Here is a 57,671-nt window from a genome sequence, read left to right as displayed (position 1 = left end):
CTAACAAGGCTGACAGCGGAGGAAGCCGCACTCTATGAAGCGCTTGGCAACGACACCTACGGATCCGCCGTCCGCCTCGAGCAGGAGCTGATCCGCTGGGACTGGGCCCTCAAACAACTCGGAGGATGAGCTCGTCGAACCCCCAGCCGGCCGCCTTCAGCAGACTTAACCGACCGGTTGGCTCCCGTCATACCCCAGCGCACGGCTGGCTTCCAGGCCTGCACGGGCCACCACCGGCCCTAGCCGTTCCACGTCGGCAGGCCCGATCCGCTGGGTCGGGAATCCCAGACCCATGGCACAGGCGAGCCGGCCGGCGTGGTCGAATACGGGTGCGCTGATTGAACCCACATCTTCATGCCGTTCCCCGAAAGCCGCATAGAACCCCTGTTCCTTGGCCACCTCCGCTTGCTCCCGGAGCATCTCGACGGATGCCGGGGTGTCGGGGGTGAAGCGGTCAAGGCCGTGGTCCTCCAGGGCGCCCCATGCCTCCGGATCAAAGGCCAGGAAAATCTTGCCCGGCGCCCCGGCGTGTAGCGGCATAACCATGCCCACCAGGAAGGGCCGCATCACCACGTGACGTGTCTCGGCCACGGCGACGATGGTCCGGAACGCCCCGTCCCGGACGTACAAGCATGCCGTTTCGCCGGTCTCATCGCGCAACTGCTGCAAAACCGGCTTCACGAGCCTGACCACGTCCAGCCCGAACGTCCCGGGGGTAGCCCATCGGACCAGCCCGATGCCGATCCTGTACCGGTCCCCGTCGCGGTCCAGGAAGCCCTCCCGCAGCATGTTCTGCACCAGCCGCTGGCACGTGCTGGACGGCAGGCCGGTCTTCCGGATGATCTGCTGCAGTGTCGGCTCCGGAGCCTCGACCGAGAAACAATCCAGGATCTCCGCCACCTTGTGTAGGACCAGCAGGGGTGGGCCCCCGGCTCCCGATTCCGTTGCCACCGTTGACGTCCCTTCACTTCACTGATTGACCTCGAGCAGCCTTCAGCTTAGTCAGCTGGAAGCTGGCCACGGGATCGTGACCTATTTGACATTCTATTCGCGAGACCCACATCATGGAAACCTAACCCACCAAGTGGGTTTCACTCGACCAGGCCCCAGCACAAAGACGTGGAGAAATCATGAGCACACCCCAAAGCACCTGCGAAACCGCGCCGGAACCCAAGCGCCCCGGCTCCTCCAGGGTGGGACTGATCGTTCCCAGCTCCAACACCACTATGGAGACGGAATTGCCGGAGCTGTTCCGCCGGCAGGCCCAGGCAACCGGCCACAACTACACCTTCCACTCCGCCCGCGCCGGCATGAAGAAAGTCACTCGGGAAGAGTTGCTGGCTATGGTGGGCAAGGCAGCCGACTGCGCCGAGGCTGTTTCCGACGCCGATGTGGACGTCATTGCCTACGCCTGCCTGGTCGCCGTGATGGCCCAGGGTCCCGGAGCCCACGAGGGCTCGGAGGAAGTAATCGCGGACGCCGCCGCCGGAAACGGGCACCCTGCCCCGGTGACCAGCAGCGCCGGTGCCCTAGTCCGCACGCTGCAGGAAATCGGCGCGCTTAAGGTGGCCATGATCACCCCCTACATGAAGCCGCTCACCAAGATGGTGGTGGACTACATCGAGGGCTCCGGCATCACCGTACTGGACGCCATCAGCCTCGAGGTGGCGGACAACCTCGAGGTCGGCTGCCTTGATCCGCAGAACCTGCCCGCGCTTGCCCGCAGCCTGCAGCGCGAAGGCGCGGACGCCGTCGTGCTTTCCGCCTGCGTCCAGATGCCGTCGCTGGCTGCGGTCCAGGCGGTGGAGGACGAGCTCGGCCTGCCGGTCATCACGGCGGCCACGGCCACCACCTACGAGATCCTCAAGGCGCTCGGTCACCAGCCCGCCATCACCGGAGCGGGCAGCCTGCTGTCTGGCGCCGGCGTCCTCACCTCCGCGAACTCCTAGGCGGCTGGCACCATGTCCCTATCACTCATCGCATTCCTGGTCCTGGTAGCCGCCTTCGCGATCGGATCCTTCACCAAGATCAACGCCGGCCTGCTGGCCACGGTCGCGGCGTTCGGCGTCGGAACCCTCCTGGCAGGCATGTCCATCAAGGACGTCATCGGCCAGTTCCCCGCCGGGCTGTTCTTCATCCTGGTGGGCGCCACACTGCTCTTCGCCATTGTGCGGATCAACGGGACCATCGACCTGCTGGCCTACTGGGCTGAACGGCTCGCCGGCGACCGGAAGATCCTGGTCCCCATCCTGATGTTCCTGCTGACGGCCGCCTTGGCTTCGGCCGGCGCGTTCACCCCCGCCGCTATCGCCATCGTGGCGCCGGTGGGCCTGGCGCTGGGCATGCGGTTCGGCATCAGCACCCTGGCGATGGGCCTGGTCATCGTCCAGGGCGCCAACGCCGGTGCCTTCTCTCCGGTCAACCCCTTCGGCGTGCTGGCCAATAAGATGCTGGACGGCGCCGGGGCCGCGGACGGTTCCTTCAAGCTTTACGCCTACTGCTTCGTCTTCAATGCCATCCTGGCCGCGATCGCCTACGTCCTGGTCCAGGCCGTCATGAAACGCCGCACGGCTCTGGCGGCAGGTCACCAGGCCGGTGTGGCCGGGGATGCAAAGCACGACGGCGGCGCTGCTGCTCCCGCTGGAAGCAGCGCGTCAGGTCCGTCCGGGTCCGGAACGGCTGTGCTCACCGCCCCGGCGCCCACTTCTGTGGCTGCCGTAAGCACCACCAGGACTGGCCCCGAGAAAGTAGCCGCAACGCCGATGCGGATCCTCACTTTGGTGGGCATCGCCTCCCTTCTGGTTCTCACCACGGTTCTGGGCCTGGACGTCGGAGTCGCTTCGCTGATCATTGCCACAGTGCTGATCGTCCTGGACTCGGGCGTGCAGAAGCCGGCAGTGGAAAGCATGCCGTGGTCTGCGATCATTCTGGTGACCGGCATCGTCACCTACGTAGGCATGCTGGAAAAGATGGGCGCGCTGAAGGATCTTCAGGAAGGTATCACCGGCCTGGGCAACAGTTCGCTTGCCGCCCTGGTCACCAGCTATGTGGTGGCCATAGTCTCGGCCTTCGCCTCAACCACCGGCACCCTCGGCGTCATCAGCCCGGTGGTCGCACCCATCGCTATGGATCCGCTGCTCACCCCCATCGGGGTAGTGACGGCCATCGCCATCAGCTCCTCGGTAGTTGACGTGAGCCCGATGTCCACCAGCGGCGCCCTGCTGATGGCGAGCGCGCAGCCCAAGGACGAGCGGATGTTCTTCCGGGCGCTCCTGCTCTGGGCCATCGCGATGATCGGCCTGGTGCCGCTCGTCGTGTGGTTCGTGTTCGTCCAGTTGGGCCTCGGCTGAGCACCGTACATCGAAGGAAAAGGGGTGTCCTGCGTGGCAGGGCATCCCTTTCCCTTCTTAACGCGGCCTGGCTTCAGCGGCGTCCGGCCTTCGGGCGGAAAGGCCCCGGCCAGTCCTTGAGCCGGATCCGTTTGAGGTCCTGGATGGTGCCCAGCGTGCCCCACTCGTCCAGGCCCAGCCGGGTCAGCGGCTCGAGCAGGTCAATCCGAGGGTGGCTGCCGTCCAAAACCGCGTCGCTCACGGCAGCGTGCGTCACTTCGCCGAAGACCAGGATTGAGTCTCCCATCGGCAGGACCGAGTGCAGGCGGCATTCGAGCACCGCCAGCGATTCTTTTACCCGCGGCGCACCCACGGTGAGGCTTGGCTCCCGCGTGAGGCCAGCGGCGTCAAACTCACTGACTTCGGGCGGAAAATTGGTGCCGGTGGCGTTGACCTCCTCCAGCAGCGCGGCCGGGGCGAGGTTCACCACGAATTCTCTGGACTCGGTGATGTTGCGTAGCGAATCCTTTTCCCCCACCGAGGTGAACTGCACGATGGGCGGATTCGTGGACGCCACAGTGAAGAACGAGTGCGGGGCCAGGTTGTCAACGCCCTCCGCCGAGACACTCGATACCCAGGCGATGGGCCGGGGTACCACCACCGCAGTCAGCAGCCGGTAAAAATCACGGGCGGACGTCACCTTGGGATCGAAATCAGTGCGCATGGTGCCAGACTATCGGGCAGGGAACATGGGAAGGAAACAGGATATGACGATCCAGCCATACCGGTCACCGTCAACCGGGTGCGGGATCCGCGCCGTCCTCTTCGACACCTTCGGCACGGTGGTGGACTGGCGTACCGGCGTCGCCCGGCAGGCGGCCGCCTTCGCCGCGACACGTGGGCAGCACCTCGACGCCGAGGCGTTCGCCGATGACTGGCGCGCCCTCTACCAGCCGGCAATGGAGGCCATCCGCTCCGGCTCCCGCGAATTCGCCACCCTGGACACACTCCACCGCGAAAACCTGGACCAGGTGCTCCGCCATCACGGCTTCGATCCGGACCGGCTGGACGCAAGAACCCTGGAAGAGTTGAACACATCCTGGCACCGTCTGCCCCCATGGCCGGACAGCTTGGAAGGTCTGTCCGCGATCCGCCGTAGCTACATTGTGGGTCCCCTCTCCAACGGCAACACCTCGCTGTTACTGGACATGGCCAGAAACGCCGGCCTTCCGTGGGACGTGATCATCGGCTCGGACATGACGCGCACGTACAAGCCGCTGCCCAAGGCCTATCTTCGGACTGCGGAGTTCCTGGACCTCAAGCCCGGTGCTGTGATGCTCGTGGCCGCCCACAACAACGACCTGCACGCTGCCCGGGACGCGGGATTGGCGACGGCGTTCATCGCCCGCCCCACCGAATACGGCCCGGGCCAGGTCGCGGACCTGACGCCGGAGAGCGATTGGGACCTCTCGGCATCGAGCATCACCGAACTTGCCGGCGGGCTCGGAGCGGCAGAGGCGGGATGCGCGCCCTCTCGCCGGACGTCGCACCATAATGCTAACGCCCACGGCAAGGCGGCAAATGCCATCGTGAATCACGGGCTTCCGACGTCGTTGTACCCGGCCGCAGCGTCGGGGAACGCAGCGGCTCCCACGAATGGTCAGCCGTCCGGATCGGCAGGACCCTCATCAGCCGGAACATAGTCACCGTGGTGGTGGACGAACTTCCACTCGACAAGATCGAGCCCCGCAGGGCACCACGTCCGGTTCTCCACGGCATTGGCAGGGCCCAGATTCAGTCGCCGTCGTAACGGGCAAGTGCTTCCCTGTAGACGGCGGCGGTTTCTTTGTCGCCCCTCGCGGTGTACTTGGCGATGATGTTCGCCAGGTCGCGTTTGATGACCCAATGCGCGTCATACGGTTCACGGGAACGGGGAACGTAGTCGTTCATGATTTCCCACTGCCTTGCGCCTCTTCACGCTCCAGCAGATAAAGCAGAAATGCCGCCTGATTGTCGATTTCCCTCTGTTTGCGCGGGGAAATCCAGTCCAGCAATTCTTGATCGTCAGCCATGATGTCCACTCCTTCCGGCTATGAATTGATGGTGACCCCGTTCGGGCAAGATCGGCGAAAGTTTCACGAAAGATAGGCGAAGGTCTTGCCTGCGGCAGCTTTGGCACGGCCGAACACGACATCGAACGTGCGCTTTTCCCACTGGACGCGTCACTACATAGATCAGCTGACCTTGTCCAACAAACGCGTCACACCCCGCGGTACGCTGGACTTCCCCGACCAAACGCAAGCGAGGCATAACGTGCACGAGGACGCCGCCAGGTTCCTGTCCCAGCCGGTGCAGGCCCAGCCCGGCTCACCGCTCCGGGTTGCCGTCTACTCCCGGATCGCCGAGGCCATCCGCAACAACCTGCTGACGCCCGGCTCGATGCTCCCCACCGAGACGGAGCTCGGCACGGACATGAAGGTCAGCCGCACCGTGGTCCGCGAGGCGCTGATGCTGCTCGAGGAGGACGGCCTCATCCGGGCCCGCCGCGGCGTCGGCCGGTTCGTCTCCGACACCCTCCCCCGCATCGGGATCGAACGGATCCGGCCCTTCGAGGAAGTTCTCGGCGGCCCCGGCCAGCACATCGAGATCAAACACGTCCAGCGGGAGCGGCAGCCTGCCTCCGAGTTCGTCGCCCCCGGCGTCGGCATCGAACCAGGCGCCGACTGCTGGCTCTGGGAATCGGTCCTGATCCGCGACGGCGAGGCCATCGCCCACCTGCAGGAGAACATCTCCGCCGGGCCGGTCAGCTTCGGAAGCGGTTCCGCTGCCCTCTCGCCGTTGGAGCTCGACGACGACGGCGGGACCACGCTGCTCGCGGCGCTCTACAAACGCGGTGGCCGGGTAGTGGGACCCGGTGAATGCCAGATCGGCCTCAGCCAGGTAGGGCCCAGCCGGGCCAAGCTCCTGGACCTGCGGGCATCGGATCCGGTCCTCGTGCTGACGCAGTACGTCAGGCACGCGAACCGGCCCTTCTACCTGGCCAAATGCCTCATTCCTGACCGCGCCGGGCACCTGTCGGTGATGCAGTCCCTTCAGTCCTGAGCCCGGCTCGGTCCGATTGAGCTTAGGCCGCCCTGGTCCGCTTGACACACAGGGGGCCCCGGCCGTTCATACGGCCGCGGCTAAGGGCAGTTACCACCGACCGCCCTGCAAGCGTTCACGCGGCCATTGGCCCAGTAGGTGCCTGTACCGAAAATCGGGTCAGCGGTTGATTCGACTTTTTCGCGGACTAATGCGTTTGCGGTCCCGGCAGGTGAGCTCCAGACAAGCGCGGCAACGGCGGCGACAATTGGTGAGGCCATTGAGGTACCGCTGGCAATGTCATAACCCATGGACCGGCCGTTCTGCGTACCCAGGACGAAGGGGTGGATCGGGAAGGTCGAGTAGACATTGACACCCGGCGCCGCGATATCCACCCACTTACCGTAGGTTGAGAAGGATGCTTTGTCGTCCTTGTTGTCGGTTGCAGCCACGGCAATAACGTTGGGATACGCACCCGGGTAGATCTTGGCCTGGGTACCGGCGTTGCCGGCCGCAGCAACTATCACTACGCCCTTATTCCAGGCGTTATTCACGGCAGTTTCGAGCGTGCGCGAAGAGACGCGCTGTCCGAGACTCATGTTGATCACCTTGGCCCCGTTTACAACCGCCCAGTCGATGCCCTTAGCAATGGCTGAGCTGGAGCCAGACCCGCTGTCGTTAAGCACTTTGGCATCCAGGATGGTGCAGTCCGGGCACACACCGGCGACACCGGTGGAGTTGTGGGCGGCGGCAACGATGCCGGCAACGTGGGTGCCGTGGCCGTATTTGTCGTAGTCCTCAGGATTGATAATTTTCGTATCGCTGAAGTTGGTCCGTGCGACGACCTTCTGCGAGATGTCTTCGTGGTCCATTGCGACACCTGAATCGACGATGGCAACCTTGATGCCGCTGCCGGTCGCGAACGTCCACGCTTCGACGGCGTCCACATCGGCGTCCACATCACCCGTGGCTATGGTTTGCGTGTTGGCGGTGTTAGTGAATGACTGGCCAACGTTCTGCAGGGCGTACTGGCGGCCGAAATACTGGTCAGCTGTATCGGCAGTAACCAGCTCGTCCGGCTCGGCGTACTCGACTGCCGGGTTCCGGCTTAAGGCTTCGATGAGTTTAAGTTCCTTACCGGCCGGTACCTTGATGAGTTGAGCGCCGGTACTGCCGATACCGGGGCCTTCCTTGAGGCCGTGCTGGCGCAGTACGCCGGCTGCCGCACTCTTGTCGCGGAATTTGATCATGATTTGTTCCGCGATGTGTGACGACTGGGTCGCCTCGCCGCCCGTGGTCACTGCGTTGCTTGGGGCTGCCAACGTGATTGCGCCGCAGCCTATGACTACCGCCGCGAAACTAGCTATAACGATTCTTTTCATGGGGAGTATCTTGCTTCAATCTGCACCGGCTAGATAGTGTCTGCCGCCGCATGACGAAGCGGTCCGGCGACTGGAGCGCCAAACGACAGCAGCGTGTCCACCGGGGCGTACATTGCGGAGCATATCGCCGGGCGGTGAGGTCTGCACTGTCAGATTTGCCTCGAATGCGTTCCCTGAACCAGTCAGGGAGCGAGCAGTCCGTCAGCGACGATCGCAAGCATCGATGCCACTGATTCGGCGGGAAGCTCGCTGTTGTCTGCCACTGCAGCCATCCCGCCAACAAGCCGACTGATTTGCATTGCCTCGACGCCGGGGCGCAGGGCCGAGTCCAACCCGTCAATTAAGCGCTGATTCGCATTGACGTAAGTAGTGCATTTTGCTGCGAATGGAGACCCGGGATCGCCCAGCGCAGCAGTGATCCGCGCGGCTGCACCCTTGTGTTCTGTCAGCATCGCCGCATAGTCGGTCAGCCAGGTCAACAGCTGCTCCCGCGCGGGGGCGTCGAGCGAAAGCGCGCTGTCGACTGCCGCGTTGACCTTCTCCGCCCAGGCCTCAAGGACAGCGTCGTACAGGGACTCTTTGGTCGGGAAGTGCCGGTACAGCGTGCCGGGGCCCACCTCGGCCCCCTTGGCGACCTCGTCCATCGAAACCGCGTCGAAGCCTTTGGCGCGGAACAGCGCACGTGCAACCTCCACGATCCGATCGCGGTTGCGTTGGGCGTCAGCGCGCACAGAAACACCTTTCAAAACATTGTTGCCAAACGGAGAGTGTCTCCGTATAGTTCTAACCGGAGCATCTCTCCTCTTAGTGTACGTCAGCCCATCGGCTAGAACAGGACACCACCCCATGACATCCACAATCGCCACACGGGCGCCCGCCGGGATCGCGCCATCTGGCCGCCGCGCCGGCAGCATTGGCCTCTGGCTGGTCATGCTTGCCCAACTCATGCTTGTCTTGGATGCGACGGTCGTGAACGTCGCACTCCCCCACATCGCCACCGACCTCGATTTCACCCGCGCCCAGCTGAGCTGGGTCCTGAACGGCTACGCCGTCGCCTTCGGCGGCCTCCTGCTGCTCGGCGGACGGATCGGAGACGTCTTCGGCCGTCGCCGCACCTTCCTGGTGGGCGTCGCAGTCTTCACGGTCTTCTCGCTGCTCGGCGGCCTGGCCACCTCACCTCTACTCCTCGTCATCGCACGCGCCCTCCAGGGCCTCGGTGCCGCGTTCGCCGCCCCGAGCGTGCTCGCGCTCATCACCACGAGCGCGCGGGACGACGGCGCGCGGAACCGGGCGCTTGCGTTGTTCTCCGCTGTCGCCTCGATGGGCGGCGCGCTCGGGCTCATTCTTGGCGGCCTGCTCACCGACATGGCCAACTGGCGGTGGACCCTCTTCATCAACGTGCCGATCGGCGTCGTCGTCCTCCTTGCCGTGCCGCGCCTCGTCGCCGAAACTCCCCGGAGACCCGGGCGCTTCGACGTGCTCGGAGCGGTGACCGCAACGGGCGGCGCCGTCGCCATCGTGTGGGCCCTCATCCAAGCGGGCGACGACGGCTGGTCCAGTCCCCGCACGATCGGGGGGCTGGTGGTCGGCGCAGCGCTGATCACCGTGCTCGCCTTCACCGAGCGGAGGGTGGCCCACCCCCTGCTCCGCCCGCAGCTGCTCCGCAGCCCGAGCCGGGTAGCGGCGCTAGCGGCAATGGCGGCCACCTATGGCGGGATGCTGGCGATGTTTTTCCTCATGGTCCAGTACCTCGAAAACGATCTGCACCTCACGCCACTGCTGACGGGGCTGGCGTTCCTGCCGATGCCCCTGAGCATCTTCGCGATGTCGCGGATCGTCCCGCGACTGGTCGAGCGCTTCGGGGCCGTCCGCCTCGTCATCCTCGGCGCCGCCCTTCGCGTGGTCGCCTTCCTGCCGCTCACGCAACTGAGTCCGGACACCCCCTTCGTGATCGTCATGGCTGCCCTGCTCTTGACGGGAATCTCAGCCGGCATGACGTTCATGCCGCTCACGACGCTCGCGCTTCGCAACGTCGAACCCGAACACGCAGGGTCCGCCTCTGGGCTTTTCCAGACAATGCAGCAACTTGGCGGCGCCGTTGGACTGGCCATCGTGGCCTCGACCTACGCGGCCTTCGCTGTCCCCGGCGACTTCCTGACCGGCGGACGGGCCGGGTTCTGGTCGGCGACCATCCTGTCCGCCCTCGCGCTGGCAGCCGTCGTCGGGTTGGTCATCAGACCTCGGAAGATGGCATGAGGGCACCCGTTCGCTGGAGGCCTTAAGTCCGAAGTCATCGCCGCCCGCCTGCCCCATGGCTGACTAATCGGCTATCGGACGGCCGCCGAGCTAGCTTCGATTTCGACTAATTGCACCCGCCTATGATGCTGCCGCCGCGGAGGTAGAGCTTGTCCAAACCCCCGTGGTTGAGCCCGTGAAAGCCCCACCAGTGGAGCGGTAGATCTGTCTCATGGGATGGGCGTCGGCAACGAAGAGGCTAACGATTGATGGGGGCTACCACGATGGTGGTCTGACACGCATCTACTGGAGCCGGCAGGCGCTGAGGTTTGCTTACATCGCAACGGCTGCGTGGCTGTTGGCCTCCGCCATCCTGGTGTTCAGGCCGAAGGCCGACGTATCTGCTGGCCAGGGCGCCTCGAGCACGGCGACCATTTCTATCCATGGTCCAAAGGCGGGTCCGCCAGCCTGCAGAACTTTGTCGCCGCCTGGGCCAGGTGTAACCGCGCGAAAAAGCGCCAGGATTTCCTCCCCGGCCGGCCGGAAAGACCGGAACAACGACGGCGGGACTACATTGGGTTTGACGGCGCTGCTAGCGTCGGCGAACGGCAGCCCCTCCAACGCCGATGACAAGCGCCACTCGTGCAGAAAAAGCACTTCGAGGCGGTCCTCCTGGCAAGGCATTCCGGTAGGCGGCCGCGGTCTCTTGTGTGTAGCAGTCACCGACCCTGCAAAGTATCCCAGCTGTCAAGGACCGCATATCGCGTGGTCCAGATTTTCGGTCGAGGTATCGCTGTTCGGTGATGCTGCCGGTGAGCCCGGCTGCCAAGCGCTAGGCGTCCTGGGCTGCTGGAGCGTTACCGGTCAGTTCGAGGAGGTGGGCGTGGACGCGGTGGTTGCGTTGGTGATCATTCCTCTCGAGTAGTGGTGCGAGGGCGGCGATCCCGGCAGTCGGCCCGTGTGCCATACCTACATGAAGGTCAGCCGCACCGTGGTCCGCGAGGCGCTCATGCTGCTCGAGGAGGACGGCCTCATCCGGGCCCGCCGCGGCGTCGGCCGGTTCGTCGCCGACCCCCTCCCCCGCGGGCCACCGAGGACTTCCTCGAAGGGCCGGATCCGCTCGATCCCAATGCGGGACACCTCTCGGTAATGCAGTCACTCCATTCCTAGGGCGACTGGGTCCGCCTGAGCTTAGGCGGCCCTCCCCGCATAACCAAACATGCGTAGATCCGGCCACGTATGTGTCGGAAGGCTCCAAGATTCACCACAACCTGCAAACCCAATCTGGCTTACGGAGGGTTCCACTTCCTTAGAACGGGATACCCGAAGCGTTGTCCGTCGGAGCACCAACCCGTTCATTACGAGTGATGCCATGCCAGGCAAGGATTGGCACCTGAGACCATGCGCTTGGACACAAAGCGCTGTGAGAACAAGGCCAATTACCGCTGCCATTCACAGACATTTTTTGGAGGCTAGCCGCGGACGGGTCAGAAACGACCGATATCTTGAGTCCCGCTCGTTAAGCGCCGCGATGGCGGTGGCGTTTCTGGTCTGGACAATGTCCAGGACGGGCATGGACGGCGCCTTGTTATGGCCGCGGCTCGGCTTGTTTTAGCACCAGCGCGTAGATCAAGTTCGCGTAGGTCTCCTCGATGGCTCCGCGGCTACTTTGGATGACGGAAGCGGACGGCCGTTTTTGAAGTCCGCGGACCAGATTGTCATACATGGACTCCAACAGGTTCGAACCGCTGACTTGTTCCACGATCGCATTGATCTGTCCGTGCCAGGGAACATTCTCCTCAGTGCACGGTCAGCGAACCGCTCGATAGAACGCTCTTTCGTGTCCATCGAGGAACTGCGGCTTGATGACGTCCCGTCCTGCAGCCAGGGGCGCACCGCCGCGCCCGCCGCGGAGGCGCCCCTGGCACGGATGCTCCCGGACACCGGCCGGAGACGCCGAAGAAGGCGGACCCAAGGATACCGAAATGGCGAATATGACGGCGAGTATACTTGCCGGGTTCCGAAATCGGGCGCGGGCCGCGTACAGGGCGACTAGCACGCCGAAGGGGACATACCTGAAGCCATTTCGTAGCGAAGGTCATCGAGGTAGAAACCGCCCCACGCGAAGACGAACACAACGAGGGCGAGATGTATCCCTCTTAGGGAGAGAGAAGCTCCCCGGCGGCCGACGGCTTAGAGACAGCTGAGCTGCGCCGGCCACGCACTACCGGACGCATCACCACTTGCGGCTATGAAGAAATTCTCGAATAAAATGGGCTGGAACTTGATCTTCCGGGCCAAACACTTGCCAAGCCAACGGTGCGATGGCCGCACCAAGCGAGACTATTCCTTTCAGGAAGGGTATCAACCGCCGTCGCCAGAAAGGGCTGGGATCGGCAGCCGTTACATCTTTGAACTCATGCAATGTCCATTTCCGCAGGACTGTTTCATAAGCAGCTATCTGCAGGATTGCTATGGCTTGAATTCGCCCCATCCAGCCTCTCTCCCAAAGCAACTCTTCCGCTTTGGCAACATAAGCCGCCACTTTTCTTCGCGCTGCACGCTCGTTCCCACGGCTAATCGGCGAACCAAGAGAAGGCCGTCCACGCCGCCACGTCACGTCCAAGATATGCGCCGCCCGGCCAATCTTCTTGGTGATCTGCCTCCTAGACGTTTCCTCCTCGCTGTTTTGCGGATTTTGAAACACTCCTGCTCGATTTTCCTGCAGCTGCTTCAATGCAGCTTGAAGTTGGGTTACAGCGTAAGCAAAGGGTGCAAATGACCTGAATATCAAATTCACGAAGTATCGCAATAGCGCCCATATGCAAGCATCGACGGCTCCACCAACCAGTGCCACTACTACGACAAACCCCAAATTCTGCAGCAAGTTTCCTGAACTCATGAATCGGTCAATAGCAATAACGATCATTGCAAAAAGCAACAAGACCCAAAGGAGACCGGCAACCAGCCAAAGCGGCCCGCATAGGATGTAGCGGTAAAAAAATTCTGTTTGCTCTGCCGCCTTTAGACCGGATTGGATCTGAGTCGCGTAAAGTTCGGGTTCCCCCCATTCGCCCGCGAGTCTGCGGAGCCGCTCCTCAGTGGTTTCTTGTGCCCCGTTGGTCGACACATCCGTCAATTTCGCGCGACGATCCCGCTCTTCCCGAACCCAAATTCGTAAGTGGTGTTTACTGATTCCATGTTGCTTACAAACGGCAACTTGAGTCATGCCACCATCGAGCACTGCCGAGACAGCTTTTCGTCGCAGATCCTCGTCCACTGGCATCACAGCACCCCTGACTCCTAGTGCCCCCGGTAGAACCACTATGCACCTAGGGCGATTGCTGCGACTACCCGGCCCGTAGGACGAGAAAGGAATTTCACACCGCGGCCTGTGATGGTGGCATGTTCGGACCCGCGTCAACGATTGTTTGACCACCGCGCGGCAAGCTTCCCATTTCTGGCCCTGGTGTGAATCGCAGCGAATGGGGTGGCCTTTCCCCAGCGCTATTTCGTTACCCGGGGGCCGCTTGCGCAAATTGGAGTTCGCGGTAGATTGACGGATAGCGTCAAGGGGAGGACCTTTGAACTATCGCTGGCGCCGGACAAGACGGTGGTTGCCACTCATGACGGGTCTAGCGGGGGAACTGGACATCATCGTAGGCGAACCGTCGATCTAGATCCTAGGCGGCCACGCCTCCGGCAACTGTGAGAGGCGCTTCGAATGAACATGCAAGGCACGGCAATACCTGGATTCCAGGACGCACGACGCATCGGCTACTCCGGTGAGGTGTCCGAGCGATCAAAGGGTTTCGGCGGCGATGAAATCGAATTCCCGAAATCCTATCAGCCCAGGGGACTTGCGCTGAGGTCGCTGACTGTCACTGGCAATTGGGACGGACTATGGGGCTGGCTAAAGGGCCGAGAACAGATTTACTTCATTACGGTGGCAGTCGACCTTAGCGGGACTCCCCCGACGGTCATGCCACCGAAGGAACTCCAGAAAAACCTCATTCACGAGGTGCATCCGGGCGAAACCATATCCTTCACGCTGGGCGAGGGTGCTCCGATCTTCTTTCCGAGGACAGTTGTCGGTGGTTTGGCTGTCTTCATCTTGATTGCAGAGTCCGACGGTGACCTCAGGCATGTCGGTGAGACCATGAAGAAGGTACATGACGACCTAACAAAGAACGAGGGTTCGGTCATGGATAAGTTGCTGAAGCTGATCAGGAACCCCGCAAAGACGCTGGCCGATGAGGTACTCATTGCAGCCAGCGCAGCGATGGCTCCTATTGCTACGGTGCTTTCCGAGACTAGCGATGAGAACGTCGGCGTCGTTCAAGGGCTCTTCAAGGCGAACTCTGATTGGTCTGACCAGCTCGAGCAGACTTGGAGCGGCGGCAGTGTGGTGCTGGCCGAGTTAACTTGAGATCGTCGAAGGTTTCAGGCCTGACGAATGCACGTATCGTCCTCAGGGAGGCTCAGAAAGAGTGGGCTCCAAGGGAGCCGCTTGAGGACGTCGCGCTTTCACAGGCACTCGCTGCAGCATCCAGACGGGAATCACAAATGATCCCAGATAACGGACGGCTGAGGGCTGGACCCTTCACATATGAAGCCTCGATTGAGAGACGGAGATTTGCGCGAACTCGTGAAATCATCGAGCGGGTATCGCCCAGTTGGGCTGAAGATGGCGGTTACCTTGAGATGCTTGCACGCCAGGCAGCGTCCATCGAAATCTTCCTGATATCCCACCTTCAGCAGTCCGAGGCAGCGACGGATCCGCTGGAGCGCATCCTCATCGGGACGCTTGGACAGCCGCGCAGTACCGCATGGACCAGGAAGGTAGACGACTACGCGGTAATTGCAATCGCCGCAGGGATGATGAACGCCTACTACCAATTATCGAAGGCGGTTGTCATAAGTTGGCAGCCAGTCGACCCTCCCCCGGGTCGCCTCGTCAGCCTCGACAGCACGCCCGAAGCAGTTGAGAAAGTGCTCGACGCAAGTCCCACCGCTCTCGACGTCGCATACGAGTCTCTCAGTTCCTGGTTTTTTGATGGTGTGGCCCAACCATCTACAACACGAGCGCCTGAGGAACTGTATCAACCTGCCCTTATCGTACTAATCAACTACGCGGAACGATTCGTCCTAGGCCATGAATACTGTCACGCCCTCCTGGAATACATGGGTTACCCCATTGGAGAGTTCCCCGTCGAGGTCCTACCGGACAAAGATGAGGAGTTCCGCGCCGACATCGTTGGCGGCTGGGCGGTGGCCGAGTCAGCAGCGCAGCTTGATTCGGTACCACCCAACGTGGCGCTTCAGAGCGCTCTTTTCGCGATGAAGGTCCATGAGATCGTGGACGATGCGCTGGTGATCTTCGGGCGGCCCCCGACTCCATCGACCACCCATCCACCCTTCTCGGCGCGAGCAAACACGGTGCTCCAGATGTATCAGGCCGTGTACGGGCACCTTGCCGTCGACGATATATCCTTATCGTCTAAGGCGCTGCCAGTACCGGCTCGAACCCTAGATCAAATCTGGGCTCGCCTGAGGCCGCAGTTTGTCTCCGCAGCGCAGCAAGGGAAGTCGCTGCATGCGATTTGGAAGACGGATCAATTGCTGGTTTAGGCGACAGTCTTTGGGTGCGTCTGGGCAAATCCCGCGGTCCAGCTGGTCGGCGAGCAATTGTCAGTATCTTCCCCTAGTCGAACGCGACTTTATTCTAGTGCCCTTCGAAAACGACCGATATCTTTAGTCCGTCTCCGTCCGTGCCTAGATGACGCGGTGCATCCGTTCTGGAAAGTGCCCACGACGCATCTCCGACCGGACTCCGCCTCTGAGGATCAGACGGAAAATCGTGATGCACTCGAGATGCTTCCCCGTGGGAGTACGTTCAATTTCAGAAGGTGTAGAACCAGCGATTGCGAAGACAGCGGTGGAAAGGTAGTCGGCATAAAGGCGGATCAGTTCGGCGGTGACGGGGATGGTGCGCGAATGGGGCGATTTCGCGCGCGCACCATTGGTGTTGTCGCGCCGGCGGATCGTGATTTCTCGTTCGGCGACGGCGATGTCCTCATGCCGGAGGCCCAGGGCTTCACCGATCCGGATGCCGGCGTCATGGAGGAGTGCGAAGAGCAGTCGGTCCCGGAGACGATCGCATGAATCCAGGATGCTTTTGATCTCGCTGGGGCCAGGAGGCGGGGAATCCTTGCCGTCACGGGAAGCTTCACCACCCGGCGCTGTTTTGCGGCGCCCTTGCTGATGTGGTGCAGGAAGTGTTTCCATCCTCCCTGGCGGGCAGCCGGGTCCCAGCAGGTGATCAGCTCGCCCAGGTCAAGGCCATGGCGGGCGGCGTGTTGATAGAAGACCGATACGGTGGAAAGCTTGCGGTTCACCGTTGCCTCGCCGCAATGGTGCCCGATCGCCGGAAGCACCGAAAAGACATGGCCGCGCATGTCGGGCGGACGCCGCAGCCACCGGATGAACGATCCGACGTCTTCCAGCTTCACGGACTGCCAGTCACGTCCGTATTCGTCCAGGAAGACGAACCAGTCCTTCAAATCGTGGGCGTGGGCGTGGGCCTTGATCATGTTCGGTGACCGCTCGGTATCAGCCAGATACCGCAGATACCGCAGATACCGCTCCGCCGGCTCCACCACTCCGATCTGGCTTATCAGAGTGAAAGACACCGCATTGCTTGCCGGATCCAACACCTTCGATACCCGCATCGCCGCTCCCGTCAGCTGCCTCGTGGACGGACAAGACGCTAACCCATCCACAACGAAGCAACCAGAGCCCCAAACCCCCGTGAACTACATGACGGACAGCCCGCAGACGACTAGAGATATCGGGCGATATTGACCTGGGCGAAGAGCGAAGCCGGGTGCAATTCTCACCCGGCTTCCCTCTTTCTGGTCTAGATCCCCCGTTCTAGCCCTCGGCTACCGCGGGGCCCCGCAATGCGTGGGGTAGCCCGCGCAGCATGGTTACTGGGTGCCGCCCCTAGGTTCGTCCTCGAGGTCCTTAGGTGCCGTGAGATCCATCTCGAGCAGCGGCACCACTTTGGACTTGGTGATGAAGCGGTGAGCCAGCCATAGAACGATGAAGACTGGCAACCCGATGTAGGAGGAAAGCACCTCTACGGTCCGTCCGGCAAGCACAGCCTCGTAATTCTGTCCCGCGATTACCAGTATCAGCAGGGCGAAGGCCAGCACTGGGCCAATGGGGAACAGCGATGCTTTGTATGGCAGGTCGCTGACTTTGTTTCCCTGAGCCAGGAAGCCGCGCCTGAAACGGTAGTGGGAGACCGCGATTCCCGCCCAGACGATGAAGCCGCATAGGCCTGACATGTTCAGCAGCCAGGAGTAGGCTGCACCCTGACCGACGATCGCGGAGAGGAACCCGAAGAGTCCCACGGCCGCGGTCGCCAGCAACGCCGGGATCGGCACACCACGCGCATTGGTTCGGCCGAAGATCTTCGGGGCCATGCCGTCATGGGCCATGGCGTAGAGCATCCGGGTGGAGGCATACAGCCCGGAGTTGCCCGCGGACAGGATTGCGGTCAGGATCACGGCGTTCATCAAGGCCGCTGCGAAGGCGATTCCGGCGCGCGAGAAGACCAGGGAAAACGGCGACGCTGCAATATCGGACTCGCCGGAGGCCAGCAAGCTCGGATCGGTGAACGGGATCAGGCAGCCGATGATAAAGATGGCACCAATGTAGAAAAGCATGATGCGCCAGAAGACAGTGCGGATAGCCTTCGGCACTTCGCGACGCGGGTTCTTGGCTTCGCCTGCGGCGACTCCCACAAGCTCGGTGCCCTGGAAGGAGAACCCGGCAACCATGAAGACCGAGATGATCGAGACCCAACCCCCGTGGAACACGTCATCGCGGTTTTCCCAGTTGCTCAGTCCCGGAGAGTTATCCCCGAGGATGCCGAAAATCATCAGCACGCCGGCGATCAGGAAGAGCACCACTGCGCTGACCTTGATCAGGGAGAGCCAGAACTCCGACTCACCAAAGGCCTTCGCCGAGAGGGCATTGAGCCCGGTCAACACCAGCAGGAAGATCCCGGCCCACACCCATCCTGGGACCCCCGGGAACCAAAAGTCCATGATGATTCCGGCCGCGACCAGCTCGGCGGCCACCGTGATGGCCCAGTTGAACCAATAGTTCCAGCCGATCGCGAACCCAAAGGACGGGGAGACGAAACGGGTGGCAAAGGACTGGAAAGAACCGGCGACCGGAATTTTGGCCGACATCTCGCCCAGTGACTGCATCAACAGGAATACCATTAGCCCGACCAGCGCGTAGGCGACCAACGCACCGCCGGGACCCGCCTGGGAAATGGTGCTGCCCGAGGCCACGAACAGCCCGGTACCGATTGCACCGCCGATAGCGATCATCTGCAGGTGGCGGTTGTTTAGCCCGCGCTTGAGTTCGTTGGTGGTTTCGCCGGAAGCGCGATCTGCCCCTATCGCAAGGGAGGACCCCTGTTGTGCTGTTTCATCGGGTTTGATGTCTACGGAAGTTCCGCTCATTGGTGTCATGCAACACCACCAAGGGGTATCAATGCGAGCCGGGTCGGGTTCCCGGTGCCACCAGCGGCTCGACCGGTGCAGGCTTCTGCGACTGCTGTGTCGAGCAGGTAGGCCATAGCGTTCCCGCGTGGTCCTGCCTGCGCGGTGGTGGACCCCGAGCTAAGAAACAGTCCTGAACCGGAGCAAAGAGCGGTTTCAGGGGTGCCGGGAGCAATAGCCCGATCAATTATTTGCGTGTGGGAGCCAAGTCCCATGGTGCCTCCGAAAAGGTAGCTGCGGTGGATTTAAGCCTTCCGGAGCCCCCGGGCCGGGAAGGATGGTGATCAAGCTAACACACGTGATGGAAGCGACCTTTGGCGTGGCGAATGTTGCACGTCCGACGGGTCAAGTCCTTACGCATAGGCATGGGTTACCCGATTTGAGCGTAAGAGTTCCTGATTTGATTTCGCTCGGTAAGTAAGCAGCTCTGACGATCTGCTATGGCCGGTGGCCGGCGTTAGGCGAATGATGCCAGGGGTAAAGATGCACAAGAAGTCCCAAAGACACCCGACCTTAAGGTCAAGCGCAGGCATAGCGGTGAGGAGCCGGCCCCGAGCAAAAGTATTTCTTATGCATGAGGAAAGGATCCTTCACGAATGCTTACGCACTGCTAGCTTCTTCAGGAATCCCCTCAACGGAAGGAACGAGCATGTCTGTAATCGCAAACCCGGAAGTGATAACCACCCGGGCAGAAGACCTCAAGGCGCTCCCGGCATGGCAGGCACTGAAGGCAGCCGTCATCGGACTGCAGCAGGTTCAAGTGCAGGACGGTTCCGTTCCGGAACCCGCTGACCACGACCAGGCCCGCCATAATGTCGGCATCATTACTGACTCAATCAACGAGCTGCGCCCCCACCTCCCCCACGACTCGGACTACCTTGAACTGCTTGTGCAGGACTTCCAGCGGTGGGCGTCCGAGGGCTTCGTCGTACCGGATTTCCTCGACTCATTGGTAGCCTTCCACCCCGAGCAGTGGCGCATCGATGGGCTGCCGCACCTGGTTGTGTTCCCCATGTACACGCAGAACGGCAGCACCAACCGCTACTTCGAGGCCGTCCTCATCGAGGTCATTTGGCCTTCTTTCGTCGCTGAACTGGAGGCAGCAAACTACTCCAACAAGCTGTTCGTCCCCATCAGCTTCGTCGATTTCACGCCCGGTTATGACACGAACTCCGCAGTTCTCTTCCCCGAGAGCGTTGCGGTCCGGAGCACCCCCTCCTTCACTTGGGGAGGCATTTTCGCGGACCGCGAAGCTGCCCGGTTCCGTCGCGTCCTAAAAGCTGCTGCCGACATCACTTCCCTGGACCTGCCGGCTGACGCCGCGGAATTCATCGACGACCAGCACCTTACGGAGAAGACCTTCGTGATGTGGGATCTGATCCATGACCGGACCCACATGCGCGGTGACCTGCCCTTTGACCCGTTCATGATCAAGCAGCGGATGCCGTATTTCCTGTACTCCCTGGAGGAGCTCCGCTGTGACCTGACCGCCTTCCGCGAATCAGTCCTCATCGAGCGGGACGAAACGGCTTCCGAGGACGCCCGCAAGCACGCCAAGCTGGTCCAGTACGCCGTGATCTTCGACCGCATTTTCCGCTTCGCGATTACCGGGAACCGGGTCCGTAACTACGACGCCGTGGGCGGCCAATTGCTGTTCGCCTGGATGCACCAGCACCGGGTCCTGCACTGGACCGATGGAAAGCTGAGCATCGACTGGAAGGACGTCGCCGGCGTGGTCGTCGAGCTGGGTCTCCGCATCGAGGAACTCTACTGGCGTTCAATCGACCGGCCGAAGACCGCACACTGGCTGGCTGCCTACGAGCTCGTCTCGGAAACCCTCACCCCCCACCCGGCCTCCGCGTGGGCCAAGGGACCGGAGGCCCTTCCGCTCGAAGGCCCTCCCCGGGGTCTGACGGACCAGATCCTTGATGACGAATTCCCCCTGTCGATGTTCTACGAGGCACTGGAGAAGAAGATGTCCTCGGTCATTGAATCAACTGCCGGGATCACCGGTAAGAGCCCTGTGAAGACTGAGGGCGAGGCGGGCGCATGAGCCAGGACCTCTCGGGCCGTACGGTCGTCGTAGCCGGTTCGACAAGCGCTGCCGGCGTCGCGGTAGTCCGCACCCTCTCGCAAGCAGGGGCACGCGTGGCCGCCGTGGACATTCTTGAGGACCGAGTGCAGGAGCTCTCGGCAGCGTACGACAACGTCACGGGCTATGTCTGCAACCTCGCGGACCTGCAGGCCGTTGAGGACTTGGCGACGTCGGTCCGGAACGATCTGGGTCCCGTGGACGGCCTTATCCACCTTGTAGGAGGGTGGCGAGGCGGTACCGGCATCAAAGGCCAGACGGATGAAGACTGGGACTTCCTCCACACCAGCGTCCTCACCACCCTGAGGAACACCAGCCGCGCGTTTTACGATGACTTGGCTGCCTCCCCTGTGGGTCGCCTGGCCATCGTTTCCGCACAGTCCGCTTCCTCGCCCACAGCGGACGGCGCCGCCTATGCCGCCGTCAAGTCCGCCGCCGAGGCATGGACGCTGGCCGTGGCCGACGGATTCCGGCACCTGCAGGGAGGAAACGAAAGCCCCCTCTCCGCTCAGCACTCGGCCGCCCTGGTCTTCGTCGTCAAGGCTCTGGTCGATGACCGGATGCGCGCAGCCCAGCCGGAACGGAAATTTCCGGGCTTCACGGATGTCAGTGTCCTTGCCGACGCTGTACAGCGGATCTTCGGCCTGGATGCGGAACAGATCAACGGGCAGCGCCTGCCCCTCACGGCCGGCCACCTCGTGGGCGCACCGGCATAAGCGTCAGCGTTGGTACCAAAGCAGGCGCCCCGCACGTACTGGCGGGGCGCCTGCACGACCAGGCATGCCGGGGCTTCGCCTCGGACAACATGCTCAGGCCGGTGACGTGACCGCGGAGGCGAGGCCCGCCGTCGTGCTTTCAGGGAACGAAAGCAGCACCTCCACCAGGTGCGGCGCGAAGTCGCCGTCGAGCTCCAGCACCACACGGCAGCGGGCGCCGGGCTGCTCCGGGTAGTCCAGGTAGAGTCCGCGGAGGTCGCAGACAGTCTGGCCGCGGCCGGGACCGTCGGTGGTGTCGACGTCGACATGCACCACCGGGGCGACGGCGGCTTTGACGCCGCCCACCGCGAGCGCCGCCGCGAGGGGGTCGTGCATGGCGGAGCACGCCCGGCCGAAGATGCCCTCGTAGAACCGGAAGTAGTAGCCGAGCATCTCCCCCAGCGCCTGCGGAATCGGATGGCGGGCGGCCAGCAGCTCCTGCCGGTCGCTTTCCTCCAGCACGTTGGACATGGTCACGTCCAGCGGCACCAGGGTGATGTTCCAGTCGGCGGCGAGGACATCCGCGGCGGCCTCCGGGTCGTTCGCGATGTTCGCCTCCGCCACCGCCGAGATGTTCCCGGGGGCCAGCGCGGCCCCGCCCATGATGGTGATTTCCTCCACCAGCCGGGGCAGCTCCGGGTCCAGCCGCAGGGCCTCGGCGATGTTGGTGAGCGGGCCGATGGCAAGGACCCGCAGCGTGCCGGGGTGTTCGTGGGCGAGCCGCACCAGCATCTCCGCCGCGGTTTCCGGTGCCAGCCCGGCGTCGGCTGCCTCCAGCGAGACCTCGCCGATGCCGTTGGCGCCGTGGACGTGCGGCGCCCCGCCGCGGAACGTGCCGGTCTGCGGGTCGTGGGCGCCGAGCGCGACGGGGATGTGCGCGTGCCCGGCGAGCTGGAGCAGGTCCAGGGTGTTCCGGGCGCCGACGGCGGCACTGACGTTGCCGCTGACGGTGCCGATCCCCCGCACGTCCGCCTGCGGGGAGGCGAGCAGGTAAGCCAGGGCGAGGGCGTCGTCGATCCCGGTGTCGCAGTCGAGGTAGAACGGGGGGCTGGTGGGCGTGGTCATGGGGGTGCTTCTCGTTTCGTTCGTGCTGGGTTGGGATGGGATGTCAGAGGGATTCGCCCTTGGGGGCGGCGACGAAGAGGCTGACGATGAACGCTGCCGCCGTGATGGCCACCGAGATCCAGAGGGCGGTGGCGTAGCCGGCGGACGTGGCCTGGGCGGCGAACGGTGCCACGATCACGACGCCGAGGCTCGCCCCGATGCCGAAGGACGCCCCGTTGATGCCGGGCAGGGCGGCGGGGGCTTCCTTGGGCGAGAGCAGAACGGAGAGCCCGTTGATGGCGGTGAGGAAGAAGCCGTTGTAGAAGATGCCGAGGGCGGCGACGGCGATCATCACGGCCACCTGGTTGTCGGAGAACGTGGCGGCGGCGATGGCGCAGGCCAGGCTCAGCCCGGTACCGGCGCGGAGGGTTTTGATCCAGCCGCGGCGGTCGGCGAGCCAGCCGGCGAGCGGTGCGGCGAAGACGCCGATGAGCGCGGCCGGGGTCAGGAACAGCAGGGCGGAGACGGACGCGCTGAACCCGAAGCCGTGGCGGGCGTCCTGGCTGAGCAGGACCACGGTGAAGTTGATGACGGCGAAGATGCCGGCCAAGGTCAGGACGGTGGTGGCGATGACGGGCCAGACCTGGCGGGAGCGCAGGTGGTGGACGGCGATGAGCGGGTGGCTGCGCTTTTTCTCGATCATCCAGAAGGCGGCGAAGGACGCGACCGTGCCGGCCAGCAGGCCCAGGGTGCCGGGCGCGGTCCAGCCGGCGGCCGATCCGCCGGAGACGAAGTAGGTGATGAAGACGAGGAACACCGAGAGCGAGCCTGCGCCCCACCAGTCCATGGCGCCGCGGACGCCCTGCGGCCGTCCCTTCGGGACGGTCTTGAGGATGCAGCCGGCGGCGACGGCGGTCAGCACCAGCACGACGACGAAGATGGACCGGAAGCCGAGGGTCTCGGCCAGGAGGCCGCCGACGTAGCCGTCGACGCCGCCGATCCCGCCGTTGATGGCGGCGATGATCCCGACGGAGGTGCCGAAGAGCCGGGCGTGCAGGTTCTCGCTGAGGACGATGTAGGCGAGCGCGAAGACGGCGCTGGAAACGCCCTGCAGGAACCTGCCGGCAACGAGCAGTGGCAGTGTCGGGGCTGCGATGCAGAGAAGGGTTCCGGCGCCCATGATGCCGAGGACCAGGAGCAGCGCGGCGCGGCGGCCGATGAAGTCGCTCCACCGTCCGATCACCGGTCCGGCGATCGCTCCGGCGAGGAAGAACATGGACTGCACGGGGGCGGCGCTGTCTGCGCTTAGGCCGAAGCTGGCGGCGATCTGGGGCAGGGCCGGGGTGACCATGCTGGCGTTGAGCTGGAAGGACAGGACGCCGAGCAGCAGGGTGGAAATAAGGAGGGCGGCGCGGCGGCCGGCGAACTGTGGCTGGTCTGCGATTGTTTCGTTGCCGACGACGGCCGGCGGCGAGGTGGTGACCGGGACTGGGCTGTTCACATCAAACTCCTTTGTTCTGCAGGCGGGGTCCTGCCTTTGGGATGTGAGTTGTTATACAACCATGTATGACGAACAAGTACAACCATGGCGTACACTATTTCCTAATCCAGCCGCCTTGGCTTCACCCGATAGGACATCCATTGAGCACTCGACTTCCTGCCGTCACCGTCGTCGGCAGCACCAACCTCGACATCATCGTCACCACGGACCGGCTGCCCACTGCCGGCGAAACCGTCGGCGGCGGCGTTCTCCAGCAGCAGCCGGGCGGCAAGGGAGCCAACCAGGCCGTGGCCGCCGCGCGTCTCGGCGGGAGCGTGCGGATCATCGGAGCAGTGGGCGACGACGCCCAGGGCCGCCTGATGCTGGAGGCTCTTTCTGGGGCAGGCGTGAACACTTCTGACGTGGCGGTACTTGACGGCAACGCGACGGGCACCGCGCTGATCGTGGTGGACCGCGACGGCGAGAACCAGATCGTGGTGTGCCCGGGGGCGAACTCCGCGTTTTCCTTGGAGGGCGTTTCGTTTGCGCCGGACGAGGCGGTGCTGTGCCAGCTCGAGGTAGGTCTGCCCGTGGTGCTGGAAGCTGCCCGGCGTTCCTCCGGGTTCTTCGTCCTGAACGCGGCCCCGGCCATGGACCTGCCGGAGGAGCTGCTGGAGCGGTGCGACCTGGTGATCGTCAACGAGACCGAGTACGAGCTGATCCCGGCGCTGGCCGATGCCAAGCTCGTGGCGGTGACCTACGGGAAGGACGGCTCGGCGATGTTCGAGCACGGGCGGAAGGTGGCCGAGGCTCCGGCTTCGGCCGTGACGGTGGCGAACACGATCGGAGCGGGCGACGCCTTCTGCGCGGCCCTGGTTCTGGCGCTCGGGGCGGGGCTGGATTACTCCCGGGCGCTGGCGGTGGCTAACGCCGTGGGGGCGGATGCAGTGGCTGATGAGTCCTCGCAGCCGGAGCTGGCTCCACTGGAGGAGTACCTCCGGGCCGCCGGTGCAGCTGAACGGTGGGCCTCATTCATCCGGCAGTGCTAGTGTGCAGTGCACCGTACGCCGCCGTTCATGCGGCCAGGTCCGTCCCGCCGAGCACCGGGTCGCCACTGGGCTGCGCCTTCAGTTCCGCGATCTGTTCAGGCACGACGCCGGGAATCACCGTGGTGTTACAGCCCGCCGTGGTGTCGGTGCGAGAGAAGACGTACTTGGGCATGGTCCGCCAGATCCCGGCGAACTCGGCCATGACCGGTGAGATGCCCGGGCCTTGGTCGGTCGTGGGCCAGAAATCCGCCATCAGCGGGTGGGTGATCCGGCCGCTGAGTAACCCACCCATCGCCCCCCGCTCGTCGTTGAGGTGCTGGTGCAGTTCCTCGTCTACCCGGTGGCAGCTTATGTACAGGCCGTGCCGCTCGAAGAACCCGTCCACCAACAGGGAGACCATCAGGATGATCTTCCGCACGGGGTGCTCCTGGTGTGGGGTAGGCATTGCCTAGCTGCCCGACGCATCCTCGATGAATTTGACTTCAATCCCGACCGAGCCGAAAGTCCCGGTCAGCATGGATTTCGTATTCTCAGTCGCCTGTTTCAGAAGCTCCGACTCTTGAGCTGCGGCCGCCATCTTCGTTTCAGCCAGTTTGTAGAACTGTTCCTGCTCTGGAGTTTCTATCGCATCGGCAATGCGATCGATGATGCCACGGTCCTGGTCGTAGATACCGGACCTGTCAAGGTTGAGGTTGGGCTTGTCGAGTTTCGCCTGAGGCAACCGGATCGTCAAGGACTTGCCATCCGCGGACCGCTTCAGGTCCCCATCGGCAAAGCCCGAAAAATCAACATATGAATTCACGGTGCCGGCCCCGACAAACAACGTCCGGCGTCCAGCGATGAAGCCCGGCACCCAACCCGCCTCGTCCTCGATGTCGAGCAGAACCTCAAAATTGCCCACCGCAGCGTGAAACTGCCGAATGTCCTGTATGGACTTCAGCAGTACGGGCTGGCTCCGATCGACCTGGCTCCCCTGGAACCAACTGGTGAACATGTTCATGACACCGAAGCCGGTCAGCGTCAGCGCCACGAGGGCACCAACCACAACCAAGGCAGTGCCCTTCAAAAGCTTGCCGAGCATGAGTTCCTTCTCCCCCTGAAACGCCTCCGGCGTTCCGACGCTACTCAAATAGATTGATTCCGAACTTCCCGCACGCCCAAGACGGCTTCAGGCTCGGCTGCACCGATCTCGGAGTTCCGAGATGATTACCTTCTCCAGCGCGTTGACATCGCCGTCAACAGCGGCCACCCGGTCGGCGACGTCAAGGATGTCATCAAGCTCCCCGGACTCGCTCTCCAGGCGTCGCCACACCTCAGCGGGGTCGACATCGACAACGTGAGCTAACTGTTCATCGACAACCTGATGCTGATCCCGGACGATCCTCACCAAGTGCCGCATCAACAGCGTCTCATCGTCCGTGATCTTACGGTCCGCCGTGATGACCAGCCATGCGACCCACAGCATCAGCTGCGGGTGCTGACTCCGTTCGCTCAGATTCTCGGCGAGCTCGATCACCCGCGCCTCGTTCCGGAAGACGGCTTGCGCGTGCCTACCCGCGACCAGCGTCGTGTAGCGGTTCAGCAGCACCGCGAGAGGAACGCCGACGAGCGGGATACCGATCTTGATGACGTTGCGCTGAAGCAGGAACTTTCCGACGACCGGAAAGCCCTTCGCGGCATTCAGGACCGCTCCGGAATAGAAGCGCTTGATCAGTGGACGCATGATAGCCGGGACAGCTTTACCCACGCCCCCACGCACAACTTCGCCGCCCTTGATGGTGAAGGCCACCCGGATGAGCTTCCACAGGTCATCGGGGTCGGAAAGGTCGAGCGGGACTCGGTATAGGACTGCGACATCGTAGGCCAGTCGGAGCTGAAGTTGGGTGATGAAAGCGACATCGATCATAACGGTTGCGATGGCGGCAGGGACAGTCGCGGGCGAGGAACCGCCAAGGGTCCCCAAGGTGGCGATGATGGTCGCCGAGTAGGCACTGGCGGAAAGCCCTCCTTCGAGCGCGGCGTACCGAGAGGCCATCTTGATGCGCTGGTCGACGATGGCGTCTGCGGGGACCCCCTCATACTTTTCCTGAAAGTACTGCCAGTTGACCTTATCGGTGTAGGAGCTCAGGGCCTGAGCGGCGAGCTTGGTGAACCATCCACCCGACCTGATATCGTCCGGGCTGAGCCCTTTGACAAAGTCCCGCAGCTTGGCTCGCTCATCCTCGACGATCTTCCGGTCGGCCTCGTCGACGTCAACAGCATTGTCGACGTCGACAGCGTCAATTGGAGCTTCGGGCATGGCAAGTCCTCTCAGGCGGGTTCAGCGTCTAGCGGGGCTGCGAATTTCGAAACCCAGGTGACGTCCCAACAGGGTAACCCAGCAATCAAAACATCTGTTGGCTGATGGCCCGGTAGGCAGCAGCGCGCCCCCGCCGGTGGCAGCCGGTTCGCCCACCCAACGGTAGAGTGGCCGATCTCCGTGAGAGAGATGATCTTGCTGAGGTGCAATTACGCCAGCCGCCCTGGTTCGCCGGACTTCGAGCGGCAACAGTTCACGACGAGCAGCAGACGGATTTACTCGGCCTGTGATCGGGTCATCTGCCGTGTCCCGCGCCCGGAGACCCCAAGCCGCTAGCGGATGCGTGGCGCCGTGCCATGGCGCTGGGCATCAGCCCGGACCCAGCACAGCCCGCCGCACCTGCACGACGTGTCCGAGGTCCTGGAGCTGCGGCAGGCGATGCACGCGCTGCACGTGTGCTCGACGCGGCTGGCGCGTGCGTACCATGTCAGCCGCGCTGCCAGCTGTGGTTGACGTGCGACCCCTAGTCAGAACGCCCTGAACAACTCTCGTCTCTCCTCCGCAAATACGGGAAGGTTTTTTCGAAATTGACATGCACCTCCGCTGGAGCTCCATGACAGCCCTAGCCCGCATCCAAAGCACCAAAGGGACGCCCACCTCCTCCCCGTACCTGTTATGCACAACAGTGAAGGAAACGGGATCAAACACCTTCCACTGGCCCCTGCGGTTGTATCCCCGACTCAGTATTCTGGAGAGTTCACGCGCCTCCTCGACCGTCACCAAAGCAAAGTAGCCGAATACAGAGGACATCGCTTCATCGAACGCCGGCTCACTACTGAAGCTTCGAAAATGACCAGTTTCGTCCCGGAGGTGATGGGGTTCGAAGACTGCTATCTCCAAGGAATGCATCGTTGTTCTAACCGTTCCGGTCAGACAGGTGGACCAATTCGCCGCGCAGCTCAAGCCGCTCAGTGTCGACGCCGTACTGCAGTCCCTGATTCAGCCGCGCAGTGACACCAGCGGTCAGGCGCTTGGCCCCAAAGGTCCTGATCGCCTCACGGTGCAGCTCATCCACTGCAATGCCGCCGGATACCCGCACGATCTCGACCATCGCATTCCGAATCTCCACCACACTGATGTGCTCGGGCTTCCTAGTTACGTCGGAACTGTTCGGCCTAAAGTGTTCCCACAGCTCCCGGTCGATTGATGCGTCCCAAATGAATCCGTCAGCATCGCAGTAGTGCAGTGCCTCATCGAGGACATCCAGCACCGAATTCATCCGGTCAGCGTTCACCTTGTTGAGGCTGAAGGCTGCACAAACCAGTTTCGCAAGGCGCCCCTGCTCGACCGGCCCCTCGGCCTCAACGACTGTTCGGATGGCGTCACGCACGGCAGCCACGGAACGGCGGGAGTGAAGCGTGTCCAGCACTTCCACACCTCCCAAACGCCGGACGGTCCACGGCTTGTAGCTAGGACGGGAGGACGCGGCCACAACCGTGGCCGGTCGCGGATCCGCACGGACGGCCTCCAAGAGAGCCCCTTGTCCGGGACGGGAGCTGTCCTTGCCGGCCACCAGGACGTAGTCCGGCTCCGCAACAGCGGACTCAGCAGCCCGTCGCCCGGAGCGCGCTTCCTCGGGAGCTTGGCTCCCCGGAGCAGCAATCGGCTCCGGAACAGACGTCGCCGCTTCATATGCCTCCGCCAGAGCAGCCTCAAGCTTGTCCAGCACGGCGTCGCGGTCGGCGAGCCAAGCCGGCAGCCAAACGCGCTGCACCGATGGCCAACGCATCATTCGAGTGAGCACATCGCCGGGTAGCCCGTCCCTGTCCCCTGCAGTCCGGCGGGCAGCCCACGCAGGGCTATCCAACAGCACGGCCATCAGCGGCCGACGCGGATCGTCCGGGACAGCAACGCTGATATCGACCTTGAAGTCGGACAACCCCACGTCAGTCGCAATAACAAAGCCGCGGTCCCGGAGTGCATCGGCGATCTCCTCGCGGTGCAGGTCCACGCCGATTGTCCGCCGGCCATCATACGGAAGCGCCGCGGTTCCCTGTTCCGCCAGGTCGAGGTATGAGCGCAGGTGCTTGATGCCCACCGAGCTCGTTTCCTCGGACCTCAGCTCACTTGGGCTGAAACTCGAGAAGACAACCACCTGCCGCCGAGAACGCGTCACTGCCACATTGAGTCGCCTCTCACCTCCAGCCCGGTTCAAGGGCCCGAAGTTCAACGGCAGGTACCCCTTATCGTTCTTACTGAAGCCGGTGGAGAACAGAATGACATCCCGCTCGTCACCCTGGACATTCTCAAGGTTCTTGACGAACAAACCTTCCGCATCCTCGTCCAGTGCCTTGATGATCCGAGCATCGTCCGTGTCGCGAAGCAGGCCTTCGATGAGTGCCCGCTGTTGCAGGTTGAAGGTCACTACGCCCACTGAAGGGGAACCTGAGGAATCCGAATCGAAGCGCCGGCGGACCTCCTCCACCACAGCGGCCGCCTCAATGGGGTTGGTGCGCAGCACCTTGGAAGGGCCGGACCTGTGGAACTGTCCGTCCACCCGGACGAAGTTGACGCCGTGTCCGCCGAGCCCGGGATCAGGAGCCCCGTGGGACGGCCCCGGAAAGGACGAGAGCTTGCTGTCGTAGTACTGCTGGTTGCTGAACGCGATAAGCGACTCGTCCTGGCTCCTGTAGTGCCAGGACAGCCACTGCCGGGGCACCCGCGCCTCCACGCACTCGGAGAGGATGGATTCCATGTCCTCCACCGCTGTAACGTCGTTCTCGATCTCGTCGGAAGAATCACCAGAGGATTCGGCAAAGGACGTCGGCGGCATCTGCTTGCTGTCCCCGACGACCACCACTGACGAACCACGGCCCATGGCGCCGACGGCGTCCGCCACTCGGATCTGCGACGCCTCGTCGAAGACCACGATGTCGAACAGATTCGCCGATGCGGGAAAGAACCGTGCAACCGAGTCCGGGCTGACCAGGGTGCACGGCATGATGTGAGTGATGAGGTCTGCGTAGTTCTCCATGAGCTTGCGGACAGTCATGCCGCCGCGCTGGCGCGTCAGCTGGCGCTGCAGCTCCCCCATACGGCCGGAGTTCGACGACGACGAGACGCGCCTTCCGCTGACGACTCCGGCAGCAAGGTTGCGCTTCAGGAGCTCACGCACTGCCGCCGCACGCGAAGTAAACCGCTCGATGGTTCGCTCATGTGCGTGAGCATCAAAGTCCTGAAGTCCCGTGGCCAGACTGCGTTCCTCGAGGGAGCTTTCGGCGAGTCCGCGTTCAAAGGCGGCTGCGGCGTCATCCGCATCCAGCAGACCGTCAAGGATTGCAGTGCGTGCCCCGTGCAGCCCCACGGACCGGAGCGGTTCAACGTGCTCCAAGAGCTCAACCCAGCGCTGCAGTGGCGCCGAGCCGGCGGCATCCAGGCGCCTTGCAGCCCGAGTGTCGCCCCAGACCTGCAAAAAGCCCTTGTCACCGATCCAGCCCTTCAATTCCGAATCTGCGACGACAGAAATCCTGGCGAACGCCTCCCACGCCTGCGCGAGCTCGTACAACCATCCGACGATGTTTTCGTGCACGGACGGCCCGTCGCTGAGGAAGGTACGCAGAGCGCTCTGGAATGGAAGAGCACCCTTTCCGTTCTTAGGAACAACTGCCTCCGCAGCCCAGCGCAACCAGCCGAGCCGGTGGTTCAATGCCGCCTGCCCGGCTTCTGTCAGCGGGTTCCAGGATTGCGGCACGGAGACGCCCGGCACGGTCTGCGCCTCGTGTTGGAGACCTTGGATCTGCTGCTGTGCAGCGACCAGATTCTCGAGCAGCGGCACCAGCTCCTTGTGCCAGATCTCAGAGCCTTGGTACAGCACGCTGTCCAGTTCAGCCGCAACCGCCAGTAGCCGCTTCTTGCGTCCCCAGAACCCCGTCGCCGCTGCCTGCTGGGCGCGCACCAGGATGTCCTGCAGCGGAAGGTCCATGGCTTCCGGCCCTACCTGTTCCAGACCTGGGTGATTGACTGCGGCAAACGCGGCAACCAGCTGTTCCAAGTGGCCAGCACCTGTGGACCATTTCCCGGACCTGACGGCGTCGAGCGTTTCCAGCGGAACGCTCCGGTCTTCCAGCAGCGCGGCGAGCGTCCCGACGTCGGACGGCTGCCCAGCGGAGAAAACAACCTGTGTCAATCCCTCAACAGAGCGGATGGCGTCGAGCGCGGCGTCGAGGCGGCGCCCCGCGGCCAGCAGCTGTTCCGACTGCTCCGGCCCGGTAACAACGGCGACAAACCTCCACGGGTGGTCCTTCCCCGGTCGGGCGCGGTCGGTGTACTCGGGCAGCTCACGCAGAACCTTGCGGACAGGCTCCAAGATGGAATCGTTCGCGGAGGAGGTGAAGTCCGTTCCCAGCGGAATTGCGGGATCGTCCTGCTCGTAGGTGAGTGCTTTGGTGCGGGCGCTGTAGAGGGAAAGATGCGCTCCGTTTTCCTCATGCAGGTTGCTGGCATAGCGGACCAGGCCGCGCCGTGCGGCCGCCAGATCCGTTGAGGCGGTTTCAAGCTGCTGGGAATCCGAGTCCAGACGGAGTTCCAGGGCGTGCTTGATCTGTGCGCGGACAACGGCTGGCTTGCTTCCTTTGTCGTGGAGGTCGAGGGAGAACGGCCCCATGCCCACCTCGTTCAGGCGTTTCTGGACCACATCGAGAGCCGCGCGCTTCTCGGCGACGAACAGGACCCGTTTGCCTTCAACGATGGCGCGGGTGAGCAGATTGGTGATGGTCTGGGATTTACCGGTCCCGGGAGGTCCTTCGAGGACGAAGGTCTGCCCGGCCACCGCCGACGCTACAGCCTGAAGCTGCGATGAGTCCGCCGGAATGGGGCATTGGGCAGCAAGGGCGTCGAGGTCGACGTCGTCATCCGCAGTCACGGGGTCATGGAACAGTTCCGTGGGGGTACTGATGAGGTGGTGGACCAGCCGGTTCTTGGCGAACTGCTCCCAGTTCTCGTCGAGATCCTTCCATAGGCGGAACTTGGCGAACTGGAGCATGGACAGGTCCACGGTGTTCTCCACCCTGAAGGCGAGCCCCTTTGCAGAGACAGCCTCCCGGACTGCGTCGAAAGCGGCATCAAGATCGATGCCCGATCCGTCCTCTGCCGGCTCAGCAAGGCCCGGAATCCTCAACCCGTGGGACTGGGCAAGCTTTTCGAGGAGACAATAGTTTGGCGTGGATTGGCCAGTTTCGTCCAGGGTCACGCGATACAGTCCCTGCTTCCCGGCCGAGGTCAGGTTGACCGGCACGAGGACGAGCGGAGAGCGTAGAGCCCGGCCATCGAGCTCCCACATCAGGCTGCCGAGAGCCAAGTACAGGTTGTTGGCGCCGGTTTCTTCCAGCTGAGTCTTGGCTTTATAGGCCAGGCCGCGCATCTTGCTGCTGTACCCGTCCTCACTGACCTCGGCAAAGACTTCCTTCTTGGAGCTGAGCATCCCGATCAGCTCATCTTGCGGCAGGTCACGGCCAAAGCGGATGCCGCGCTCCTGGTAGACAGCGCTGATTTGGTTGGATGGGAGCAGGCTGACCGGAGTGCCGTTGTTGATGAGATCTTCAAACGAGCCGATCCACGAGCTGGGCACCGCCAGCGGAAAACGCGCCGTGTCGGTGAAGTTGATCAGCCGGTTCCGCAGGCTCAGGTCCAGCAGCGCGTTCTTCCACTGCGTGACGCGCGGGGGGACGTCCGTTACATGCCCCTGAGTGCGGGAGACTTTGCCCTGCTTCCCAGGGAGGACGGGCGCTGCCTTGGTTGCCGGCGTGTAGGTCGTGACTACCGGCGCCCCGGTCTTGGACGTTGTTCGGGCCGGCAGCGGGAATATGCCGTCAAGGCGAGCGCGGCGGATATCGGTGACGGCACGGATGTCATCGTTGCCTGCCTCAATGTACTTGGCCAAGGGGCTGTTCTGGAGAGCGGCCGGGGTGATGGGCTGGCTTCCAGTCAGCAGTGTGGTCTCGATGAGTCCGATGTATCCGCGCTGCACGAGGCTGACTAGTTCAGGAATGTCGTCTGAGGCAGCTGTAGGGAGGGCACGCTCCTCCCGCCAGTACCCAAGGAAGGCATGACCCTCGACGACCCACAGCAGCGGCCCGATGCCGCAGTATTCCAGAGCCGCCGCCATGACAATCGCTGTGTCCAGGCAGGTGCCGAGCCGCTCCTCCAAGACCTGGGTGGGCGTGCGGACCTGCTGACCCTGCAGTCCCCAGCTGGCCGGGGGCATGCTGTAGCGGATGTCCCGGTTGCTGGCTGCCTGAGCGAGGGCGAAGGCGATTTGGTCGACGCGGTCGGCGTTTTCCGTGTAACCGTCGAGGCTGCTGCTGCCGGTTGTTTCCAGTAGTAGGTCAGCCGCCTCCGATACCAGTTTCGCTACCGCGGGATGATGGGGCTGCACGTAAGCGGCGAGGAATTCGAAGGAGACGAGCCCGCTGCCGGCAATCCATAGCTGTGCAGGGAGGAGGTCAATTCGCGTTTCCGCTCTACCGATCTCGGCCGCGCCAGCCGTGGCTGCGCTGGGCTCGACGGTGACAACCACGCTGCCCGTCTGTTTGTCGGAGAGCCCGTACATCGTGTTCGCCGACACGGGCACGTCCAGATCGTCCAGCACAATCGTCTGGCCGGCGGCAAGGTCAACGAACTGCTGGAACTCCTCAGAAATCCTCCCCGCGGTGGACAGCACTTCAATGCGGACCACAGCCCCACGGATCTCCGTGCCGGGGTTGATGATCTTAACTTGACGAACGAACTTGAACCCGTTGTGGGCCATCGAGTAACTGAGCGCCTCAGCCGCGGTTACTTCAACGCTAACTTCGTGCTGGCTTGGCGACAGCACAGCAACGTCGTTGTCGGTCAGCTCCTCAACGGGTTCTTTCGTTTCACCCGAATCCGTATCCCCGTCAAGCGCATCTTCGTCGTTTCCTGTGCCCCGCGCCTTGTAGCCGTCCAGCAGAGCCGAGAGGGTCTTCGTGGCATCTTCCAGCTTGAGGTACTTGGCCAGCCTGCCGGCAGTGTCAAGAGCCCGGTACGTATCGTCGTCATCGAAGGCTTCATTATGTGCCCACAGGTTGCGCGTCTGCCGGAGCTCCGAGGTGTAGCTTCGGGCCGTATGGGCAAGGTTGAAGGGGTAGCCAAGTGCTCCGAGCGACTCCGTCATGACACGCAACTGCACGCTGAGGTCTGTGGCTGAATAGCTTTGCGCCGTACGTCCGGCCGCGGCGTCCTTGTGTTCGAGAAGCTTCGGCCACAAGATGCCTGGAGCGAGGTCCGCCAGGACTGAGGAAATATACGAGCCCAGGCTCGATGCCAAAACCTCGAGCGCACGGCCGACATACTCGCGGTTGGAAAGCCCCATTTGAAATCCCCCATCTGGCACAGCGGCCGACACAAAAACTGACATCAGGTTAGTGGGTATCCTCACCCCCTGCACAGTGACCCGAGTATGTGTCAAACCGTACACGTGGCCACCGACAGTAAGCCGGCAAGCAGCTCAAGGGGCGCTGCACACCAGTCCTTCCTGTGTTGGCCTGAAGCGCCCTACGGCGTGCCGGCTGTGTCAGCCGACGGCGAGACCTGACGTCTTCACTTCATTCCACGACTGCCTAAGGGGCCCTGCCCAGTCCGGATCAATATGGACGGCGTGTGCAAAAAGTCCGTCCACGTGAACCATGTACTCGTCAACTTCAGGAAATCCTCGAGACGAGGAATACTGCTCAAGCCCGAAACGCGACGAGCCGTACACGTGCCACTGCAGTGTTGTTTTGAAATTTTTAGGGAGTCGTACCCGGTCCGAATCAACCAGAAGCCCCAAGACAATTAGTCGCGATCCCGGCGGGACTACGCGAATCTTCTGCTCATTGAGGGTGAAGCGATGTGATGCTATTTCACTTCGCGCACACCGCGTCAATGCAATTGCAGTCTTCCGGTCGAACTCACCTGTTGACGAGAACGTCAGGTCGTCGGAGTAACGGGTGTACTTCATCGAGTTACGAGCAGCAAGAGCCAGCAGAGATTGATCCAGGTCAGCTGCGGCGCGATTAGCTAGCAAGCCACTGGTCGGGGCACCCTGAGGTAGGTATCCGAGGCGGTCGCTCTGAGCAGTGGAGCCGCGGGTGCAGAGCCGAGCCAACTCGCGTGCGGCGTCGACACTTTGGCCGTCGCTTATGAACGAGTGTGCCACCCGGTCTTCTGTAACGGAGTGAAAAAAGTCCTGGAGATCGAGTTTGAGAAGCCAATGAGCTCCGACATGGACACTTGCGCAATCCTTGATTGAGCGGCCTTTGTGGTAAGCAAAGCTTGTGGCCTCTGACGGATGACCGACGAGCACCCGGTCTAAAATCCAGCGTTGGACTCGAGCAAGATCCGGAACGGGAGCAGCAATCGTCCGAAATTTGCCCGCCCCTCGTTTTGGCACTTGGAATTCGTGATAGGGGTCCACACCTCGTTCAATAACCGACTGCAAAAAGTGCTGGTTAACCCCAGTGACCCAGGCGAGCTCATCAAGGCTCCTGTAAGAAACACTCTTGGCCGCCACACACACCCCGATTGAGAATCGCCAATATCTACTCATTTTTCTAGAACGACAATCACATCTTCCAAAGCCGACTCAATTGAGTGGCCCAGCGCTTCGCGAGACGCTAGTAGGGCATCACCCGCCATTCCGGACTGGCAGGCTCACCCACGCTAGATATTGGCGATCCTCTTTGCGGAAATTATCGGAATGTAGGCCTCCCAGTCAAATCCTGACCACACTAGGAGACAGACTCCAATGGCATGGCAAGCTCGTGCGGCGGGCGTCTCTGCTCGTATGCTTTGCGTGCCAGCCTTTGCATCGCAGCGAGCAGTGCCTCAGGCGTCTGCGAAATGTCTATTGGAAACTCCACCACAGAAATGCCCGTGTTGCTGATTCTTCGGAGTCGCGCCTCGCCAGGGCCTGCATAAATCAGCCAAGCACGTGAAATGCTTAGCGCTGTACAGTATGCCAACATTTGATAGTGGTCCGCGTTCGGGTAAGCCCCTGACACCGAAGCAGCTTTGTACTTTGCGTCGAAGACCATAGCGGGAAAGCCGCCAACAGAATGAACAATGTCGACAAACATTTTCACCCGGTCTCCCTTGCCGTAGCCCACTTCAGCTTCATCCAGGTACGCCTCGTACTGCCCCTGCGTTTCCCCCGGATACATGTCCAGAGCCTCACGCAGGGCAGTCGTCACGAAGTCCTCGAACACCGTCGCCATGTTGACCACAAACGATGCAACCACGTGCTGCCCCAGTCCAGCCTCCGCGGACATGTTCCGCAGGATGATCTCAGCCAGGCGCAGCGCCGGGACATACCGTTCATTAAGCCTGGTTTCGGTCCAGGCCGGCAAAGGAGCCCCGAACCGCAGGGCAGAAACCCCATCCAGTTTCGAATCAATGTGCGCGAGCCGCTCCCGGACCCCTTCAGAAAGGCGCGGCACCTGCATCATCAGCCGGACGGCAGCCCTCAAAATCCGGTTCTCGGGAATGTCCACCGTGAAGTCGTCGTAGGCAACCTCCAGTGGCAGGAGCATTCCCGGCCGCCGGGTCATCTGGTCTCCTACCCGGATCCGTCCGCGCACCGTCCGCAGCGCTTCCTCTACATGCACGTACCCGTTCAAAGCCCCACGATCCAGTGCCCGCTCGCAGTGCCGGGTCAGGGATTCCCCCAAGGCAGCAAACAGGTCATCATCCTCTTCGCCGGCAACATCATCCGGTCGGAAACCAGGATTGATGGCGTAGCCCAGCAGGAACAGGAGCCGACTCAGCCCCACCTTCTCCTTCGGCTTCACCCGCACCAGCAAGTCGCCAAACTGAACCGCACCGACCCTCCCCGCGGGCAGCACCGTCCAGAGGCCCCCGTGCGCCGGAAGCACCGACACCAGACCGGTGTCCCGCAACGTCGCAGCGACCTCCCGCTCCAACTCGACAGGCTCCGCGACCGTCTGCAGCTCGTCCAGGACAATCTCGGACGGCATCACGTCTCAGTTTCGTCCGATTCCGACCGCGGGCCAACTGTAGCGACGCCGGCGCCGGGGTTACGGGGCCCAAGAGAAAGATCTACAGGACCTACGTCCACGCCGGCCTTCCTCCGCATGGCAGCCAGCCCGAACTTCTCGCGCACCTTGTCCCGGTTCAGCCGCCCGAAGTACTGCTCCTCGAGCAGCGGCAGGAGCTCGTACTTCCAGATCTCCTCCAGCCCTTGGTCTGACTCGGCGTGTGGCTTCATGAAGTACGACGGCCCTATCATCAGGTCACGATTTGTCGCCTCAATCTCGCTGTTCAAGGCATTGAGTAACTCGGCCCGCAATGAAGGCTTCCCGTTTGCCTCGAGGAACCGCTCCAGCATTCCGGAAATCATCCCGTCCTGCGGGTGCAGCTCCACGAACGCGAAACGCCGCCGGATGGCCGCATCGACCATCGCAATGGAACGGTCCGACGTGTTCATGGTGCCGATGATGAACAGGTTCGGCGGCAATACAAACGTCTGCTGAGGGTTGTACTGCAGGTTGATGCCCTGGTCGCGGTACTCCAGCAGGAAGTACAGCTCGCCAAAGATCTTGGCCAAATTCCCGCGGTTCATTTCATCGATGATGAGGAAGTACGGCTTGTCCCGGTTCCCATCCAGCGAAGCTTCCGCGGCGATCCGCCGCAGCGGCCCCGGCTCCAGGCTGAACCCGACGTTATCGCCTTCTGTCTTCGCAGGCCTGTAGCCCTCGAAGAAGTCCTCATACGCATACGACGGGTGGAACTGGACCGTTTTGACGTGGTCCCCGTGTTCCTCACCCGCGAGGAACCGGGCGATCTTGCCGGCTAAGTACGTTTTGCCTGTTCCCGGCGGTCCGTAGAAGACAATCTGCTGCCGGGTCTGAAGCAGCCGAATGACTTCCTGGACATCGTCCCGCTCCACATGGAGTTTGGCGGCCAGTTCCGGGGTCGCGTCCCGAAGTTGAGGCACGACGGCGATCTGCGGCTGTGCGATCGGCTCCTCCTCCGGCGGGACCTCCCCGAGCTCCTCTTCCGCGTACCAAGCGCTAATGACGGAGAGCCCGTCTGTCAGGTCTACCACCGACCCCTGCTCCTCGAGCAGTCGCGGCATCGGGGCCGGAAGGTCTCCGTTTTCCAGCGGCTGTTTCCGCCAGGCAACACTCCGGCGCAGGCGGGAGGTCTCGTCATCCACGTACTCAGCCTCGCCCGTGACGACGCCGAGGTAGAGACTGCTTTCAAAAGCGGTGAGGACGAAATCGTCCACCTTCATCTGGCTCAGGAACCGGTAGTACTCCTGAGCCCGCGCCTTCCGCTCCGAATAGTCGATGTGCTGATAGCCAGCGTTGACGGCGGCCTGCACCTGGTCATAACTGCTCCCCGGCTTCGGTGAACCGAGATGCTGCGCCCGGGTGGAGACGAATTCACCTAACAGCCAGGAATCCAGCATCGCAATCCCTCCCTGGTTCTGCCGAACGAGCCACGCACGCTGGCCAGCGTCCTCACCGGAGGGCTGCCACTCGCTCAGGTACGGTTCGCGGTACCACTCAATGAAGTCACTGGATTCACCCTGCTGAGCCTGCCTGATGCGGTGAAGGTCCTTGGCGATGTCAGTCTCGGAATCACCTGTAGGGCCACCGATGATGTCGGCAAAAGCATTGCGGATCTTTATCCTGTGGTCCTTTTTGACCACCGGTTGAAGATGGCTCGGCCACGCTAGGTAATCGATGCTGTAGCGGATCGTGGGCCAGTCTCTGGGCACAGCCTGGGTCACGCTAATAAATGTCCATGGGTCCTCAAGAGCTGCGTTGATGAGGCTCATCGGCTGCTCCGTAACGTGCTCCACGAACCGCGTTAGCCAGCCGAGGTGGTCAGCGACCTGAATGTTGAAGCCCACGCCCCCGTTGAATGCCCCGGGTGCCTCAAGGCCCTTGCGGAGTTCCGCAGTAAGTTCGACGGCGGCCCCGGGCACCCAGGACAGCACCTTCTCAATGCGGGCGACCTTCGTTGCGGCCATCACGTTGCTCAGGGGCAGAACCTGCAGGTACAGGAGCTCCGCGGCCAGAAGTACTGTCTCTCGGGAGGCCGTGGCCAGCTGGCGTTCCAGTTTTGACATCAATGAACCGGTACCGACATCTGGGTTGGCGATGCGGCTGGCCAGGTCTGCTGCTGTTTTCGACGTCCAGGTGGAAGTGTTGCCGTCCATCGGCGACGGTTCTCCTCGTAGGCCTGCGCTGAGGAGCAGCCGCGCTGTCGATTCGACCTCGGGTGCCTTGCTGGCACCGCTGTTTCCAGGGTCCGTTACGTCTTCTGCCATCGCTTTATCTCCCCTCCAGGCTCGAAATGCTGCGCTCTCGGTGGAGCTCCATTCATCGGTCGGATCAACGTTGAGCACTGTCCACATCAGGCCTTGGGCGTCCAAGCGGTCGCGGAGTTTGATGCCATAGTCAGGTGCCAGCCGGATGAGTTCATCGAGCGACTCCAAAAGCAGCTCGTACCTGCGTGCTGGATCGCCATTCGCGCCGCGGTCTTCCCAGCCGACCAGCTTGAGGAATTTTTTGACCGCGCGGGCACGATAAGGAGGGTACGTGTACGGATCTCGGGCGAGCAGAAGAATCGAGGCGAAGCCCACGACGCCGCCGACGGAAAACTGTTCCGGATTGTGCGGACGAAGTAGCGCTGTAAACTCGTTGATTCTCCGGACGTCTGGTTCCCCCTCCCAGAGAAGGTCCATAACTTGGCGCAGATCCCCAGGCTTCGACCTGCCCAAATCCACCAGCCGCATCATGAAGTACTGGTTCATCAGGTTCGACGACGAGATGTCGCGTCGAAGCATCTCGAACCATTCGGGATCCCGGTTTAGGTAGATTTCCCTGGTTTTCCTCAGGCGTTCAGCCAAAGCGAGCTTGTAGTTGTACTCCTCCGCATCCAGATCGACCGTCTTAGTAAAGAGGGCGGCGAACTCCATAAACTGGGTCCAACGCAGGTCCGTCATACCAGGGTCTCCTTAGCGAGATGGCGAGGGCCCTGGCCCGGCGATGGTTTCACGAATGATTCATAGGATGAGCCAACATCGATAGCATGCTGGATCGCGTCGAAGACGTCTAGGACCAATCGCTGCGTGCGATATTCGCCAAATCGGGCTTCGTCCGACTTACGCACCCCTTCAAACGTCGTCATGACGTACTCAGTCTCGTCGCGGGTAAGTCCATAAAGATGGAAAAGAGCAGCGTCAATCTCCGCCCTCAAGCATTGTCTTCGATCATCGTCCCAAACATAGGGTCCACTCGACGCCGCTTCGGTCGATTCGGGAACAACGCCATAGGCCACATACTCAAGCTCCGCAACTCGTGGTCTTAGCCACTCTCCGACAACTTCCCCTGGAGACCATAACGCCGGCTTTCGCAAGACAGCAGGGGGGATGACCGGGAACTGTTTGACAAGGAAAAAGTTCAACGTAGTGCCACCCACTTTGCTTCGGCTAACAAAGTCCTGTGCGAAGGATGACAAAACGGTGGGCAGTAGCCATCTATCTTCGTAATCGCTATTCAAGAGCGGCAACTTATTGCTCACTGCGGACTTTGGGAAACCAGCGCAGATCGTCGTCCTCTCATTCGTTGAGTTGGAAATATCCCTAAATCCGATCAGCCAGTCGTCTTTCAATACGGCTGCTACATGGTGCTCGGCTACCCAGTAGCGCGGCAACACGAGGAAATCTGGATCTGCCTTTTCCACGGCCGAAACGTCACGCAAAGTTCCATCTGCATACGTGGCCCACCTAAAGTCATAATGATGGATCAACTTTCCTTCGTACAATGGCAGCATTTTTTCATGCTTCCCATCTTCCGTGCGCTGAAAGATGTTGCCCTCAAGATCCCAGCCGTCGTCCTCGAGCTGTTGGCGGGTGTGAAACAAATGTGAATCGTTGGACATGTGGAACATTGTCATGAAGGAAACCCCCCAGGGATTTCCGTTCACCGGGTCGTTCTCGTTGATCAGTACTGGCACGCGACGGTATATGCCGAGCGTGATCTCTGCATCCCGACGCGTTCGGAAAATTGGTAGCGTGCCGGTATTGGGGTTGATGAGCTTGATTTCATCGGGGGTTAGAGCGAACGCTGATACTGAAATGTCGGCAGGGTTGTGGAGGAAGAACGCAAAGGAGGCCGCCTCTTCCTTTGTCAGGCGGCCAGCCATGGTTAGCAGGCAGAACTTGAAGCGGGAATCCACATCCTGAAACAGCGGCGCCCGGTTCTCGAAGTCGTACAGCGCCGCAATCGTGCTCGTCTCAACCAGGTCCTTGAAGAAGTATTGCGTAGTCGCGTCCGTGGCGATACCTGTTGGGACAATGACGCCGGAGCGGCCATGCGGTCCGGTGAGGCTGCGGAACAGCTCTGCGAAAACGGCGTAGGTGTTGACGTCACCGCGGCCATTGAGCGGAAACCTCCCGGTTGTCCGCATGCTGACGCTCTGGCCTTCAGCGTTGCGCTTGGCCTTCAGGAATTCGCCGTGCAGGATCGGGTCCTCATCTACGAGCTTTTTGATGAGTCTTGTCCGTGCGGCGGCATTGGGAGCTTTCGCGATCGCCTCGTGACGGGCCGCGAAGAATTCCTGCTCCTGTAGCTTGACGCGTTCCCAAGGCGGGTTTCCGAGCATGCAGGAGAAACCCCCGGGCCAGCCTTCGGCACCCGTATCCCCGGATGCTGGATCGCCGAACACCTCGGGGAATTCCAGATGCCAGTGGAAGAAACGGTACTCCTGCGCCAGTTGCCTGACTGTGGCGACCGTGTCGGCGTATCCGGCTGACTCCCCTGCGTCGGCCAACTGCCGGACAACGGAGGACGTCGGAGGCTCGGCTGTTCCCGCATTGAGCGGCCAGACAAAAGCCGCACACCAGGCGTCTGCGTGGAGTCGTTTCTGTTCCATCTCGGCAGATTGGTCGAAGGTTGCGTACGCTCTGGCCCGCGACCGGGCTTCGGCGGCGGTGGACACTGGCTTCACCAATTCCTGGCGTTGGCCGATCAGTTCAGCGACGCCCGTCCTCGTGCGTCCAAAGCTAAAAGTCTCCTGTCCTAGGGAACCGAAGAGCTTGTCGGCCTTTTTGGAGTTCTCGGCTCTGTTCCGCTTCTTCACTTCGGCGGCGTATTTCTTGTCGTCGCCTTCCAGCACGCCAAAGGCTTCGTCTGGAACTCCTCCGGCCAGCAGCGCCGGAGTGGTCCCGAGCAGGCTGTTTCCGATCTTGATCCGGGCGTCCAGGAAGCCCAGTGGTTTGCCCGGTTCCATGGCCTCCAGCCAGAGGGACACCTTGGCGAGCTCGGCGGCGAGGTCGTTCATGTCCACGCCGTAAATACAGCGTTCCACCACATCGTGCAGAGCGTGCTGAATCTCGGCGGGCGTCGGTTCGTTCTCTCCAGCACGAACTTCGGCAAGACGGCGTGCGATGCGGCGAGCCGCTGCGACCAGAAAACCTCCGGAGCCCGAGGCGGGATCGCATACGGTCAGAGCCAGAAGACGTTCTCCCTGGTCGACCGCATCTCTGCCACCGTTGACGGCGTCGTCCAACAACGGGTCCAAAGCCGTGTCCAGGAGTGCGGACACCAGGCTTGGCGGCGTGTAGTAGGAGCCGGTGACCTTGCGCTCATTGCCAGCCAGCCGGACGAGTTCAAAGGTGCGTGTTTCTGTGTCTATCCGGGGAATAAGTTCGAGCAGGGACTCATAGACCGAACCCAGCTCCTCCGCGCCGAGGTGCCGGTAGTCCACCGGCTGGAGCCTGTCACCCTTGCCCAGCACCCAGCTCAGACGCCGGATGGCTTTGAGGAAGTCCTGGTTAGCGAGTTCAGCGCCGAGCAAAAGATCCTCATGCGGCTGGTGTTCGAGCTTCGTAGCGCGGGAGTCTGGGTCGAAGAGTCCGCCCAGTGCGGGCAGACCTACGGCCTCCAGTCCGTTGCCGCCGAGGGCCGAGAGCACGAGTTTCTGGGTCCGCCAGAGGTCTGGGTGCGGACCTCCGTCTCGATGGCGGGAAAGTCTGCGCAGTCTCTGCGTCGAGAAATACTTGGCGTAGCGTTCCCTAGAAACCATCGGAGCATCGGGAGCCAACAGCGCGTTGCGGTCCTCGACGACGAAGCAGAACAGGAGGCGGTATGCCGTGCGAAGGAGGGCCTTGTGAAAGTCGCGGGGGCTGAGCTCGCCGGTGTGCAGGGCATCCAAAAGCCATCCGTTCTCGGGGTGCCGGAGGAAGCCTGTCCCCAGATAGTCCAAGGCCTTTTCGACGCCGACGCCCAATTTGTCGAGTGCACGTGCACCCGCGTCGACAGACTCAGCTCGCCAGGACTCGAGCCAGCAGTCGGCCGGCGAGCCCTCAGCCCCGCCCCGTTTGTCGAGGCGGGACTGGTGGCAGAGCTGCCAGACAATCTGGAACTCAGGGTAGAGATCCGAGTCGAAGATGGTTTCAAGATCGAATTCAATGTAGGCGGACCCTGCGAGGGCAGTGGAGTCCCGCAGCAGGCGGAGTTTGAGGCCGTTGCTGAGGATGGCCCACAGATAGTCGCTCTCACGGTTGAGAAATTCCTGAACCATGGCTTGGGGGGCACGCTTCGCCGCGCCTTCCACCCCCGGTGAGCGCTTGTCCAGTTCGACGCCGGGCCCTAACAGGTGGATGGGTACGGACTCCCAGCGGTGCGAAATCGGATACGTGGTGTCCGCAGCCTGGAGCCCACCGCCCGTGGCAGGCACCTGGCCGTAACCGAACTCGCGTAAAAGGATCAGGAGCCACTTCTGGCGCGCGTCGCCGGTACCAGCGCCTTGGCCGTCCGGGCGCCTCTTCGCATCGAGCTCACGCCATGACTGCCAGGCAGTCCGGAGATAGCCCCAGGAGCGGGATGACGCGTCCCGAACAGTCTCGGTGCCCATGAGGTGGTAGGTGACGGGGTCTAGGCTCTTGGGGTCGTTGACTTCTCCGGATTGGATCCGGCCCAGCAGCGACGGCGGAACCACGCCGCCGACGACGGAAATCGCTTGAAACGCCGTACTCATTTGTTGCCTCCAGCGGGGCTGTAAACATACACGCCCAGAATGTCCACGGGAAGATTGGCTTCGACACTCAGGCCTCTGATGCCGAGTTGTCCAGCGCGGTCGCCTCTGGCGACGATGCGGACTTCGCGGTGGGCGTCCCGGATTTCTTCGGCTACCGCCTGCGCCTTCGCGTTGAGTGTGTCGGTCAGCAGCGGAAGGGCGCCCAGGATGTTGGACATCATGTTGCTGACGTCGCCGGCATTCGCTGAAGCCCTGGACAGGAGGAGCTCGTCCACCTCAGCTTCATCGAGCCACGAGGGGTTGTTGGGTGGACCGGTGAAGGCCAGGACGCGGGCTTCCTCGGCCATGTCTGTGCGGTCGCCCAGCCGGGCCGGCAGGATCAGCTTGGTGCGGAAACGCACCAGCAGCGCCACGGTGAGCTTGTCGACGTCGTGCGTCTTGATGAAACCGCACCTGCGGGCGGGCCGTTCTTTGCCTTCGAGTTGCTCGTCGAGTGCGGAGTTCAACACATACTGCGCGACATTGGCTACAGCGGGATCGGTTCGCACCAGAACTGAGGAGTTCCGGGGCGCCGGGAAATCCCTGACGAATTTCGCCTCAGACCTGGCCCCCAGTGCGTTACGGATACCCGGAACCGCGGCAAGCAGCTCAGCCCTGAGACCGTCCGCCGTGTCCTCGACGTGCGCGCCTGTTTCTTCCAAGGCAGCCCGGATAAAGGCGGCGACGTCGCCGGGGTCTCCCAGGCTGCGGCGGGCAGCGTCGACGACCGCCTGCACCTGTTCAGGGTGGATTGCATTCTGGGCGAAGCGGGAGCGGCTGACGTTCTCTTCCTGGGCGCTGCTGCGCCAGTCCGCCTCCAGCTGTTCCGCCTCAGGGGTCATGCTGAAGAGCTCCAGCTGGTCGCCGTTCTGACCGCGCATCAGGATGCCCTCCAGAAGGGCAGACAATACTTGGTCACTCTTAGGCGGAACTGGAACACTGATCCCCAGGTCGCGGCGGATACTTTCGTGCTTGCGCAAGAGAACGTCCAGCACGATCCCGTCGATGCCGTTGTCATCACCGTAGATGGTCAGCGCACGGACCTTGTCGGCAATCTGCCCGAATCGGTCCACCCGGCCTTCACGCTGCTCGTGGCGGGTGGGGTTCCACGCCAAGTCGTAGTGAATCACGGCCTGGAACCCGTCCTGAAGGTTCACGCCTTCGGACAGGCAGTCTGTGGCCACGAGAATCTTCGGCAGCTCTCCAGCGCGCTCGGCCTGGTTTGCGATCCGCGCCGCTCGTTCCTCGGCGGGGAGCTCGCCGGTGACCACTTCGACGTCGTACTTCTTCTTGAGTGACTCCCGGAGGAACTCGGCAACGTAGTGGGCGGTGGGTATGAAGCGGCAGAAGACGATGGGCTGATAGCCCTCATTAATAAGCTTCCGAATCCTGCCGAGGAGCAACTGGAGCTTGGCATCGCTCGCAGGATTCGTTGACAGTTCCCGGGCAGTCCGAAGGAACCCGTTGAGTTGGCGCTTCTCGCCGGAGCTCTCCTCCAGCCCTTCGGGCCGGGACCCGGGTACGACGTCGATGGCCTCGCCGCCGTCGTCTTCTACCTGGTCCATGACGACGGTCATGCCACGCTTTTCGGCGGCTGCATCGGACTCGGACTCGTCTGCAACCGCACGCGTGTTCAGGGTGGCCGCGGCCGCGGCAGGCGAGGAAGCCATGGAGCGAAGTAGGGACAATGCTGACCACCAGCGGATGCGCTGTTCGAGTTTCGTTCCGGTTTTGTCCTGAACGCGGCCCCGTACGTAGTTCAGGACGGCATCGAAGAAGGCCCGGTGCTCAGGTGACAGCTTGTAGGGAACCTCCACCGTTTCACGGTCCTTGGGGAACTTGGTGTCAGACTGCAGGTAGGTGCGGATGTCCACCCGCCGGCGCTGGACCATATGGTCCGCTAGCTTCCTCCGACCCGCTTCGCCGGAGAGGTCGGTTGTCTTCAAGCTGCTGTCCAACAGTCCAATGAGATTCCTGAAGGCAGCGTCGTTCCCGCTGTGGGGAGTGGCTGTAACCAGGACCAGGTGCCTGTCCGGGTTGTCCGCCAAGCCACGGACCAGCTCGTAGCGTTGGGTCCGACCCGAACCGCCCTTACCGGAGTCATCGGCGGTCACGCCATGGGCCTCATCGACAATGATCAGATCCGGCGCCGTGCGCAGGAAGTCGTGACGCTTGGACTCTGACTTGATGAAGTCTGTGGAGACGATGGTGTGTTTGAAGTGCTCGAAGATGGACTGGTCGTAGCCTGCTGCGCGCTGCAGTTTCTTGGCCGTGCCGGGGAGAACAAGCTCGGCTTCAATTCCGAACTTTTGCGACAGCTCCTGCCGCCACTGTTCAGCCAAGCTCGGCGGGCACAGAACCGTCAGTCCGCTTGCTTCGCCTTGGGCCAAAAGTTCCGCGGCCACCAAGCCGGCTTCCACGGTCTTACCGATTCCGACGTCGTCGGCGATTAACAGCCGCACCACGTCCTGGCGGAGCGCCAACAGCAGGGGCACCAGCTGATAGGGGCGCGGTGACACGTTCAGTCCCGCCAGGGAGCGGAAGGGGCCGCCGCTGGAGCGGAACCCGATGCGCAAGGCATCGCGGAGAAGCCGGGCGCTTCGGTCGTCGCCCAGGTCCGTTGCCGATGGCAGGCCGAACGACGCTGGCTTCACGTCTTCGAGGGACGGGATCACTCCGGCGATGTCATCGTCGGTGCCGCCGATCGGGCGCAGAACCAGAAAGTCTGAATCACTTTCCGGAAGGACCACCCACTCACGGCCGCGCGCGGACACCAATGAACCTACCGCATAGCTCGATTCGGCCGTTGAAATACTCACTTAACCACTCCAAATACAGTTGCGTGATCCTTGACGAACACGTCTATCGCAGCATCGGCACGAACAGTCAGAACATTCCAGTTTCCGTACGTCAGCATCATTTCATTCACAGGCGGCCGTGACTCGTCCTCCACGATGACAACAGTGGGTTGCGACAAACTGGTGCTGTAGGCAAAATCGACCACCTGTCCCTCGATCTCCTGGCCAATCCCGTCGGGGAGATTGAGCCCTTGAGTGGCCAGATAGTCCAAGATACTTTGTGCACGCTGGCTGACCGCTACGCCTTGGGGAGCGGCGGAGGCGGGCGTTTGGGCCCTGGTGATCGCCGCCGTCGTCTGGGATCTTGCCAGTCTTTGCAGAAGATCGATGACCAGCCGGCGGTCGATGGATTCATGGGAGCGCTGGTTGCCGTAGGACAGCAGACAGCGGTAGCAGCCCCGAACGCAGGCGTTCTCCCTCTCTTCCCCCGATATGGGATCGACATGGAGTATCTCCAGCGCCTTGGCCGCGACCTTTGCCATGGCCCCCGGCTCGCTCTGGAGCCGTCTGAGGACGCCTGCGCCTCCTTCGGCTGCCTCCACGAAAAGCAGCCTGCCGCGATCGTCCGCGTCGTTCAGCCGTTCGCTGGCCAGCTCGGAATCTTCCAGCTGGAATACTGCTTCAATGCCGCGTTCGATCGCGTACTGCATGGACGTGGCCGCTTCATCTGTGAGCTCTTCAGCCCACCGGAGTACCGCGATGTTGCGGCGGTCTTCGACGAAGGGCGTCACCATTTGCTTCTTCTTGGACTGCTCCACGGTCATGTCTTCTGAGTCAGGAGACTCCGAAGTGTCTTCGGTGGCCCGTTTCTCGGACAACCATTCGCCCGTGATCAGGTCCAGCCAGAAACCGTGCTTATCGGGGTTCGCGCGGTTGCGGCGCCCGAGGTTCGTCACCCGAACCGTTGCGCCGTCTCCGTACCGCACATCGCCGAGCAGCTCGTCGCCGTCGTGCATCTCTGCGTCTGAGCGTCCGGGCTTCTTGCCGTGGTTGGCAAAGCGGTAGGTGGTTACCAGCTCGAATCCCTGCCGGTTGCGTTCTTCCTCGTCGGCGCTGATCCGCTCCCGCCTCCTGGTGATAACCGACTGGAGCTGCATGAGGTTGGACCAGCTGCCCCCGAGCGGAGTGTTGCACAGTTCGCAGACATCAACTCCTGCTTGGCGGGCGTGCAGGTAGCCGCAGGCCTCGCAGACCCGGGCCTCGGTGAGGACGACGTCCCCGCCGCCTGCTCCCTCTGAGTCACGTGGGAGGCTCACACGCTTGACCTGGTAGCGGGCGCCTTCGTGATAGATCAAAGCGTCCGGACCGAATTCGCTAATTGCGAGGAACCGCGAGCGCTGGAGCCAGGTGCTGTTGTTGTCGCGGCCCTTGCGGATGCCTGGGATGAAGGCTGCCAGGGGAAGGCGGGGGAAGGAGTAGCCGGGCAGGAAGCCCTCGGAGGCGAGGTAGCGAAGGGTGTAGAAGTCAGACTGTCCGCGGGAATCGCTGTCATTCAGCAGGATTTCCAGTCGTTGGCTGGCTTCCCGGTGGCGGTTGACGGCATCTTCGCGTTGCTTCGAGGTGAGGGAGTGGTCCTGGCTCGCCTTGTGGGCCAGGTCCTGTTCTCCGAGCGCGCTGCGGTAGAGCTGGCGCCATCGGTCGCAGGCTTCGTCGAGCGAACCGAGCGCGTTGTCGACCACAGTGTCCGCCCAGGCTTCGGTCCACCACGTCGTGTCCTTGAGTTCGTCTCGGATGGCACTGAGAAGGGAGGCCGCAGATGCCTTGGCACGCTCGGCGGCGCTTTCATCCTGCAAGAAGGACAGGATCTGCGGTTGGATCGGGTAGCTCTTGTCCTCAAGCTTGAGCAGGCCGCTGAGGGATTTACCAAGACCGTTGCTGGTCGCTGCCAAGGCCTCAGCCAGCCACACGGCATGGACGTGAGAGCGAATGAGATCCTCGTTGGCAAAGTCCAACCGTGGCGGCTGAACTTGCCCGGAAACCATCAGGTTGGAACGCTCAAAGTAGTAGCTGTCATGTGCGCTGCCCGTGGCGCAATACGTGAGAACCAAGGCCGGCTGCCCCGATCGGCCTGCCCGGCCACTGCGCTGTGCGTAATTGGCGGGAGTCGGCGGCACGTTCCGCATGGCCACGGCGTTGAGATCAGCGATGTCGACGCCGAGTTCCATCGTTGGCGAGCAGAACAGCAAAGGCAGCTCCGCCTTCCGGAACGCCTGCTCGCGGGCCTCCCGGTCCTCGGGCCTCACTTGGGCGGTGTGCTCGGCGGCGCGCAGTCCAGCGAGCTCCACGCCTGTTTCCAGGTAGAGGTCCTTGAAGAACTTGATCACGCGTGGTTTCTGGTCCGGGTGGTAGCTGCGCCTCAGCAGATCCGGTGCGCCGAACTCGCCCTCGCCCTTCCGCAGGACCATGGCGGAGAGTTTGATGCGGTAGCCGGAGAGCTTGCCTTCATGCACTTCAGTGATGAGTCCGGCCGTCAGGAGCGTCTCGAAGAGTGACGCGATAACCTCGTTGACCTCGGCCATGGAGAGCTTCTGAGTCAGGGCGTTCGCTGGCGCGGCAGTACGGGCCAGCCAGCGGCCGAAGGTCCCGTGGGCGGTTACAGGAAGGAGGTTCCGGAAGCTGGCGCCCTTCTTGGTCTCTGTGGATACCAGGCCGACGTTGGGGTCCGGCTCGCGTTCGGGAAGAGCCCAGATGCCGGTGAGGTATTCGCGGCTGCGGCCTTTGACCTTGTTGAGGGAGTCAACGGTTAGCTCGTCGGCGTCGATGGCTAGGACTCGTCTGAACTCGTCGAGCAGGACGCAGATGATTTCTTCCCGCTTGCCCGGTTCCGCGTCACGCAGGATGTAGTGGGCCGTCTCCCAACGATTCTCTTTTTCGGCAAGGAGTTTCGCATGAGGGTAGTCGACCAGGAGGAGGCCGGTCTGTTCGAGGTTAGGAAGGGTGATGCGCCAGCCCCGCTGTAAGTCCCGGAGTGCACGGTAGGTGACGACGTCATTCAGTGCGCGGATGGTCGGTTTGGGGTCAAGCGGGTCTTCAATTTGTGCGTAGTCTGACCAATTTAGACTCAGCGTGTTGACGATGGCGGAGCCGAGGTCGCCGGCTTCGATGCCGTCGTCCCCGGCAGCAGCGACGGCCCGGTAAAGCGCAGACCGCAGCTGGGCCACCTGAACAAAATCGTTGAGGTGGCCAGCCTGCAGGGATGCATCCTGTCGGTTGTCGACGAAGGTGAGGAGCTTCTTGGCCTCTTTGCTGAGATCCTGGCCGGCGTCGGATTTAAGCAGCTGCACGAGCTTGGTGGCGATAACTGTCATGGCGCTGCTGCGACCCTCTTGGTCCAGGGTCACCACCTTGGAAAATTCGCCGCTGCGCGCGGATTCGTACGTCACCTGGCAATTGAGGCAGAATCCGAGGCTGCCGGGGATCCAGGCCGCGAGCTGTCCGCTGGAGGCCGTCTGATCGTTATCGCGGGCGGCGTCGCCTCCTGGTTCAATCCTGTAGCGGAGAGGAAGCCGCTTCCGTTTCGATTCCACAACTGGATGGCCAGAAGGAGCGTTTGTCAGCCAAGACGCCGGCAGCCGGCCCGCTTCGACTGCATTTTCGGGCCATTCCTGATCGGTGGAAATGAAAAGGTAACCGTCCTTGCCATCGTCCACGCCGCCGTCGTCCTGGAACTTCAGGTCGTGGCGGGCAATGAACCGCGATCCACTAGGCGCCTCCACCAACCGTGCCATCAGATATTCCTGCCCACACTCTCGACAGAAAGCCAGCGGGTAGAGGCGCTTCTCCTCCGTCCCGGTGCTGACTTGGAAGTCAGTCTCGATCAGACGGGATTCTTCGGATTCTGCGGTGGTGTAAATCGACCCACCCTTGGAAATGAACTGATGCAGGCGGAAGGCAAAGAGTGGCCGCCCGGTTGCTGATTTCGCCTTGGAGCCGGCCAGCAGCGTAGCGCGGATGGCCGTTGCACACCCTCGCGGTTCTTCGCCCGTGAGCTCTGCCAAAGTTTCGGCTGCACCCGTAACAGTTTTGGGAGCGCTGCGGATGAGCCGGCCTGATGCCTGCTCCGTGGTGAGCCCGAACGTGTCCTCAATCCAGGAGGCGAGCGGGTCCGACTGCATGGATGCGTACCCGCCGCTGAGGGTCGCGCTGCTGAACTCTGCGTCTCCGCGCTCCTGCACCCCAGCTCGGAGATCTTCGGGTGACTGATTCCTCCACGTTGTGGCGCGGACCAAGGTCTCTGTGATCACCTGCTCCGAACTGATTGAGGCGCCGAATATGCGAGAGGCGACCTCGGCGACGTCCTTCTGCTGCTCCGCCACCGTTCCGCCGCTGGACATCGTTGCTGATGTGCCAACACATTGGAGGGTGGACTGGGCGTGGCAGGCATCGCGGAGACGTCGAACCAAAAGGGCGACATCGGCGCCCTGACGGCCCCGGTAGGTGTGCAGCTCATCGAGGACGAGAAACTGCAAACCGGAGGCTGCCCGGATAAGCGACTGGCGTTCCTCAGGACGGGTAAGGACATACTCCAGCATTACGTAGTTTGTCAGGAGGATGTCTGGCGGGTTCTTCAGGATCGCCTCGCGAACCTCGCCCTTCTCTTGTCCGGTGTACCTCGCAAATGTCACCGGCGACTGGCCGTCAAAGCCGTTTTCCAGAAACTTGGACAGCTCTTCCATCTGGCTGTTGGCGAGAGCATTCATCGGGTAAACGATGATGGCCTTAATCCCCTTGCCGCTTCCTTCACGGAGGACACGGTCCACGATCGGGACAATGTAGGCGAGGGACTTGCCGGACCCGGTGCCTGTGGTCAGGACGTATGACTGTCGTTTCGCTGCAGTTTCCACTGCGTCCACTTGGTGCTTGTGGAGGGTAATAGACGTCGCACCACGGTCGGATAGATCCTTCTTCGGGCGGAATATCTCGCTGCATTTGCTGTGCAGGATTCCTCGAGACACCAACTCGTCGACGCTTCCGCCAGACTTGAAGGAAGGGTTCAGGGATAGCCACGGGTCCGGCCACTGGCGGCCTTGATCGCCAAGCTTCTCAACCTCGCTCCGGATGCGCTCATCCTTGATGTCGACAAAGCCCTCTGTGAACGACCTGTAGCCGTCAATCAGCCGGTCACGAATACCGAACGCATCCACGCGTGTTCCCCCTATGTGCAAGGCCTAATGTCATCCGCGGCCCGTTACCTGATGGGGCGCAGCCTACCGCTGTCCGTATTGTAGTGAACTTCGCAAGTTGTTGCCGGCGTTGCGCGCGTAGATGCAGCCTCGCGGTGCCCTGCGAAATTCCCTGGGCACGGCTATGCCACCCAAAGTCTTGTTGGGGCAGGCATCTCGTAAGCCGCCTCCGTTATGGAAGGTACGCTGTGAGCCGCTCCGGCGCCCACACCTTGTTCACTAGGTCGAGCAACAGTTCCGTTCGTTCCAACTGCTCCTGCTTCCCGAACTTTTCGTACGGTTTGAAGGGCAGCGATTCCCGCACCCGGAAATTTTCGAACTGTGGCTGGTGTTGGTAGGCACTGGCGGTCAGGCTGGCCGCATAGAGGTTTTGTTTGGCATAGTGAGGCGCTTTATCGCCGAACGGCTTGTCCTGATAGCTCCGATTCACGTCTGCGGGCAGGAGAAGCAACCCGGCGACGTTGTTGCGCCAGTTTTCGAAGTCTTGACGTGTGGGGCACTCGTGCTGGTATCGGCTGTAGTCATTAGCCCAAATGTGCTCAATGTCGTTCGGGTTCTTGGCCTTTCGATCTACATACTTGTCAAAGAGATCCGGCTTTCCAGAACTGACCTCTACATAGGCAGTGACACGAGCGAGCATGTGATAGATGTACCTGCGGCTGAACTGATTCAAACCAAGTCCCGCAACGCCCCGCCGTCCGCGGCTTTCGCTGCCTTCGAAATCAACGTCGTCTTCCTTGAGTCTCACGCTCAGAATATCGACTAGCTCCGCGACTGACTTTCCACGGATTTCTTTGCAGAGAAGGTACATGGTGTAACTCGTGGATGAGTAGCCAACGCGTATGTAGTTGGAGGTGCGCCGCATCAGCCAGATGTCGAGGTAGGAGGCCGTGATCGCCAGCTTCCGACGCACGGTCTCATCGTCATCGTCGACGTTCAGCGCCGCCATAAGTACTGTCGTCTGCCAAGTGAAATCGTTGTGTGCATTGTAGAACAGCGGCTCCAAGCCCTTCGTATAACTACGACTGGCCTGAAGAATGAGCTTGTGCGCTCTCGCGAAGAACGGGAACTCCTCCGTCATGAGGGAGAAGTTCCTCTGGGCGTGCCCGGCGCCGATTCGGGACTCATTGTCACGGATCCATCGGTGGAAGGTGGTGCCGATCAGCTCCCAGTCCCTGTCCGACGAGCCGGCTTTGCGCTCACGGATGCTCTCGGCGTATTGCGACCGGAGCCATGCCTTGAGGCACGTTGCATCCCTTTCCGGATCGGGGTCGGCTTCCCACGAGATCAGGTCCAGAACCGTTTTCTTCCAGGTCCGGTTCGCGTCTTGGCGTTGCTGCTCTTGTTCGATCGGTGCCAACAAATAAGCTTTCAGCATGTCGGCCGGGCTCAACGGCCTTCCCCGATCATTCATCGTCTCAAAGATCGAATATGCGTGGGCATCATTTTCCGTGGCAATTTCGATGAGGCCGACATTGCCCATCAGCCAATATATGAAGCTTTGAAGCCCCTCACCGAGATCATCGACGATACCGGTGCCCTCGATGTCCTGGTATCGGGCGAGAATTGTTCGGATGGACTCTTCCCTGCCGTCCGCGTTGTACTCTTCCCCGTTGAAGAGGGCCCTGATGACGGAGACCCGCTCGGGAATATCGAGGTTAAACTTCTTTTCTCCATACGTATCAGAGAAGATAAGAGGCTCTATTGTAGAAGCAACCTGCAAATTCTTCTCTTTAGCCGCACGGTAGAGATGGATCAGCAAGAGCGTCAACGAAGTCACGCGCTGCTGCCCATCCACCAGATAGCTTTTTCCGCCGCGTTGAGTCACGATTATAGACCCGAGAAAGTAGCTGGCGTAGCCGCTGGCCGCTACCGGGGTGTCACCGGGCGCATACTGCGTATCAAACTTACCAAACAGGTCGGAAACGAGCTCTTCGATATTTTGGCGTTCCCACTTGTATTCGCGCTGATAGTCATCGATTGAGAATGAACGACTCTGCAGCAACTGCGTGATGGTTCGATAGTGCGGCGTAATAGTGCTCACTCTTGAATCCTGCTTCCTTACCGGTTGATCCCCAGCACGACACCAATAACGGATACCCGCGCAGCCTACACGTTCAGTCATTGTGCCACCCCGTAGCCGCCGTGAACACGTGCGCCGTTGTCCCGTTCGGCTTCATGTTGCGGTCAGATCCGCCCGTACGTGCTCCAGCCCACCTGCCCAAGGCACGGGTAGAGATCAATCAGGCGTCGTCTTCTACGTGCCCCTCGCAGAGACCGCCGTCCCGTCTGGCTCCCCGGGAACGTAGCGTTCTATGATTTCAGCGGAACGAGCGCCGGCTGATGGCAGAGCCCTTGTACGCCGTCGTTTACGGCCGTGTTTGCCCCGCAGTCGGGTAGTGCTGTTGGAAGCCGCCATGGCCGCCGCCGCTCCCCTGCGTTGAGCCTTACGGCGCCTTCGCTACTGTGGAACGCGGCTCCCACTTCACCAGGTGGCAGCTGCGGGGTCTGGCCGATGACACAAACGGCGTTCGTTGTCCCGCAAGCCGGCCCAGATGCTTGCTACATATCCCTCTTTCCCTAGTAAAGGCCGGACCACCATCTATAGGCCGCACGCCAAGTGAGCGGATCACCCCCTCCGCTTCGCTCGAATTCAGTCAGCGATGGGAGGAGATTCCCATGCTCGAGCAATGCGTCTGCATAAATAGGGGCCCGAAGCTGAGCCCGTATTCCTTCCGACCAAATTGCCCAAGTCCTATCCGTAATGAACCCCTGCTTCCTTAAATCAAGTTCATCCTCGGATAACCGGAGGTATGCTATTGCAAGGCGCCGTTCTTCTGAGGTAGGCAACGCGACTTCATTGTTCAAATACATTCTGTCAGTCATGCGGTCAAGGATCTGCCAATACCTATGAACATACATGTTCTCAAATTCCCTGTGACGCTGAGTTCTGGCAGTTACTATTTGAAATACTGCAAAAACTACGGCCACGGCTGTGACAATTGCACCGATATCGGCCCAATCACTCAGACTCATGTATCCTCTGCTCTATTCGACCTAATATCTTTGCTGAACATCTTCGTCACTGAACTGTCAGTTATTGTGCCACCGCAGCCGCAGTAGCGAACACATCCCCGGGCATCGGGCGGTGCAGCCTCCACGTGATCGAGATCGGCTTCTCTCCCGAGTGCTGCACATGGTCCACTTGCCCCAAGCATGTGTAGGGAACAGTCAATCCTGTCTCGTCCTCGGCGGTATCCCGGGTAAAGAGCAGGATGTGCGATTCGTGTTTCAGCCTGTCCAAGTACCGCTTACCCGTAGGGCTAAAGGGCGAGGTCGAATTCTGCGACTCCCAGTGGAACAGCTCGGGGCTAATGGCGTAGTCCTTGTACATCGTCGTGGCCGAGTGGTTCTTGTCGTCCTTGTTCAGGGTCACAAAAAATGCATCTGTGGCCGTGGCCGGGCACCAGGCCACGCCCTCCCGGTGCTGCACGTTCTTGCCGAGCTCGAGTGAACCATACTTCAAGGCAGCCAGAACTTCTTCCCGTCGGTAGGTGGCGTGGGTGAGCAGCGGGATATACTGCAAGCCTGCGCCCAGGCTCTTGGCAGCATGCTTCGATGCCGCCACTCCCAGCTTCACAAGCTGGCGGATTTCGCTGCAAACAAACTGGTATCCGCGCAGATGGTCCAGGCCGACGTCGTATGTCTGAAAACCGCCGCCGTCATCCCACAGCGTGTAAAAGAGCATGCGGGCGAAGGTTTGCTCTCGCGGGCCAAGTTGTTCGTAACTGGGTGCATCTGGGCTTACAAGCATGGAGTAGGTATCCGCGCGCTCCGGGTCGTCTACATGAATCAGCCGCACCATGCGCGCAAGCAGCTTTTTCTCGGCGTCGTCCGAGAGATCATAGATTTTTCCGCTGAGTACTGCCTCGAGCGGCGAGAGACCTTCGATCAGCCCGGCCTTGCGGAGGTAGCCGGTCCAAGAGTCCTTCGTGGAACGATAGATGGACTTCAGCTCACTGCCGGACTTATCCAGGTACGTTTCCAGCTCCGTCTCACCGCATGAAGCTATGTCCTGCACCAGCTGAGCTCGGTTAACCTTCAGCTGCGCCTTGATGTTCTCGAGCACCACGTCCTGCGCCATGCAGTCCAGCACGATCTGCGAGCCAGACGGAAGGAAGGGGAACTCGTCCTCAACGGCTCTCTCCAGCTCCTTGCGGCCATAGCCGGTGAGGGCGCGATATCTCAAGTCAAAACGGAACTCACGGCGCTGCTGGCCGATGAAGTCCAGGACGGTGAGCACGGACTTGTCCTCCGCCCGTCGAAGCCCACGGCCAAGTTGTTGGAGGAAAATCGTGGCGCTCTGCGTGGGCCGGAGCAGCAGTATTGTGTCCACCTCGGGCAAATCTAGACCCTCATTGAACAGATCGACGGCGAAGATGCAGTTGATCTCACGGGACCGTAGCCGTTGCAGCGCGAGGGCGCGTTCGCCGTCGTCGGTCTGCCCCGAAACGGCAACGGAGGATATCCCTGCCCGGTTGAAGACCTCGGCCATGTAGACGGCATGCTGCACGGAGACGCAGAAGCCGATAGCCCTCATATCAGTCGTGCTGGTGACCTTGTCCCGGAGCTCTCGGATCACCTTGCCGGCGCGGGCATCGTTGCCGGTGTAGAGGGCATCGAGCTGGCCGATGTCATAGCTGCCACGCTTCCACTCCAGGCGGCTGAGGTCGACGTCGTCCGAGACGCCGAAGTAGTGAAACGGGACCAGCAGATCGGCGTCGAGCGCGTCCCACAACCGGAGTTCGCTGGCCCGCCGACCCTCGAAAAACTGCTTGGCTACGTCCACCCCGTCGCCGCGTTCCGGTGTTGCCGTCAGGCCGAGAAGTTCCTGTGGCTGGAGATGATCTATCAGGGTCCGGTAGGTAGGCGCTTCGGCGTGGTGGAATTCGTCGATGACGACGACGTCGAAGGCGTTGGGTTCGATCTTGTCGGTTCCCAGCGCGGTCAGGGATTGGACGCTTGCGAAGACGTTTTTCCAGTCCTTCGGCTTGTGCTCCCCGACGAACAGCTCGCCGAAGGAACCTTTCTGCAGCACATCGCGGTAGGTGCGCAAGGACTGCTTGAGGATCTCCTGGCGGTGTGCGACCAACAGCAGGTTCAGCTCTCGGCCGGCCGCTTCGCAGAGCCGTT

35 protein-coding genes and 2 pseudogenes (2 of these 37 cut by a window edge) are annotated in these 57,671 nt (G+C 61.9%); 13 read left to right on the top strand and 24 right to left on the bottom strand.

What is annotated here, in order from left to right; all coding sequences use genetic code 11:
* Window positions 1-129, top strand: partial view of a Wadjet anti-phage system protein JetD domain-containing protein gene (locus tag AC1DD3_RS12025; RefSeq protein ID WP_476881762.1) — the 3' portion only. It extends 1,482 nt beyond the left edge of the window; only the last 129 of its 1,611 coding nucleotides appear in the window; its start codon lies off the left edge, out of view; the stop codon is at window positions 127-129.
* 36 nt (window positions 130-165) lie between these two features.
* On the opposite strand, the gene AC1DD3_RS12020 is transcribed toward AC1DD3_RS12025, so the two are convergent.
* Complete coding sequence (locus tag AC1DD3_RS12020) at window positions 166-951, bottom strand: IclR family transcriptional regulator (RefSeq protein WP_230117331.1); 786 nt, start codon at window positions 949-951, stop codon at window positions 166-168.
* A 179-nt stretch (window positions 952-1,130) separates the two neighbouring features.
* On the opposite strand from AC1DD3_RS12020, the gene AC1DD3_RS12015 reads away from it, so the two are divergent.
* A complete protein-coding gene (locus AC1DD3_RS12015; RefSeq protein ID WP_476881761.1) occupies window positions 1,131-1,949 on the top strand; it encodes a maleate cis-trans isomerase family protein in 819 nt (272 codons plus the stop codon).
* 12 nt (window positions 1,950-1,961) lie between these two features.
* Window positions 1,962-3,350 carry an SLC13 family permease gene (locus AC1DD3_RS12010; RefSeq protein ID WP_476881760.1) on the top strand — a complete coding sequence of 463 codons (1,389 nt, stop codon included), beginning with the start codon at window positions 1,962-1,964 and terminating at the stop codon, window positions 3,348-3,350.
* Window positions 3,351-3,423: 73 nt separating this feature from the next.
* Here AC1DD3_RS12010 and AC1DD3_RS12005 read toward each other — a convergent pair whose 3' ends face one another.
* On the bottom strand, window positions 3,424-4,053 hold the full coding sequence (locus AC1DD3_RS12005; RefSeq protein WP_230117334.1) for a flavin reductase family protein: 630 nt from the start codon (window positions 4,051-4,053) through the stop codon (window positions 3,424-3,426).
* Between the two features lie 43 nt (window positions 4,054-4,096).
* Between AC1DD3_RS12005 and AC1DD3_RS12000 the strand changes: the two genes are divergently transcribed.
* Complete coding sequence (locus tag AC1DD3_RS12000) at window positions 4,097-5,032, top strand: haloacid dehalogenase type II (protein WP_230117335.1); 936 nt, start codon at window positions 4,097-4,099, stop codon at window positions 5,030-5,032.
* 91 nt (window positions 5,033-5,123) lie between these two features.
* On the opposite strand, the gene AC1DD3_RS11995 is transcribed toward AC1DD3_RS12000, so the two are convergent.
* Complete coding sequence (locus AC1DD3_RS11995; RefSeq protein ID WP_230117336.1) at window positions 5,124-5,279, bottom strand: hypothetical protein; 156 nt, start codon at window positions 5,277-5,279, stop codon at window positions 5,124-5,126.
* Window positions 5,276-5,401: a hypothetical protein gene (locus AC1DD3_RS11990; protein WP_290369711.1), complete on the bottom strand. Its 126-nt coding sequence runs from the start codon at window positions 5,399-5,401 to the stop codon at window positions 5,276-5,278. Before AC1DD3_RS11990 ends, AC1DD3_RS11995 begins: the two co-directional genes overlap by 4 nt.
* A 241-nt stretch (window positions 5,402-5,642) precedes the next feature.
* Between AC1DD3_RS11990 and AC1DD3_RS11985 the strand changes: the two genes are divergently transcribed.
* The gene (locus tag AC1DD3_RS11985; protein ID WP_476881767.1) at window positions 5,643-6,431 is read left to right on the top strand and encodes a GntR family transcriptional regulator; all 789 of its coding nucleotides are present in this window, start codon (window positions 5,643-5,645) and stop codon (window positions 6,429-6,431) included.
* An 80-nt stretch (window positions 6,432-6,511) separates the two neighbouring features.
* On the opposite strand, the gene AC1DD3_RS11980 is transcribed toward AC1DD3_RS11985, so the two are convergent.
* On the bottom strand, window positions 6,512-7,792 hold the full coding sequence (locus AC1DD3_RS11980; protein ID WP_476881759.1) for a S8 family serine peptidase: 1,281 nt from the start codon (window positions 7,790-7,792) through the stop codon (window positions 6,512-6,514).
* 182 nt (window positions 7,793-7,974) lie between these two features.
* Entirely contained in the window at window positions 7,975-8,523 is a 549-nt protein-coding gene (locus AC1DD3_RS11975; RefSeq protein WP_476881758.1) for a TetR/AcrR family transcriptional regulator, read from the bottom strand.
* Between the two features lie 115 nt (window positions 8,524-8,638).
* On the opposite strand from AC1DD3_RS11975, the gene AC1DD3_RS11970 reads away from it, so the two are divergent.
* The 3 genes and pseudogenes from AC1DD3_RS11970 to AC1DD3_RS11960 form a co-directional block, all read left to right on the top strand.
* Window positions 8,639-10,048: an MFS transporter gene (locus AC1DD3_RS11970; RefSeq protein ID WP_476881757.1), complete on the top strand. Its 1,410-nt coding sequence runs from the start codon at window positions 8,639-8,641 to the stop codon at window positions 10,046-10,048.
* A 330-nt stretch (window positions 10,049-10,378) separates the two neighbouring features.
* Window positions 10,379-10,657 carry an HNH endonuclease gene (locus AC1DD3_RS11965; protein ID WP_476875943.1) on the top strand — a complete coding sequence of 93 codons (279 nt, stop codon included), beginning with the start codon at window positions 10,379-10,381 and terminating at the stop codon, window positions 10,655-10,657.
* A gap of 337 nt (window positions 10,658-10,994) precedes the next feature.
* Window positions 10,995-11,111 (top strand): annotated as a pseudogene (locus tag AC1DD3_RS11960) (GntR family transcriptional regulator); the annotation flags it as partial.
* 1,152 nt (window positions 11,112-12,263) lie between these two features.
* Here the strand turns inward: AC1DD3_RS11960 and AC1DD3_RS11955 are convergent.
* The gene (locus AC1DD3_RS11955; protein ID WP_476881756.1) at window positions 12,264-13,307 is read right to left on the bottom strand and encodes a transposase; all 1,044 of its coding nucleotides are present in this window, start codon (window positions 13,305-13,307) and stop codon (window positions 12,264-12,266) included.
* A 444-nt stretch (window positions 13,308-13,751) separates the two neighbouring features.
* On the opposite strand from AC1DD3_RS11955, the gene AC1DD3_RS11950 reads away from it, so the two are divergent.
* Both AC1DD3_RS11950 and AC1DD3_RS11945 read left to right on the top strand, forming a co-directional pair.
* Complete coding sequence (locus AC1DD3_RS11950) at window positions 13,752-14,456, top strand: hypothetical protein (protein WP_476875942.1); 705 nt, start codon at window positions 13,752-13,754, stop codon at window positions 14,454-14,456.
* A 275-nt stretch (window positions 14,457-14,731) separates the two neighbouring features.
* Entirely contained in the window at window positions 14,732-15,658 is a 927-nt protein-coding gene (locus AC1DD3_RS11945) for a hypothetical protein (protein ID WP_476875941.1), read from the top strand.
* A gap of 144 nt (window positions 15,659-15,802) precedes the next feature.
* On the opposite strand, the gene AC1DD3_RS11940 is transcribed toward AC1DD3_RS11945, so the two are convergent.
* From AC1DD3_RS11940 to AC1DD3_RS11930, 3 genes and pseudogenes are all read right to left on the bottom strand, one after another.
* On the bottom strand, window positions 15,803-16,315 hold the full coding sequence (locus AC1DD3_RS11940; protein WP_476881766.1) for a tyrosine-type recombinase/integrase: 513 nt from the start codon (window positions 16,313-16,315) through the stop codon (window positions 15,803-15,805).
* A gap of 116 nt (window positions 16,316-16,431) precedes the next feature.
* Window positions 16,432-16,620, bottom strand: a pseudogene (locus AC1DD3_RS11935) (integrase); the annotation flags it as partial.
* 396 nt (window positions 16,621-17,016) lie between these two features.
* Window positions 17,017-18,579: an amino acid permease gene (locus tag AC1DD3_RS11930; protein WP_476881755.1), complete on the bottom strand. Its 1,563-nt coding sequence runs from the start codon at window positions 18,577-18,579 to the stop codon at window positions 17,017-17,019.
* 679 nt (window positions 18,580-19,258) lie between these two features.
* On the opposite strand from AC1DD3_RS11930, the gene AC1DD3_RS11925 reads away from it, so the two are divergent.
* Together AC1DD3_RS11925 and AC1DD3_RS11920 are read left to right on the top strand one after the other, a co-directional pair.
* On the top strand, window positions 19,259-20,662 hold the full coding sequence (locus AC1DD3_RS11925; RefSeq protein ID WP_476881754.1) for a DUF6421 family protein: 1,404 nt from the start codon (window positions 19,259-19,261) through the stop codon (window positions 20,660-20,662).
* Window positions 20,659-21,417, top strand: coding sequence for an SDR family NAD(P)-dependent oxidoreductase (locus AC1DD3_RS11920; protein WP_476881753.1), 759 nt, complete (start codon window positions 20,659-20,661; stop codon window positions 21,415-21,417). Before AC1DD3_RS11925 ends, AC1DD3_RS11920 begins: the two co-directional genes overlap by 4 nt.
* 93 nt (window positions 21,418-21,510) lie before the next feature.
* On the opposite strand, the gene AC1DD3_RS11915 is transcribed toward AC1DD3_RS11920, so the two are convergent.
* On the bottom strand, window positions 21,511-22,521 hold the full coding sequence (locus AC1DD3_RS11915; RefSeq protein ID WP_476881752.1) for a nucleoside hydrolase: 1,011 nt from the start codon (window positions 22,519-22,521) through the stop codon (window positions 21,511-21,513).
* A gap of 43 nt (window positions 22,522-22,564) precedes the next feature.
* Complete coding sequence (locus tag AC1DD3_RS11910) at window positions 22,565-24,001, bottom strand: MFS transporter (protein WP_476881751.1); 1,437 nt, start codon at window positions 23,999-24,001, stop codon at window positions 22,565-22,567.
* Between the two features lie 140 nt (window positions 24,002-24,141).
* Between AC1DD3_RS11910 and AC1DD3_RS11905 the strand changes: the two genes are divergently transcribed.
* Window positions 24,142-25,029 (top strand): ribokinase, encoded by an 888-nt coding sequence (locus AC1DD3_RS11905; protein WP_476881750.1) that lies wholly within the window; start codon window positions 24,142-24,144, stop codon window positions 25,027-25,029.
* 25 nt (window positions 25,030-25,054) lie between these two features.
* On the opposite strand, the gene AC1DD3_RS11900 is transcribed toward AC1DD3_RS11905, so the two are convergent.
* From AC1DD3_RS11900 to AC1DD3_RS11845, 12 genes are all read right to left on the bottom strand, one after another.
* The gene (locus AC1DD3_RS11900) at window positions 25,055-25,447 is read right to left on the bottom strand and encodes a dihydrofolate reductase family protein (protein WP_476881749.1); all 393 of its coding nucleotides are present in this window, start codon (window positions 25,445-25,447) and stop codon (window positions 25,055-25,057) included.
* A 30-nt stretch (window positions 25,448-25,477) separates the two neighbouring features.
* The gene (locus AC1DD3_RS11895) at window positions 25,478-26,110 is read right to left on the bottom strand and encodes a DUF4230 domain-containing protein (protein ID WP_476881748.1); all 633 of its coding nucleotides are present in this window, start codon (window positions 26,108-26,110) and stop codon (window positions 25,478-25,480) included.
* An 87-nt stretch (window positions 26,111-26,197) separates the two neighbouring features.
* Window positions 26,198-27,328, bottom strand: a complete 1,131-nt coding sequence (locus tag AC1DD3_RS11890; protein ID WP_476881747.1) for a hypothetical protein — start codon at window positions 27,326-27,328, stop codon at window positions 26,198-26,200.
* A 916-nt stretch (window positions 27,329-28,244) separates the two neighbouring features.
* A complete protein-coding gene (locus tag AC1DD3_RS11885) occupies window positions 28,245-34,718 on the bottom strand; it encodes a DUF3320 domain-containing protein (protein WP_476881746.1) in 6,474 nt (2,157 codons plus the stop codon).
* A 201-nt stretch (window positions 34,719-34,919) separates the two neighbouring features.
* Entirely contained in the window at window positions 34,920-35,897 is a 978-nt protein-coding gene (locus AC1DD3_RS11880) for a reverse transcriptase family protein (protein WP_476881745.1), read from the bottom strand.
* A 217-nt stretch (window positions 35,898-36,114) separates the two neighbouring features.
* Window positions 36,115-37,359, bottom strand: coding sequence for an McrC family protein (locus tag AC1DD3_RS11875; protein WP_476881744.1), 1,245 nt, complete (start codon window positions 37,357-37,359; stop codon window positions 36,115-36,117).
* Entirely contained in the window at window positions 37,359-40,361 is a 3,003-nt protein-coding gene (locus AC1DD3_RS11870) for an McrB family protein (RefSeq protein ID WP_476881743.1), read from the bottom strand. Before AC1DD3_RS11870 ends, AC1DD3_RS11875 begins: the two co-directional genes overlap by 1 nt.
* Window positions 40,358-44,398, bottom strand: coding sequence for an Eco57I restriction-modification methylase domain-containing protein (locus AC1DD3_RS11865; protein WP_476881742.1), 4,041 nt, complete (start codon window positions 44,396-44,398; stop codon window positions 40,358-40,360). The genes AC1DD3_RS11870 and AC1DD3_RS11865 overlap by 4 nt, the downstream gene beginning before the upstream one ends.
* The gene (locus AC1DD3_RS11860) at window positions 44,395-47,256 is read right to left on the bottom strand and encodes a helicase-related protein (RefSeq protein ID WP_476881741.1); all 2,862 of its coding nucleotides are present in this window, start codon (window positions 47,254-47,256) and stop codon (window positions 44,395-44,397) included. The genes AC1DD3_RS11865 and AC1DD3_RS11860 overlap by 4 nt, the downstream gene beginning before the upstream one ends.
* Window positions 47,253-52,439, bottom strand: coding sequence for a DEAD/DEAH box helicase (locus AC1DD3_RS11855; RefSeq protein ID WP_476881740.1), 5,187 nt, complete (start codon window positions 52,437-52,439; stop codon window positions 47,253-47,255). The genes AC1DD3_RS11860 and AC1DD3_RS11855 overlap by 4 nt, the downstream gene beginning before the upstream one ends.
* Before the next feature lie 211 nt (window positions 52,440-52,650).
* The gene (locus AC1DD3_RS11850; RefSeq protein WP_476881739.1) at window positions 52,651-54,522 is read right to left on the bottom strand and encodes a GmrSD restriction endonuclease domain-containing protein; all 1,872 of its coding nucleotides are present in this window, start codon (window positions 54,520-54,522) and stop codon (window positions 52,651-52,653) included.
* Between the two features lie 1,053 nt (window positions 54,523-55,575).
* Window positions 55,576-57,671, bottom strand: the 3' portion of a protein-coding gene (locus AC1DD3_RS11845; RefSeq protein ID WP_476881738.1) for a DEAD/DEAH box helicase. 964 nt of this gene lie beyond the right edge of the window; 2,096 of the gene's 3,060 nt are visible here — the last part of the coding sequence; its start codon lies beyond the right edge, outside the window; the stop codon is at window positions 55,576-55,578.

The sequence above is a fragment of the Arthrobacter sp. 05T444 genome (assembly GCF_056395905.1).
Note: the sequence above shows the minus strand (reverse complement) of the source record. Positions and strands in the feature narration are given on the sequence as shown.

Coding starts and splice junctions, on each gene's coding strand:
- AC1DD3_RS12015 (WP_476881761.1), top strand. CDS start 1,131: ATGAGCACACCCCAAAGCACCTGCGAAACCGCGCCGGAACCCAAGCGC.
- AC1DD3_RS12010 (WP_476881760.1), top strand. CDS start 1,962: ATGTCCCTATCACTCATCGCATTCCTGGTCCTGGTAGCCGCCTTCGCG.
- AC1DD3_RS12005 (WP_230117334.1), bottom strand. CDS start 4,053: ATGCGCACTGATTTCGATCCCAAGGTGACGTCCGCCCGTGATTTTTAC.
- AC1DD3_RS12000 (WP_230117335.1), top strand. CDS start 4,097: ATGACGATCCAGCCATACCGGTCACCGTCAACCGGGTGCGGGATCCGC.
- AC1DD3_RS11995 (WP_230117336.1), bottom strand. CDS start 5,279: ATGAACGACTACGTTCCCCGTTCCCGTGAACCGTATGACGCGCATTGG.
- AC1DD3_RS11990 (WP_290369711.1), bottom strand. CDS start 5,401: ATGGCTGACGATCAAGAATTGCTGGACTGGATTTCCCCGCGCAAACAG.
- AC1DD3_RS11980 (WP_476881759.1), bottom strand. CDS start 7,792: ATGAAAAGAATCGTTATAGCTAGTTTCGCGGCGGTAGTCATAGGCTGC.
- AC1DD3_RS11970 (WP_476881757.1), top strand. CDS start 8,639: ATGACATCCACAATCGCCACACGGGCGCCCGCCGGGATCGCGCCATCT.
- AC1DD3_RS11950 (WP_476875942.1), top strand. CDS start 13,752: ATGAACATGCAAGGCACGGCAATACCTGGATTCCAGGACGCACGACGC.
- AC1DD3_RS11945 (WP_476875941.1), top strand. CDS start 14,732: ATGCTTGCACGCCAGGCAGCGTCCATCGAAATCTTCCTGATATCCCAC.
- AC1DD3_RS11940 (WP_476881766.1), bottom strand. CDS start 16,315: ATGGAAACACTTCCTGCACCACATCAGCAAGGGCGCCGCAAAACAGCG.
- AC1DD3_RS11930 (WP_476881755.1), bottom strand. CDS start 18,579: ATGACACCAATGAGCGGAACTTCCGTAGACATCAAACCCGATGAAACA.
- AC1DD3_RS11925 (WP_476881754.1), top strand. CDS start 19,259: ATGTCTGTAATCGCAAACCCGGAAGTGATAACCACCCGGGCAGAAGAC.
- AC1DD3_RS11920 (WP_476881753.1), top strand. CDS start 20,659: ATGAGCCAGGACCTCTCGGGCCGTACGGTCGTCGTAGCCGGTTCGACA.
- AC1DD3_RS11915 (WP_476881752.1), bottom strand. CDS start 22,521: ATGACCACGCCCACCAGCCCCCCGTTCTACCTCGACTGCGACACCGGG.
- AC1DD3_RS11895 (WP_476881748.1), bottom strand. CDS start 26,110: ATGCTCGGCAAGCTTTTGAAGGGCACTGCCTTGGTTGTGGTTGGTGCC.
- AC1DD3_RS11890 (WP_476881747.1), bottom strand. CDS start 27,328: ATGCCCGAAGCTCCAATTGACGCTGTCGACGTCGACAATGCTGTTGAC.
- AC1DD3_RS11885 (WP_476881746.1), bottom strand. CDS start 34,718: ATGGGGCTTTCCAACCGCGAGTATGTCGGCCGTGCGCTCGAGGTTTTG.
- AC1DD3_RS11875 (WP_476881744.1), bottom strand. CDS start 37,359: ATGCCGTCCGAGATTGTCCTGGACGAGCTGCAGACGGTCGCGGAGCCT.
- AC1DD3_RS11870 (WP_476881743.1), bottom strand. CDS start 40,361: ATGACGGACCTGCGTTGGACCCAGTTTATGGAGTTCGCCGCCCTCTTT.
- AC1DD3_RS11865 (WP_476881742.1), bottom strand. CDS start 44,398: ATGAGTACGGCGTTTCAAGCGATTTCCGTCGTCGGCGGCGTGGTTCCG.